We start from the raw sequence: 56,497 nt of genomic DNA on the forward strand, positions 1-56,497 counted from the left end.
CGCGGGATTCGAGCTGGAACACCGCCGTGGTTTCGGCCTTCTGCAGCAGGCTGTAGGTCGGCTTGTCGTCGAGCGGGATGAACGCGATGTCCAGCGGCGCCTCGTTGGTCTTGGCGCGGTCGCGGTTGATGGTCTTGAGCGCCCAGTCGATGATCGTCAGGGTACGCAGGCCGAGGAAGTCGAACTTCACCAGACCGGCGGCCTCCACGTCGTCCTTGTCGAACTGGGTGACCAGGCCGCCGCCCTCTTCATCGCAGGCGATCGGCGAGAAGTCGGTCAGCTTGGTGGGCGCGATCACCACGCCGCCGGCGTGCTTGCCCGTGCCGCGGGTCACGCCTTCGAGCTTGAGGGCCATGTCCCAGATTTCCTGGGCCTCTTCGTCGACCTTGAGGAAGTCGCGCAGGATCTCTTCCTGCTCGTAGGCCTTTTCGAGGGTCATGCCGACCTCGAACGGAATCATCTTCGACAGACGGTCCGCCAGGCCGAACGACTTGCCCTGGGCCCGGGCCACGTCGCGCACCACCGCCTTGGCGGCCATGGAGCCGAAGGTGATGATCTGGCTCACCGCGTTGCGGCCGTACTTGTCGGCCACGTAGTCGATCACCCGGTCACGGCCGTCCATGCAGAAGTCGACGTCGAAGTCGGGCATGGAAACCCGTTCCGGGTTGAGGAAGCGTTCGAACAGCAGGTCGTATTCCAGCGGGTCGAGGTCGGTGATCTTCTGCACGTAGGCCACCAGCGAACCGGCGCCCGACCCCCGCCCGGGGCCGACCGGCACGCCGTTGTTCTTGGCCCACTGGATGAAGTCCATAACGATCAGGAAGTAACCGGGGAATCCCATCTGGATGATGATGTCCAGCTCGAAATTCAGCCGGTCGACATACACCTGACGCTTGGCGTCGTAGTCTTCGGTGGTGTCCTTGGGCAGCAGCACCGACAGGCGCTCCTCCAGCCCGTCGAACGAGACCTTGCGAAAGTACTCGTCAATGGTCATGCCGTCGGGGATCGGATAGTCGGGCAGGAAGTGCTTGCCCAGCTTCACGTCGATGTTGCAGCGCTTGGCGATCTCGACGGTGTTTTCCAGCGCGTCGGGCAGGTCGCTGAACAGCTCGGCCATTTCCTCGGCGCTTTTGAGGTACTGCTGATCGCTGTAGTTCTTGGAACGGCGCGGATCGTCGAGGGCACGGCCCTCACCGATGCAGACGCGGGTCTCGTGGGCCTCGAAGTCTTCCGGCTTGATGAAGCGCACATCGTTGGTCGCCACCAGCGGCGCGCCGAGCTTGTCGGCCAGGGCCACGGCGCCGTGCAGTTGCTCTTCGTCGTTGACGCGGTTGGTGCGCTGGATCTCCAGGTAGAAGCGGTCGGGAAACACCGCCATCCATTCGCGGGTCAGCGCTTCGGCCTCGGCCGGGTTGCCGGCGATCAGGGCCATGCCGATCTCGCCCTCCTTCGCCGCCGACAGCATGATCAGGCCGGCGCTGGCCTCGACCACCCACTGGCGCTCGATGATGATCATCCCGTTGCGCTGGCCGTCGATGAACCCGCGGGAAATCAGCTCGGTGAGGTTGCGGTAGCCCAGGGCGTCCATCGCCAGCAGGCTGATCCGGCTCAGGGGGCCGTCCGGATCCTTGTTCGACAGCCACAGGTCGGCCCCGCAGATCGGCTTGATCCCGGCGCCCATGGCGGCCTTGTAGAACTTGACCAGGGAACACATGTTGTTCTGGTCGGTGACCGCAACGGCCGGCATGTTCATGCCGGTGAGGGCCTTGACCAGCGGCTTGATCCGCACCAGCCCGTCGACCAGGGAGTATTCAGTGTGCAGGCGTAGATGAACGAATGAAGCCGGCATAGTGATCCTGTCCAGTTACATGGAAACAACAAGGCCCGGATTGTACCGGGCCTCGAACAAAACATCAGCCATGGGCCTAAACCGGCGCCAGGCCTTCCAGCGCCTCGTAGGCCTGACGCACCGGCGCGAACGAACGCCGGTGGATCGGCGTCGGCCCCAGGCGCACCAACGCTTCCAGATGAACGGGCGTCGGATAGCCCTTGTGCCCGCCGATGCCGTAGCCCGGGTAGGTCAGCTCGAACGCCGCCATCTCGCGGTCACGGCTGACCTTGGCCAGGATCGAGGCCGCCGCGATGGCCGGCACCTTGCTGTCGCCCTTGACCACCGCTTCGGCGCGCATCGGCAGTTTCGGGCAACGGTTGCCGTCGATCATCGCCAGTTTCGGCTGAATATGCAGGCCGGCAACGGCCCGCTGCATGGCCAGCATGGTGGCGTGCAGGATGTTCAGTTCGTCGATCTCTTCGACCTCGGCCCGGGCGATGCACCAGCTCAGGGCCTTTTCCTTGATTTCGTCGAACAGCTTCTCGCGCTTGGCTTCGGTGAGCTTCTTCGAGTCGTTCAGGCCCAGGATCGGCCGGTTCGGGTCGAGGATCACCGCCGCCGTCACCACCGCGCCGCACAACGGGCCGCGGCCGACCTCGTCGACACCGGCCACCAGTTCTTCGACTTCGGCGACCAGGGTGAAGTCCAGGCCCATCTGCATGCTTGTCTTGCTCATCGTGATTGACCGATCAGGTTAAGCACCGCGTCGGCGGCCTGGTTGGAGGCGTCCAGACGCAGGGTGCGGTGGATCTCGTCGAAGCCGCGGGTCTGCTCCTCGCCGCCGTCGATCAGCGGCGACAGCGTCTGGGCCAAGGCCTCGACCGTCGCGTCATCCTGCAGCAACTCAGGCACCAGAAGGCGCTGGGCCAGCAGGTTCGGCAGGGACACGTACGGGCTCTTGACCATGCGCTTGAGGATCCAGAACGTCAGCGGCGCCAACCGGTAGGCCACCACCATCGGCCGCTTGTACAGCAGCGCCTCCAGCGTCGCCGTGCCGGAAGCGATCAGCACCGCGTCGCAGGCGGCGAGAGCCAGATGGGACTTGCCGTCGAGCAGGGTCACCGACAGGTCGCGACCGGCCAGCAGCGCTTCGATCTGCACCCGCCGCTCGGGGCTGGCGCAGGGCAGCACGAAACGCACGCCGGGGCGCAAGGCCCGCAGGCGCTGGGCGGTGTCGAGGAACAGCGCGCCGAGGCGACCGACCTCACCGCCGCGGCTGCCCGGCATCAGGGCGACCAGCGGCCCGTCCGGCAAGCCCAGCTCGGCCCGCGCCGCTGCACGGTCGGCCTGCAGCGGAATGGCGTCAGCCAGCGAGTGGCCGACGAACCGCACCGGCACGCCCTTCTCTTCGTAGAATTTCGCTTCGAACGGGAACAGCGTGAGCATCAGGTCGCAGCCTTCGCGGATCTTCAGCACGCGCTTCTGCCGCCATGCCCACACCGACGGGCTGACGTAGTGCACGGTCTTGATCCCGGCCTGACGCAGCTTGAGCTCGATGTTGAGGTTGAAGTCCGGGGCATCGATGCCGATGAACACGTCCGGCTTACGCTCGATCAGGGTCTCGATCAGTTGCTTGCGCCGCTTGAGCAGCTCGCGCAGCCGGCCGAGCACCTCCACCAGCCCCATGACCGACAGACGCTCCATGGGGAAATCGGAGGTCAGCCCTTCGGCCTGCATCAGCGGCCCGCCGACGCCGATGAATTCCGCCGCCGGATGCCGGGCCTTGAGGGCACGCATCAGGCCGGCGCCCAGAATGTCGCCGGAAGCCTCGCCCGCCACCAGCGCAATACGCAGATTGGCCATGGTCAGCGGGTGATGCCGCGGTTCGAAGACTGGATGGAGTCGCGGAACAGGGCGACTTCAGGGAACTGGGTCGCAGGTTCGGCCAGTTCGGCCAGCGCCTGCTCGACGGTCAGCCCCTGGCGGTACACCGTTTTGTAGGCGCGGCGCAGGGCGTGGATGGCGTCCTCGCTGAAGCCGCGGCGACGCATGCCTTCGAAGTTCATGCTGCGCGCTTCGGCCGGGTTGCCGAACACGGTGACGAACGCCGGGACGTCCTTGCCGATCGCGGTGCCCATGCCGGAGAAGCTGTGCGCGCCGATGTGGCAATACTGGTGCACCAGCGTGAAACCGGACAGGATCGCCCAGTCGTCGACGTGCACATGGCCGGCCAGCGCGGTGTTGTTGACCAGGATGCAGTGGTTGCCGATCACGCTGTCATGGCCGATGTGGGCATAGGCCATGATCAGGTTGTGGTCGCCCAGCGTGGTTTCCGAGCGGTCCTGCACCGTGCCGCGGTGAATCGTCACGCCTTCACGGATGACGTTGTGGTCACCGATCACGAGGCGGGTCTCTTCGCCCTTGTACTTGAGGTCCGGCGTGTCCTCGCCGACCGAGGAAAACTGGTAGATCCGGTTGTGCTTGCCGATGCGGGTCGGGCCCTTGAGGACCACATGAGGCCCGATCACCGTACCCTCGCCGATTTCCACACCTGCGCCGACGATCGACCACGGGCCGACCTCGACCCCTTCAGCCAGGACGGCTGTCGGGTCGATGATTGCGCGAGGGTCGATCAAACTCATAGCTTGCGTTCCGCGCAGATGATTTCCGCCGAGCAGACCGGCTTGCCGTCGACCGAGGCCTGGCAGTCGAACTTCCAGATCTGGCGCTTGCAGCTGATGAACTTGGCTTCGAGGATCAGCTGATCGCCCGGCAGCACAGGCTGACGGAAGCGCAACTTGTCGGAACCGACGAAGTAGTAGAGGGTGCCGTCGGCCGGTTTGACGTCCAGCATTTTGAAACCGAGGATCCCGGCAGCCTGGGCCATCGCTTCGATGATCAGCACGCCCGGCATGATCGGATGCGCCGGGAAGTGGCCATTGAAGAACGGCTCGTTGATGCTGACATTCTTGTAGGCGCGAATGCGCTTGCCTTCAGTGTCCAGATCCACCACCCGGTCCACCAGCAGGAACGGGTAACGGTGAGGCAGGTATTCGCGAATCTCGTTGATGTCCATCATTTCGGGGGGAAGCCTATGTAAAGATTGGGAGTGCGACGTGGCGCACGCCTCTAGCAGATCAAGCAGACAGCCGGGTGGCTGCCTGCGATTGATATGGAAGCGGTATCAGCCATCTGATGAAGCATTACCGTCGGGGGTCACTTCCCCCACGCGCTTTTCCAGCTGTTTCAAACGTCGCGCGAGGTCATCGAGCTGACGGATGCGGGCCGCGCTCTTGCGCCATTCGGCCGCCGGTTGCATGGCTGTGCCGGACGAATAGGCACCCGGCTCGGTGATCGAGTGGGTGACCATGGTCATGCCGGTCAGGAAAACGTTGTCGCAGATGTCGATGTGCCCGACCAGGCCGACGCCGCCGGCCAGCATGCAATGCTTGCCGATCTTGGTGCTGCCGGAGATGCCCACGCAGGCCGCCATGGCGGTGTGGTCGCCGACCTGGACGTTGTGGGCGATCTGGATCTGGTTGTCGAGCTTGACGCCGTTGCCGATCACGGTATCGGCCAGGGCGCCGCGGTCGATGGCGGTGTTCACGCCGATCTCCACATCGTCGCCGACGGTGACGCCGCCGATCTGGGCGATCTTCTGCCAGACGCCTTTCTCGTTGGCGAAGCCGAAGCCCTCGCCGCCGAGCACCGCACCGGACTGGATGACGACCCGCTTGCCGATGCGCACGTCGTGGTACAGCGTCACGCGCGGGGCCAGCCAGCCGCCTTCACCGATCTCGCTGCGCGCGCCGACCACGCAATGCGCGCCGAGGGTCACGCCGGCACCGATCCGGGCACCCGATTCGATGACCACGAAGGGCCCGACGCTGGCGCTCGGATCGACCACCGCGTCCGCCGCGATCACGGCCGTCGGATGGATGCCGGCGGCCGCTTTCGGTTTCGGGTCGAACAGGTGGGACAAGCGGGCATAGGCCAGGTACGGATCCGGCACCACCAGCGCATCGCCGGCGAACGCTTCGGCGTCCGCTGCCTTGAGCAGCAGCGCTGCGGCCTGCGAGCCGGCGAGGTACTTGCGGTATTGGGGATTGGCCAGGAAGCTCAATTGAGCTGGGCCGGCCTCCTGCAAGGTGGCCAGCCCAGTGATTTGCTTCTCGGGGTCGCCACGCAGGGTGGCGCCGAGGAACTCGGCCAACTGGCCGAGCTTGATGGTCACGGTCATGGGTTACTTCAGCTGGTTCATGCGCTCGATGACCTGGCGCGTGATGTCGTACTGAGGTTTGACGTCGATGACCGCGCCACGCTCGAACACCAGGTCAAAACCACCTTTCTTGATGACTTCTTCCACGGCGCTGTCCAGCTTCGGCTTCAGCTGCTTGAGCATTTCGCGGTCGGCGACGGCCTTGGCTTCGTTCAGCTCCTTGGACTGGAACTGGAAGTCACGGGCCTTTTGCTTGAATTCCAGCTCCAGACGCTCACGCTCGCCTTGCTGCATCTTGTCGCCGCCGGCCATCAGGCGATCCTGAATCCCCTTGGCGCTGCTTTCCAGGGTCTTGAGCTTGGTCAGCTGCGGGCCGAACTTCTTCTCGGCGTCCACGGCGTACTTCTTGGCCGCATCGGATTCCAGCAAGGCCATCTGATAGTTCAGGACGGCGATCTTCATGTCGGCAAATGCCGGGCCTGCCACCAGTACGGAGGCCAGGAGAACCAATTGAGTCAACTTACGCACGATGCACTCCTACAAAATCCATTGTCGTTATCTTGGGTCAGGCGCTTAGAACGTCTGGCCGAGGGAGAATTGGAACACTTGGGTTTCAGCGTTATCCGGTTTCTTCACCGGCGTGGCCAACGCGAAGCTCAATGGGCCCAGTGCGGTCACCCAGGTCACGCCGACACCGACGGAACTGGCCATGTTGCTCAGGCTGACGTCGTTGCACTGCGTGTTGGACGGCGTGACACCGTCGGTATTGAGAGTCTGCTTGCACTTGGAGTCAAACACGTTACCCACGTCCCAGAACACGGAGGTGCGCAGGGAGCGTTGATCCTTGACGAACGGCAGCGGGAACAGGACTTCCACACCACCCTGGATCAGGACGTTGCCGCCGAACGGCAGCGGATCCTGGTCCGGGTCGTTGATCGTACCGACGTTACCCGTCTTGCCCTGACCGCGGCTAGGCGTACTGCGTGGGCCCAGCGTGCTGTCCTTGAAGCCACGAACCGAGTTGAAACCACCAGCATAGTAGTTTTCATAGAACGGCAAGCCGTCGGTGGAACCGTAGCCGTCGCCGTAGCCCAGTTCGGTGTGCAGGCGCAGGGTGTAGTTTTCGCTCAGCGGCGCGAACAGCTGGCCGCGGTAGTCGAGCTTGTAGAACGACAGGTCGCTGCCCGGAATGGTGGTTTCCAGGGTCAGGCTCTGGGAACGGCCACGGGTCGGCAGCACACCTTTGTTCAGGGTCGACTCGGACCAGCCGGCCGACGCCTTGAAGTTCAGGTAGTTGTCGCCTTCACGGTTCACGAAGTCGAAGATTTCGTCGACGGTGTACTGGCCGGTCTTGATCTTGTCCTGCTGGGCCGACAGGCCGAAGGTCAGGCGCGAGGTTTCGCTGATCGGGTAGCCGACGTTCACACCGGCGCCCAGGCTGTCCACGGCGTAGCTCGCCACATCGACGTCGAGGTCTTTGTAGTCGGTGGTGCGGTAGAAGGCGTTGTAGCCCAGGCTCACGCCGTCGGCGGTCCAGTAGGGATCGACGTAACCGAAGTTGTAGCGGCTCTGGTATTCGCTGCGGGTCAGGCCCACGCTGACGCGGTTACCGGTACCGAGGAAGTTGTTCTGGGTGATGGAACCGCCCAGGATCAGACCGGCGCTCTGGGCGAAGCCCACGCTGGCGGTGATCGAACCGGAAGCCTGCTCCTCGACGCTGTAGTTCACGTCGACCTGGTCGTCGACGCCCGGCACGGCCGGTGTCTCGACGTTGACTTCCTTGAAGAAGCCCAGGCGCTCCAGACGGGTCTTGGACTGGTCGATCAGGTAGGTCGAAGCCCAGCCGCCTTCCATCTGGCGCATTTCGCGACGCAGCACTTCGTCCTCGGACTTGGTGTTGCCACGGAAGTTGATGCGGTTGACGTAGGCGCGCTTGCCCGGATCGACGGCGAACAGGATGTCGACCGTGTGATCGTCGTCATGGGGCTGAGGCACGCCGTTGACGTTGGCGAAGGTGTAGCCCTCGTTGCCCAGACGACGGGTGATCAGTTCAGACGTGGTGGTCATCAGCTTGCGCGAGAACACCTGGCCCTTCTGCACCAGCAGCAGGGACTTGACCTGGTCTTCAGGCACTTTCAGGTCGCCGCTCAGCTTGACGTCGCGAACGGTGTACTTCTCGCCTTCCGTCACGTTGACGGTGATGTAGACGTGCTTCTTGTCCGGGGTGATGGACACCTGGGTCGAAGCGATGTCCATGTTGATGTAGCCGCGGTCCAGGTAGTAGGAACGCAGACGCTCCAGGTCACCGGAAAGCTTTTCGCGGGCGTACTTGTCGTCGTTCTTGAAGAAGGACAGCCAGTTGGTGGTTTTCAGCTCGAACAGGTCGACCAGGTCTTCCTCGGGGAAAACGGTGTTGCCGACCACGTTGATGTGCTGGATGGCAGCCACGGTGCCTTCGTTGATCTTCACCTTCAGGCCGACGCGGTTGCGCGGCTGCGACACCACTTCGGTGTCGACGGTCGCCGAGTAGCGACCCTGGGCGACGTACTGACGCTGCAGCTCGTTGCGCACGCCTTCGAGGGTGGCGCGCTGGAAGATCTCGCCTTCGGCCAGGCCGGACTGCTTGAGGCCTTTCATCAGGTCTTCGGTGGAGATCGCCTTGTTGCCTTCGATCTCGATGCTGGCGACGGACGGACGCTCGACGACCGTGATCACCAGTACGTTGCCTTCGCGGCCCAGCTGGATATCTTGAAAGAAACCGGTTTTGAACAGCGCACGAGTGGACTCCACCAGGCGACGGTCGTCCGCCTGATCGCCGACGTTCAACGGCAACGCGCCAAAGACGCTACCTGCGGAAACCCGCTGGAGGCCGTTGACACGAATATCAGAGATAGTGAAGGACTCGGCGTGAACTTCGGCGATCATCAATACGGTGAGAACCGCAGTTAGCAGCAGACGTTTCATGAAGTCCTTTCTTATTCCAACTGGCAATAAAGAAACTGCCGCAAAATGCGGCAGATTCGCAATTCAACGAAGCGTTACAGACGTCCCAGATCGTTGACCAGAGCGAGCAGCATCACTCCAACCACCAAACTGATACCGATCTGTATCCCCCAACCTTGTACCCGCTCCGACAAGGGGCGACCACGCGCCCACTCGATCAGATAAAACAACAGATGCCCCCCATCCAGTACAGGAATGGGCAGCAAATTCAGAACACCCAGGCTAATACTCAGATAAGCAAGGAAATTCAGGAAATCGGCAACGCCCGACTGGGCAGAAGCGCCCGCCACTTTAGCAATGGTTATCGGTCCGCTCAAGTTTTTTACCGAGAGCTCGCCGAAGAGCATTTTCTTCAGGGAATCGAGGGTCAGGACACTCATCGCCCAAGTGCGGCGGGCACCCTCGCCGATCGCCGCCAACGGCCCGAAACTGACCTCGCGAATCATTTCCGGCGGCCAGTCGACCGCCTTCACCCCTGCCCCCAGATAGCCGCTCGGCGACTTGCTTTCGCCCCGGGCCGCCAGCGTGACCGGAACGTCGATCCGGGCACCGTCGCGCTCGATGCGCAGCAGGACTTTGGCGTCAGGGCGCGTACGGACGGTGTCGACCACTTGCTGCCAGTCGTCCAGCGCCTGGCCGTCGAGCGCCAACAGGCGGTCGCCGGTCTTCAGCCCCGCCGCCTGGGCCGGGCCTTTCGGATCGAGTTCGGCAAGCACCGGCGGCAACGCCGGGCGCCATGGGCGGATACCCAGCGAGCGGATCGGATCAGGCTCGTCCGCGCCCTTGAGCCAATGGTCCAGGGCCAGCTCGCGAGGCGAGTCCGCCGTGGAGCCTTGCTCGCGCACCATCACCTGCAGGGAACCGCTCTCGCCCAGGCGACGCACCAGCTGCAGATTGACCGCCGCCCAGCCGGACGTCGGCTCGCCGTCGATGGCGATGATTTCCTGGCCGGGGCTCAGGCCGGCCTTGGCCGCCATGCTGCCGGACTCGACCGCACCGATGACCGGACGCACCTGCTCGCTGCCGAGCATGGCCAAGACCCAGAAGAACACCAGTGCGAGGAGAAAGTTGGCGACCGGGCCGGCGGCGACGATGGCGATGCGCTGACGAACGGTCTTGCGGTTGAACGACTGGTGCAGTTGATCGGCAGGCACTTCGCCTTCACGCTCGTCGAGCATTTTGACGTAACCGCCCAGCGGAATGGCCGCCACCACGAATTCCGTGCCGTGCCGGTCATGCCAGCGCAGCAGGGGCATGCCGAAACCGACGGAAAAACGCAGCACCTTGACGCCGCAGCGGCGCGCCACCCAGAAGTGGCCGAACTCGTGGAAGGTGACCAGCACGCCCAAGGCGATCAGGGTGCCGGCAATCATATAGAGCGCGCTCATCTACTTTCTCCGCATTCCTGTCCAGTGCCGCGTGAAGCCAAGTACGGCGCAGCCTAACGACCGTGGCGGCTCAGCCATTGGCCGGCCAGCGCCCGTGCCGTCGCGTCCGCCGTGAATACCGCGTCCAGGTCATCCAGCGCCACCACGGGCTGAAGGTTCAAGACTTCTTCGATGATACTCGCGATTTCCAGGTAGCGAACCCGTCCGTCGAGAAACGCCGCGACCGCCACTTCGTTGGCCGCGTTCAGCATCGCCGGGGCGCTGTCGCCGGCCTCCGCCGCCTGGCGCGCCAGGCGCAGGCAAGGGAAGCGCTGCTCATCCGGCGCTTCGAAGTCCAGACGCGCCACCGCGAACAGATCCAGCGGCGCCACGCCCGAGTCGATCCGCTCGGGCCAGGCCAGCGCGTTGGCGATCGGCGTGCGCATGTCGGGATTGCCCAACTGCGCCAGCACGGAACCGTCCACATAGTCGACCAGCGAATGGATCACGCTCTGCGGATGGATGACCACCTCGACCTGCGAGGGCTTGGCGTCGAACAGCCAGCAGGCCTCGATCAGCTCAAGGCCCTTGTTCATCATGCTGGCCGAATCCACCGAGATCTTGCGCCCCATGGACCAGTTCGGGTGGGCGCACGCCTGCTCAGGCGAAACATGCGCCAAATCAGCCATCGGCGTCTGCCGGAAAGGGCCGCCGGAGGCCGTCAGAAGAATCCGACGCACGCCGACATGGCTCAATCCACGGGAGAAGTCCTGCGGCATGCACTGGAAAATCGCATTGTGCTCGCTGTCGATCGGCAGCAGCGCCGAACCGCTCTTGCGCACCGCCTGCATGAACAGGGCGCCGGACATCACCAGCGCCTCCTTGTTGGCCAGCAGGATTTTCTTGCCTGCCTCGACGGCCGCCAGGGTCGGGCGCAGCCCGGCCGCACCGACGATCGCCGCCATCACGGCGTCCACCTCAGGAGCGGCAGCCACCTGGCACAACCCCTCCTCCCCCACCAGCACACGGGTCGGCAGGCCGGCGGCACGCAAGTCGTCCTGCAGGCGGCGCGCGGCCTGCACCTCAGGCACGACCGCGAACTGCGGCACATGACGCACGCACAAGGCGAGCAGCTCGCTCAGACGGCTGAACCCGCTCAGCGCGAACGCCCGGTAACGGTCAGGATGGCGCGCAATGACATCCAGGGTGCTCAGACCGATGGAACCGGTCGCCCCCAATACGGTGATCTGCTGCGGCCGGCTCACGGTGCGGCCATCCACAGCATCACGGCGAACAACGGGATCGCCGCGGTCAGGCTGTCGATGCGATCCAGTACACCGCCGTGCCCCGGCAGCAGGTTACTGCTGTCCTTGATGCCGGACTGGCGCTTGAACATGCTTTCGGTGAGGTCGCCCACCACCGAGACGAACACGATCACCGCCGCCCCGATCAAGCCCTTGAACAGCTGCGCCACGGTCCAGTCGCGCACGAAGCCGACCAGCACGGTGATCGCCAGGCTCAGGGCCAGGCCGCCGTAGACGCCTTCCCAGCTCTTGCCGGGGCTGACCTGCGGCGCCAGCTTGCGCTTGCCGAAGGCCCGGCCGGAGAAGTAGGCGCCGATGTCGGCGCCCCACACCAGCACCATCACCGCCATGATCAGCCAGTTGCCCAGCGGGTACTGCTTGATCTGCACCAGCCCTTGCCAGGCGGGCAGCAGGATCAGGAAGCCGATGACCAGCTTGCACGCCGCGCTGGCCCAATGCCCGCTGGATTGCGGGTAAGTCAGCACCAGATACGTGGCCACCGCCCACCACAGCACCGAAGCGCCGAGCACCCACGGCGCAAGGCCGGGCAGGATGTACATGACGAACAGCATCAACGCCACCACGGCGGCGTAGCCTACGCGGAACGACTGTGCGCCGAAGCCCGCCAGACGCGCCCATTCCCAGGCCCCGAGACTCACGACCAGCCCGATGAACAACGCAAAACCGGATCCTTCGAGCAGAAAGAAACCGCCCAACGCGATCGGCAGCAAGATCAGTGCGGTGATGATTCGTTGTTTAAGCATTAAACCCGGGCTCCGGCTTCGACCTGCTCGCTCGTTTTACCGAAGCGGCGCTGGCGCGAAGCGAAATCGGCCAGCGCGTTGCGCATGGCATCGTGTTTGAAGTCCGGCCAGAACAGGTCGGAGAAATACAGCTCAGCGTAAGCGAGCTGCCAGAGCAGGAAGTTGCTGATGCGGTGCTCGCCGCCGGTGCGGATGCACAGGTCGGGCAACGGCAGGTCGCCGGTGGCCAGGCACGCCTGCAACAGGTCCGGCGTGATGTCGTCCGGCCGCAGGTGACCGGCCTGCACCTCACGGGCAAGACGCTGCGCAGCCTGCGCGATGTCCCACTGGCCGCCGTAATTGGCGGCGATCTGCAGGACAAAGCGGTTGGCGCCGGCGGTCATCGCCTCGGCTTCGCGCATCGCCGCCTGAAGCTCAGGGTGGAAGCGCGAACGGTCGCCGATGATGCGCAGGCTGATGTTGTTGTCGTTGAGGCGCTTGGCCTCACGACGCAAGGCCTTGAAGAACAGATCCATCAAGGCGCTGACCTCATCGGCCGGGCGCTGCCAGTTCTCGCTGGAGAAGGCAAACAGCGTCAGCACTTCGACCCCGGCCTCGGCGCACACCTCTATCACCGCACGCACGGCATCCACGCCCGCCTTGTGCCCGGCGACGCCGGGCATGAAGCGTTTCTTCGCCCAGCGGTTGTTGCCATCCATGATGATCGCGACATGGCGCGGCACCGCGGACGGCGCAGTCTGCTTGGTCTTTTCCATGAAGGCGTCCTGACCCTTTATACGGCCATCAGATCCTTTTCTTTTTCTTCGGTCGCCTTGGCGATCTGACCTTCGAAGTCCTTGATCAGCTTGTCGATGTCGGCGCCGGCGCGACGCTCTTCGTCTTCGCTGATTTCCTTGTCCTTGGACAGTTTCTTCAGCTCGCCCAGGGCGTCGCGACGGATGTTGCGCACGGCGACACGGGCATCCTCGGCAGCGGCGCGCGCCTGCTTGGTGAAGCCCTTGCGGGTTTCTTCGGTCAACGGCGCCATCTTGATCAGCAGCAATTCGCCGAGGTTGGTCGGGTTGAGGTTGAGGCCGGCGCTGCCGATGGCCTTGTCGATGGCACCGAGCATGTTGCGCTCGAACGGCACCACTTGCAGGGTCTGGCTGTCCTTCACGGTCACGTTGGCCACACCGCTCAACGGGGTGTCGGCGCCGTAGTAAGGCACCATCACGCTGCCCAGGATGCTCGGGTGAGCCTTGCCGGTACGGATCTGGCCGAACGCGTGCGCCAGAGACTCCAGGGACTTCTGCATGCGCGCCTGGGCGTCTTTCTTGATTTCGTTGATCATTGTTGAACTTCCTCGATCAGGGTTCCTTCGGCGCCGCCATGCACAATGTTCAGCAGGGCGCCGGGCTTGTTCATGTTGAATACACGCAGCGGCATCTTGTGGTCGCGGCACAGGCAAATGGCCGTCAGATCCATCACGCCCAGCTTGCGATCCAGCACTTCATCGTAGGTCAGATGATCGAACTTCTCGGCATGCGGGTCTTTGAACGGGTCTGCGGTGTAGACGCCATCGACCTTGGTCGCCTTGAGCACGACGTCGGCGTCGATTTCGATGGCTCGCAGGCAGGCTGCCGAATCCGTGGTGAAAAACGGATTGCCGGTGCCGGCGGCGAAAATCACGACATCCTTGGAGTTCAGGTGGCGCATGGCCTTGCGGCGATCATAGTGATCGGTCACGCCGACCATGGAAATGGCGGACATCACGATGGCCGAGATATTGGCACGTTCCAGCGCATCGCGCATGGCCAGGGCGTTCATCACAGTGGCCAGCATGCCCATGTGGTCGCCCGTGACGCGGTCCATGCCGGCCTTGCTCAGGGCTTCGCCGCGGAACAGGTTGCCGCCGCCGATCACCAGACCGACCTGGACACCGATGCCGACCAGCTGGCCGACTTCCAGCGCCATGCGGTCCAGCACCTTCGGGTCGATCCCGAACTCTTCCGAGCCCATCAGGGCCTCGCCGCTGAGCTTGAGTAGAATGCGTTTATAGCGAGCCTGATAACCACTGCCCTGCTGAGCCATTGCGAATCTCTCCTGCGGCGTATTTAAAAATTCTTTGCGAGCTGTTTGCAGCTGGCGCTTCACTCTAGCTTGGCGCTGCTTCAGCGCCATCGGAACATGGCTTTGTAAGTCAGTTCCAAGCGGAAACCAATTAAAAAATCGGTAACCGTATCTGAAAAGAGGCTGCGCGCGTGAGCGGGCAGCCTCTTTCGGGCGACAGTTGAAAAACCGTCTTACTGCTTGGCGGCAGCCACTTGTGCGGCAACTTCTTCAGCGAAGTTGTCGACTGGCTTCTCGATGCCTTCGCCCACTTTGAAGTAGGTGAAGGAAACGATTTCAGCGCCGGCTTTCTTGGCCAGTTCGCCGACCTTGACTTCCGGGTTCATGACGAACGCTTGCTCGACCAGCGAGGCTTCGGCCAGGAACTTCGAGATACGACCCTTGATCATGTTCTCGACGATGTTTTCCGGCTTGCCCGCGATCTTGTCGGCGTTCAGTTGCAGGAAGACGCCTTTTTCGCGTTCGATGGCTTCGGCCGACACTTCCGACGGCAGCAGGAACTCAGGGTTCGAAGCGGCAACGTGCATGGCGATGTTCTTGGCCAGCTCGATGTCGCCGCCTTTCAGAACGACGGTCGCGCCGATCTTGTTGCCGTGCAGGTAAGCACCGACAACGTCACCCTCAACGCGCGCCAGGCGACGGATGTTGACGTTTTCGCCGCACTTGGCGACCAGGGCTTCACGGGCAGCTTCGCGGGATGCGATCAGCGGAGCGGCGTCGGTCAGTTTCTGGGCGAAGGCTTCTTCCAGGCTTTCGGCGACGAAGTTCTTGAAGTCGTCCTGCAGGGCCAGGAAGTCGGTCTGCGAGTTCACTTCCAGCAGAACGGCGGATTTACCGTCGGTCTTCACGGCGATGGCGCCTTCGGCAGCGATGTTGCCTGCTTTCTTGGCAGCCTTGATGGCGCCCGAAGCACGCATGTCATCAATGGCTTTCTCGATGTCGCCGCCAGCCTTTTCCAGGGCCTTCTTGCAATCCATCATGCCTTCGCCGGTGCGCTCGCGCAGTTCTTTGACCAACGCTGCAGTAATTGCTGCCATTTTCAAATTCCTCTTGGATAGGTTTTCAACCATTCCACCCGACTGAACGGGCGTTCAATTCTTCCCGAACCACCTTGTTTAACCGCTGCACGTTACAGATGCAGGGCAAGCGCTGCCACAAGCGGGCGCCGACAAATGGTTTTCGAGGTGGCAAAAAGGGGGCCAAGCCCCCTTTTTGCTTACTGAGTCAACGCCAGGGCGTCAATTACTCAGCTGCAGCCGCCGGAGCTTCTTCAGCGAAGACTTCGGTGCCGCCAGCAACGTTGTTGCGGCCACGGATAACGGCGTCAGCCATCGAACCCATGTACAGCTCGATCGCGCGGATGGCGTCGTCGTTGCCTGGGATGATGTAGTCAACGCCTTCCGGGCTGCTGTTGGTATCGACTACGCCGATGACCGGGATGCCCAGCTTGTTGGCTTCGGTGATCGCGATGCGCTCGTGGTCAACGTCGATCACGAACAGAGCGTCCGGCAGGCCGCCCATGTCCTTGATGCCGCCCAGGGAGCGGTCCAGCTTCTCGAGGTCACGGGTGCGCATCAGCGCTTCTTTCTTGGTCAGCTTGGCGAAGGTGCCGTCTTCGGCTTGAACTTCGAGGTCACGCAGACGCTTGATGGAAGCACGGATGGTCTTGAAGTTGGTCAGCATGCCGCCCAACCAGCGGTGATCGACGTACGGCGAACCGCAGCGTGCTGCTTGCTCGGCGACGATCTTGCCGGCGGAACGCTTGGTGCCGACGAACAGAATCTTGTTTTTGCCCTGGGCCAGGCGCTCTACGAAGGTCAGTGCTTCGTTGAACATCGGCAGGGTTTTTTCAAGGTTGATGATGTGGATCTTGTTGCGCGCACCGAAAATGTACTTGCCCATTTTCGGGTTCCAGTAACGGGTTTGGTGACCGAAGTGCACACCGGCCTTCAGCATATCGCGCATGTTGACTTGGGACATGATAGTTCCTTGATAAGTCGGGTTGGGCCTCCACGTATCCCAATGACCAACCGCCGATCCGAGGATCAAGGGCACCCAGGTCATCGTGTCGACACGTGTGTGGGTTAATGCTTTCGGGGCTATCCCCGGAAAGCGGCGCATTTTATATCACAAGGAGGGCGCAAACGGAACCCGGAATCTGCATTCGCATCAGGGACATGAGGGAAGCGCACCGCGGATCCGCCCTGGCGCGGCATTGTACGGACGGACGCGATGCACACAGGCGCGGATTTGCGCCTTTCGTCTGTTAGAATCGCGTTTTTCAGGGCCGCAGCCTGAACGCCTGCCACCCTATCCGTATCTGCAAGCGCCGCCGGGCGCAGAGAGAGCCTGTATGACCGTCAACCTCAAAACCCCCGAGGACATCGCTGGCATGCGTGTCGCCGGCAAACTGGCCGCCGACGTGCTGGAAATGATCGCCGGGCACGTAAAGCCGGGCGTCACCACCGATGAGCTGAACCAGATCTGCCACGACTACATCGTCAACGTGCAGCAGGCCATCCCCGCCCCGCTCAACTACAAGGGCTACCCGAAGTCGATCTGCACCTCGATCAACCACGTGGTCTGCCACGGCATCCCGAACGACAAGCCGCTGAAGAACGGCGACACCCTGAACATCGACGTCACGGTGATCAAGGACGGCTACCACGGCGACACCAGCCGCATGTTCCACGTCGGCACCGTGCCGGTCTGGGCCGAACGCCTGTCCCAGGTCACCCAGGAATGCATGTACAAGGCGATCGAGATCGTCAAGCCCGGCTGCCGCCTCGGCGACATCGGCGAGATCATCCAGAAGCACGCCGAGAAGAACGGTTTCTCGGTGGTGCGCGAGTTCTGCGGCCACGGCATCGGCAAGGTGTTCCATGAAGAGCCCCAGATCCTGCACTACGGCCGCGCCGGCACCGGCATGGAACTGCAGGCCGGCATGACCTTCACCATCGAGCCGATGATCAACCAGGGCAAGGCCGACACCAAGGTGCTGGGCGACGGCTGGACCGCCATCACCAAGGACCGCAAGCTCTCGGCCCAGTGGGAACACACCCTGCTGGTCACCGAAACCGGCTACGAGATCTTCACCCTGCGCAGCGACGACACGATCCCGCGCGTATCGGCCTGACCCAGACACCGCTCCCAGCCTATAGAAGGAAAGCCAACCGATGCCGCAGGTGGATCCCGAACTCTTCGACCGCGGCCAGTTCCAGGCTGAACTGGCCCTGAAAGCGAGTCCCATCGCGGCATTCAAGAAGGCCATCCGCCAGGCCCACGAGGTGCTCGACACGCGCTTTCGCAACGGCCGCGACATCCGCCGGCTGATCGAAGACCGCGCCTGGTTCGTCGACAACATCCTGCAAAAGGCCTGGGAGCAGTTCAACTGGAGCGAAGACGCCGACATCGCGCTGGTGGCGGTCGGCGGCTACGGCCGCGGCGAGCTGCACCCCTATTCCGACATCGACCTGCTGATCCTGCTGGACAGCGCCGACCATGAAATCTTCCGCGACTCCATCGAGCGCTTCCTGACCCTGCTCTGGGACATCGGCCTGGAGGTCGGCCAGAGCGTGCGCTCGGTGGACGAATGCGCCGAAGAGGCCCGCGCCGACCTCACGGTCGTCACCAACCTGATGGAAAGCCGCACCATCTGCGGCCCCGAACGCCTGCGCCAACGGATGCTCGACGTCACCAGCACCGCCCACATGTGGCCGAGCAAGGACTTCTTCCTGGCCAAGCGTGCCGAGCAGAAGGCCCGCCACCACAAGTACAACGACACCGAGTACAACCTGGAACCCAACGTCAAAGGCTCGCCCGGCGGGCTGCGGGACATCCAGACGATCCTCTGGGTCGCCCGGCGCCAGTACGGCACCCTGAACCTGCGGGCCCTGGCCGGCGAAGGCTTTCTGGTGGAGAGCGAGAACGCCCTGCTCGCCTCGTCCCAGGAGTTCCTCTGGAAGGTGCGCTACGCCCTGCACATGCTGGCCGGCCGCGCCGAGGACCGCCTGCTGTTCGACCATCAGCGCTCGATCGCCACGCTGCTGGGCTTCGAGGGCGACGACGCCAAGCAAGCCGTCGAAAACTTCATGCAGCAATATTTCCGGGTGGTGATGAGCATCGCCCAGCTCAGCGACCTGATCATCCAGCACTTCGAGGAAGTCATCCTCGCGCCGGAGGACGAAGCCCCGCCGCAGCCGATCAACGCGCGCTTCCAGCTGCACGACGGCTACATCGAGGCCCGCAGCGAAAACGTGTTCCGCCGTACGCCGTTCGCCATGCTCGAGATCTTCGTGCTGATGGCCCAGCAGCCGGAAATCAAGGGCGTGCGCGCCGACACCATCCGCCTGCTGCGCGAACACCGGCACCTGATCGACGACAACTTTCGCAACGACATCCGCAACACCAGCCTGTTCATCGAGCTGTTCAAGTGCAAGATCGGCATCCACCGCAACCTGCGCCGGATGAACCGCTACGGCATCCTCGGGCGCTACCTGCCGGAGTTCGGCTTCATCGTCGGGCAGATGCAGCACGACCTGTTCCACATCTATACGGTGGACGCCCACACGCTGAACCTGATCAAGCACCTGCGCAAACTGCAGTACACCCAGGTGTCGGAAAAATTCCCGCTGGCCAGCAAACTCATGGGCAAGCTGCCCAAGCCTGAGCTGATCTACCTGGCCGGCCTGTACCACGACATCGGCAAGGGCCGTCACGGCGACCACTCGGAGATCGGCGCCGTGGACGCCGAGGCCTTCTGCCAGCGCCACCAGTTGCCGGTCTGGGACACCCGCCTGATCGTGTGGCTGGTGCAGAACCACCTGGTGATGTCCACCACCGCCCAGCGCAAGGATCTGTCCGATCCGCAGGTGATCCACGATTTCGCCCAGACCGTCGGCGACGAGACCCGCCTGGACTATCTCTATGTGCTGACCGTGGCCGACATCAACGCCACCAACCCGACGCTGTGGAACTCCTGGCGCGCCAGCCTGCTGCGCCAGCTCTACACCGAAACCAAGCGTGCGCTGCGCCGCGGCCTGGAAAACCCGGTGGACCGCGAGGAGCAGATCCGCCAGACCCAGAGCGCCGCGCTGGACATCCTGGTGCGCGGCGGCACCGACCCGGACGACGTCGAGCAATTGTGGGCGCAACTGGGCGACGACTACTTCCTGCGCCACACCGCCGGCGACGTGGCCTGGCACAGCGACGCGATCCTCCAGCAACCGGCCGACGGCGGCCCGCTGGTGCTGATCAAGGAGACCACCCAGCGCGAGTTCGAGGGCGGCACGCAGATCTTCATCTATGCGCCGGACCAGCACGACTTCTTCGCCGTGACGGTGGCGGCGATGGACCAGCTCAACCTGAACATCCACGACGCCCGGATCATCACCTCCAGCAGCCAGTTCACCCTCGACACCTACATCGTGCTCGACACCGACGGCGATTCGATCGGCGACAACCCGCTGCGGGTCAAGCAGATCCGCGACGGGCTGACGGAAGCCCTGCGCAACCCCGACGACTACCCGACGATCATCCAGCGCCGGGTGCCGCGCCAGCTCAAGCATTTCGCGTTTGCGCCGCAGGTGACGATCCACAACGACGCCCAGCGTCCGGTGACGGTGCTGGAACTGACGGCACCGGACCGGCCGGGCCTGCTGGCGCGGGTCGGCGGGATTTTCCTGGAGTTCGACCTGTCGCTGCAGAACGCCAAGATCGCCACCCTGGGCGAGCGGGTGGAGGACGTGTTCTTCATCACCGACGCCCACAACCAGCCGTTGTCCGACCCGCTGCTGTGCAGCCGCCTGCAGGATGCGATCGTCGAGCAACTGAGCGTCAACCAGGAGCCCGACATCAAGCTGTCGCGCATCAGCATCTGACCCGACCCTTTTCCCCTTGCGGGAGCGGGCTCGCCCGCTCCCGCACAGCACGAGACCCTTCATGAACAACGCCCTGAACCAGCTGCAGCCCTACCCGTTCGAAAAGCTCCGCGCCTTGCTCGGCAGCGTCACGCCGAACCCGGACAAGCGCCCGATCGCCCTGTCGATCGGCGAACCGAAACACCGCTCGCCGAGCTTTGTCGCCGAGGCGCTGGCCAGCAACCTGGACCAGATGGCGGTGTACCCGACCACCCTCGGCATCCCGGCCCTGCGCGAAGCCATCGCCGCCTGGTGCGAACGCCGCTTCAACGTCCCGGGCGGCTGGATCGACCCGGCGCGCAACGTGCTGCCGGTCAACGGCACCCGCGAGGCGCTGTTCGCCTTCACCCAGACCGTGGTCAACCGCGGTGACGACGCGCTGGTGGTCAGTCCGAACCCGTTCTACCAGATCTACGAAGGCGCGGCGTTCCTGGCCGGAGCCAAGCCGCACTACCTGCCGTGCCTGGACGAAAACGGCTTCAACCCAGACTTCGACGCGGTGTCGCCGGACATCTGGAAACGCTGCCAGATCCTGTTTCTGTGCTCGCCGGGCAACCCGACCGGCGCGCTGATCCCCCTCGACACCCTCAAGAAGCTGATCGCCCTGGCCGACGAGCACGACTTCGTGATCGCCGCCGACGAGTGCTACAGCGAACTGTACTTCGACGAACAGACCCCGCCGCCGGGCCTGCTGACCGCCTGCGCCGAACTGGGCCGCAAGGACTTCAAGCGCTGCGTGGTGTTCCACAGCCTGTCCAAGCGCTCGAACCTGCCGGGGCTGCGCTCGGGCTTCGTCGCCGGCGATGCCGACGTCCTCAAGGGTTTCCTGCTGTACCGCACCTACCACGGCTGCGCCATGCCGGTGCAGACCCAACTGGCCAGCGTCGCCGCGTGGAACGATGAAGTCCACGTGCGCGCCAACCGTGCGCTGTACCGCGAGAAGTTCGATGCCGTGCTGGCGATCCTCAGCCCGGTGATGGATGTGCAACGCCCTGACGGCAGCTTCTACCTGTGGCCGAACGTGAACGGCGACGACGCGGCGTTCTGCCGCGACCTGTTCGAACAGGAGCACGTGACCGTGGTGCCGGGGTCGTACCTGTCCCGCGACGTTGACGGCGTCAACCCGGGGGCCGGCCGCGTGCGCATGGCGCTGGTGGCGCCCTTGGCGGAATGCGTCGAGGCCGCCGAGCGCATTCGCGCGTTCGTGACCCGGCAGCCGTGAGCCCGTCACCGTGCCAGCCTTGCTGGCACGGTGACTTTTCATATCGGGAAACACCTCCGCACGGCCTGGAAACCTTTTAGTGCAGGGAGGCAGGTTACTCTTGCCCCGCGCAACGTCTTGCGCATCGACACCCTCCACTTCAAGGATGAAGCCCACCATGAACCAATTGCAGGATTGCAGGCTCGTGCAATGGCCGGACGACCAGGCCGCCTTTGACACCGCCGTCAACGAAAACCCCGCCAACGCCGGCAGCGGCGCCGGCGGACGCCGCAAGCGTTCGTTGATCGACTACCCGAAACTCTGGGCCAACGGCCGAACCCTGAAGATCGCCTTCATCGACTCGCCCGACCCCGACCGCAAACAGAAGATCATCGCCGCCGCCAGCCGCTGGCTGCCGTACATCAACCTGAAGTTCGATTTCGTCGATGGCGTGCAGGGCGACATCCGCATCGCGACGAAGAACAACGACAACAGCTCGATGCTCGGCACCGACGCGCTGCTCGTCCACCCCGACTGGCCCACCATGAACCTGGGCGTGACGCCCGATCATCCGGACTTCGAAGTGATCGTCACCCATGAGTTCGGCCATGCCCTGGGCGCCATGCACGAACACCAGCACCCGCAGGCCAATATCCCCTGGGACAAACCCAAGGTGTACGCGTTTTACCAGAACCGCGAGATGAACCCGCTGACCCGCGAGCAGGTCGACCAGAACCTGTTCAAACCCTTCAGCGCGCCGCAGGCGATCCACACCGACTACGACCGGCGGTCGATCATGCATCACCCGGTCTCGAACGAACTGACATTGGGCGACTGGGAAAACCCGATCAACCGCAAGATCAGCAAAAAGGACAAGAGGATGATGCGGCGGCTGTACCCGAAACAGCCCCGGCGAACCCCGTGAACGAGAGCCCCTTGCCGGGGCATCCGCTCATTTGACCTGACCCAGGTTCGCCTCGCTCAGATCAAGGTCCGCCAGCACTTCCCGCAGCACGTCATCACCGATCTGGTGGTGACGGCTCAGGCTGTACAGCGCCAGACGCTGCGCCCGCAGCGCCTTCAGGCGCAGGCGACGCTCCAGCAGGTCCATCTGGAAGGCCAGCGCCTGGGCTTCGGCCGAGTCGTTGAACACCTCCAGCTGATGGCGGTACTCGGACATGATCCGCGCCTTGAGCTCCGCCGCCAGGGCGGCCTCGGCGGCGTCCTGCGGGTTGGCCTCTTCGGTCTCCAGCGCATGGATCGCCGCCTCGGCGGTCTTGCGCCAGGCCTCGCGGACTTCCTGGCGGCGCTTGTCGTCCGGGCTCTTCTCGACGCCCCGAAGCAGCAACGGCAGCGCGATGCAGGCCGCCACCAGCGACAGCAGGATCACCCCGGCGGCGATGAAGATCAGCAAGTCCCGCTCCGGGAACAGCTCCGTGCCCATCAGCATCGGCACCGACATCACGCCCGCCAGCGTCACCGCCCCGCGCACCCCGCCCACCGTCAGCAGCCAGCAGGAACGCGCCGTCGGCACTTGCGTCAGGTCACCCTTGCCGCGCAGACGCCGCAACAGCACCGACAGGCGCCAGATGCTTTGCACCCAAACGAAGCGCAGCAGCACCAGCGCCAGGAAAATCGCCAGCACCTCGAGGCCACGGTAGAACAACGCGGGCCACAGCGTCGGTTCGTGGCTGACCACCGCCTTGACGATGTCCGGCAGTTGCAGGCCCAGCAGCAGGAAAATCAGGCCGTTGAAGGCGAACTCCAACAGCGACCAGACGCTGCGGTTGAGCAGCCGGGTGCTGGTCTGGCGCGGCAACAGGTCGAGCCAGCTCTGCATCATGCCGGCCGCGACGGCCGACAGGATCCCCGAAGCGCCCAGGCGTTCGGCGAGCACGTAAGCGGCGAACGGCAGCAGCAACATGAACACCACGTGGGTCGCCGGATCGTCCCAGCCGCGGGCGATCATCCACGCCCGCAGCCGGCCGACCAGCCAGCTCAATGCCACGCCCACCAGCAGGCCGCCCACCGCCACCAGCACGAACGTCAGGCTCGCGCCGGCCAGCGAAAACGCGCCGGTCACCGCCGCCACCAGGGCGAACTTGAACGTCACCAGGCCCGAGGCGTCGTTCATCAGCGCCTCACCTTGGAGGATGTGCATCAGCGGGGTGGGGAGGCGGTTCTGGGAGATGGCGGACACCGCCACCGCATCGGTGGGCGACAGCACGGCCGCCAAAGCGAAGGCCACCGGCAACGGGATGCCCGGCAACAGCCAATGGATGAAGTAGCCCGCCCCGACGACGGTGAACAGCACCAGCCCCACCGCCAGCGTCAGGATCGGGCCGCGCAAGTGCCAGAACGCACGCTTGGGCATGCGCCAGCCATCGGAAAACAGCAGCGGCGGCAAAAACAGGAACAGGAACAGTTCAGGATCGAGGGCCACATGCAGCCCCAGCGTCGGCCAGGCCAGCAAGGCCCCGGCGGCGATCTGCACCAGCGGCAACGGCAGCGGAATCACCCGTCCCACCAGGCGCGAAACGCTGACCAGCATCAGCAGGATCAGGACGGTATAAGCAGTTTGCATAAAGCGGATGTCTCAGGCGATCGACAGCGATGAACTGCCATATTAGCCGCATAGGCTCTGGATGACCGTTGCACGTATGTCGCACAGCCTTGCTCCGCGCTTCTGTGGGCGCCGGCCTGCTGGCGATGGCGTCACCCGGCCAAACCAGACGGCCGCACCGCAGGCCCGATCAAGATTCCGGCGAGTAAATCGACCACGGCCGCCGCGATACCGTCCGGTCATGGCATAATCCGACACCATTTTTTTCCGGCACCTGTAAAGGGGGCGATTCCTTGACCGTTTCAAGCAAACCGTTGCACCTTTTCGGCATCAAGGCCTGCGACACCATGAAAAAGGCGCGCACCTGGCTCGATGAACACGCTGTCAGCTACGACTTCCACGACTACAAGAGCGCCGGCATCGACCGCGAGCACCTGACCCGATGGTGCGACGAACATGGCTGGCAAACCGTGCTGAACCGCGCGGGCACGACCTTCCGCAAGCTCGACGACGAACAGAAAGCCGATCTCGACCAGCCGAAGGCCATCGAACTGATGCTCGCCCAACCCTCGATGATCAAGCGCCCGGTGCTCGATCTCGGTGACCGAACCCTGATTGGCTTCAAGCCAGATACCTACGCGGCAGCGCTCAAGTAAGCGGCCCGTCCCCATTCGATAGAGGTATTCACATGTCCAACTCCCTGTTCAGCCTGGCCTTCGGCGTCGGCACCCAAAACCGTGACGGCGCCTGGCTGGAAGTGTTCTACGCCCAGCCGCTGCTCAAGCCGTCGGCCGAGCTGGTCGCCGCCGTCGCGCCGATCCTGGGCTACACCGAAGGCAACCAGGCCATCGCCTTCACCACCGCCCAGGCCGCGCAACTGGCCGAAGCCGTGAAAGGCGTCGATGCCGCGCAGGCCAAGCTGCTGACCCGCCTGGCCGAAAGCCACAAGCCGCTGGTCGCCACCCTGCTGGCCGAAGACACCCAACTGACCTCCACCCCAGAGGCCTACCTGAAGCTGCACCTGCTGTCCCACCGCCTGGTGAAGCCGCACGGCGTGAGCCTGGCCGGCATCTTCCCGCTGCTGCCGAACGTGGCCTGGACCAGCCAGGGCGCCATCGACCTGAGCGAACTGGCCGAGCTGCAGCTCGAAGCCCGCCTGCGCGGCGAGCTGCTGGAAGTGTTCTCGGTGGACAAGTTCCCGAAAATGACCGACTACGTCGTGCCGGCCGGCGTTCGCATCGCTGACGCCGCCCGCCTGCGCCTGGGCGCCTACGTGGGCGAAGGCACCACCGTGATGCACGAAGGCTTCATCAACTTCAACGCGGGCACCGAAGGCCCGGGCATGATCGAAGGCCGCGTGTCCGCCGGCGTGTTCGTCGGCAAGGGTTCGGACCTGGGCGGCGGCTGCTCGACCATGGGCACCCTGTCGGGCGGCGGCAACATCGTGATCAAGGTCGGCGAAGGCTGCCTGATCGGCGCCAACGCCGGCATCGGCATCCCGCTGGGCGACCGCAACACCGTCGAGTCGGGCCTGTACGTGACAGCCGGCACCAAGGTCGCGCTGCTGGACGAGAACAACCAGTTGGTCAAGGTGGTCAAGGCCCGTGACCTGGCCGGCCAGACCGACCTGCTGTTCCGCCGCAATTCGGAAACCGGTGCCGTGGAGTGCAAGACCCACAAATCGGCCATCGAACTGAACGAAGCGCTGCACGCTCACAACTAAGCCGCCATGCACTACTCATTGTAGGAGCGAGCCTGCTCGCGATAGCGTCGTGTCAGCCAGCATATTTTTAACTGATACATCGCCATCGCGAGCAGGCTCGCCCCTACAGGGGGGCTGGCGTACGAGCCGAACGACATGATGATTCCCTCCCCCTGGCGGGCCGACTTTCCGGCCATCGCCGCGCTGCAACGGCAAGGCCAGACTTATCTGGACAGTGCCGCCACCACGCAAAAGCCCCAGGCCCTGCTCGACGCGCTGGCGCATTACTACGCCAACGGCGCGGCCAACGTGCACCGTGCGCAACACCTGCCCGGCGCCCATGCCACACAGGCCTTCGAAGACACCCGCCTGAAGGTGGCGCAATGGCTCAACGCCGGCGACAGCGGGCAGATCATCTTCACCCACGGCGCCACCAGTGCGCTGAATCTCCTGGCCTATGGCCTGGAACATCTTTTCGCGCCGGGCGACGAAATCGTCGTCAGCGCCCTGGAGCATCACGCCAACCTGCTGCCGTGGCAGCAACTGGCGCATCGTCGCGAGCTGAAACTGGTAATTCTGCCGCTGGACGCCGATGGTTTGATCGACCTCACCGAAGCCGTAAGCCTGATCGGCCCGCGTACCCGTTTGCTGGCAGTCAGTCAGTTATCCAACGTGCTGGGCGCGTGGCAACCGCTGTCGGCTCTGCTGGCGATGGCCAAGACGCAGAACGCGCTCACAGTGGTTGATGGCGCCCAAGGTGTGGTGCACGAGCGTCATGACGTGCAGGCGCTCGGCTGCGACTTTTACGTTTTTTCCAGCCACAAGCTGTACGGCCCGGATGGACTCGGCGTGGTGTTCGGGCGCAACCAGGCGCTTGAGCAACTGCGCCCGTGGCAGTTCGGCGGTGAAATGGTGCTGGACGCCAATTATCACGACGCGCGTTTCCGTCCGGCACCGTTGGGCTTCGAAGCGGGAACGCCACCGATTGCCAGCGTGATCGGTCTCGGCGCGACCCTTGATTACCTGACCGGTCTGGATCAGGACGCGGTATCCGCCCACGAGTCGGCCCTGCATGACTATCTTCTGCGTGGCCTTGCGGCGCGCAACGGCATCCGCCTGCTGGGCAAACCGCAACTGGCGCTGGCGAGTTTTGTGGTCGACGGCGTGCACAACGCTGACCTGGCGCATCTGCTGACCGAGCAAGGCATTGCCGTGCGCGCCGGCCATCACTGCGCGATGCCGCTGCTCAAAAGCTTCGAACTGGCCGGGGCGATCCGCGTGTCGCTGGCGCTTTACAACGATTCGGAGGATCTGGAACGCTTCTTCGAAGCGCTGGATCAGGCGCTGGAGCTGTTGCGGTGAGCCTGCCGACCGAAGCCGCCGAAGCCCTGCGCACCTTCCAGGGCGCCGCCGGCTGGGAGCAGCGGGCGCGCCTGCTGATGCAGTTCGGCGACCGCCTCGCCCCCCTGAATGACGCCGACAAATGCGACGCCAACCGGGTGCACGGCTGCGAAAGCCAAATGTGGCTGGTGGGTGAACTTCACGACGGGCGCTGGCAATTCGCGGCCGCCAGCGATGCACGGCTGATCCGCGGGCTGGTGGCGCTGCTGCTGGTGCGGGTGAACGGGCTGACGGCGGCTGAACTGCGCCAGGTTGACCTGCCGGACTGGTTCGATCAGCTGGGGCTTTCGCGCCAGCTGTCGCCTTCACGCAGCAATGGCCTCAATGCCGTGCTCCAGCGGATGAATGAGCTGGCTGAATAAAAAGCGGCTGCTTTGCAGCCATCGCGAGCAGGCTCACTCCTACAATTTGGAATGCGTTCCCCTGTAAGAGCGAGCCTGCTCGCGATGAGGCCATCAGCCTCACCGATCAAACCTGAGACTTCGCCCGCTCGGAAGGGCGCCGCACTCCCGCCACCAACTTGTCCACTGCCTTGGTCGCCGCGACCATGCCGAACGTGGCCGTCACCATCATCACCGCCCCGAACCCGCCGGCGCAGTCCAGCTTCACGCCGTCGCCGACAAAGCGCTTCTGCAGGCAAATGCTGCCGTCCGGCTTCGGGTAGCGCAGCTGCTCGGTGGAATACACGCACGGTACGCTGTAATGGCGGTTCGGCGTGCGGGAAAAGCCGTAGTCGCGGCGCAACGTGGAGCGCACCTTCGAGGCCAGCGGGTCGTTGTAGGTGCGGTTGAGGTCCACGACCTGGATCTGGGTCGGGTCGATCTGCCCGCCCGCGCCGCCGGTGGTGATGATCTGGATCTTGCGGCGCTTGCACCAGGCGATCAGCGCAGCCTTGGCGTTGACGCTGTCGATGCAGTCGATCACGCAGTCGATGTCCGGCGTGATGTAGTCGGCCATGGTGTCGCGGGTGACGAAGTCGGCCACCGGGTGCACCGTGCAGGCCGGGTTGATGCCGCGCACGCGCTCGGCCATCACGTCGACCTTGGGTTTGCCGACGGTGCTGTCCAGTGCGTGCAACTGGCGGTTGGCGTTGCTCACGCAGACGTCGTCCAGGTCGAACAGCGAGATCTCGCCCACCCCGCAGCGGGCGATGGCTTCCGCCGCCCAGGAACCGACGCCGCCGATGCCGACGATCGCCACATGGGCCGCCCGCAGGCGCGCCAAACCTTCAATGCCGTACAAGCGGGCGATGCCTGCAAACCGTGGATCTTCTGTGCTCATGACCGTTACCCCAAAAACCGGCGCGCATTATGGACGACCGCGCGACAACTTTTAAGCTTCCAGCTACAAGTGTAAGAACTTAAGTCAAAGCGGGTTGCCCAATGTCGGGCATTTCCCCGTCCGACGTGCGACTGGTGAACTGCCGGTGTAGGATTCGCGCCCTTTGGCACGACCTCGCCGAACCTTCGTTCCACAGCCTTTGGAACCCGAAACAGCTATGTCATCGCGTAAATTTGGACTCAACCTGGTGGTGGTTCTGGCAATCGCCGCCCTGTTCACCGGTTTCTGGGCGCTGATCAACCGCCCGGTCTCCGCGCCGAACTGGCCGGAGCAGATCTCCGGCTTCTCCTACTCACCGTTCCAGCAGGGACAATTCCCGCAGAAAGAGCAGTACCCGTCCGACGACGAAATGCGCCGTGACCTGGAAATCATGAGCAAGCTGACGGACAACATCCGCATCTACTCGGTCGACGGCAGCCTGCAGGACATCCCGAAACTGGCCGAAGAGTTCGGCCTGCGGGTGACGCTCGGGATCTGGATCAGCCCGGACAAGGAGCGCAACGAACGGGAAATCGCCCGTGCCATCGAACTGGCCAACACCTCGCGCAGCGTCGTACGCGTGGTGGTCGGCAACGAAGCGCTGTTTCGCAAAGAGATCACCGCCCAAGAGTTGAGCGTGCTGCTCGACCGCGTGCGCGCAGCGGTGAAGGTGCCGGTCACCACGTCCGAGCAGTGGCACGTCTGGGAAGAGCACCCGGAACTGGCCAAGCACGTCGACCTGATCGCCGCGCACATCCTGCCCTACTGGGAATTCATCCCGATGGACAAGGCCGGGCAGTTCGTCTTCGACCGCGCCCGCGACCTGAAGAAGATGTTCCCGAAAAAACCGTTGCTGCTGTCCGAAGTCGGCTGGCCGAGCAACGGCCGCATGCGCGGCGGCGCCGATGCGTCGCCGGCGGACCAGGCGATCTACCTGCGCACCCTGGTCAACAAGCTCAACCGCCAGGGCTTCAACTACTTCGTGATCGAAGCCTTCGACCAGCCGTGGAAGGCCAGCGACGAAGGGTCGGTCGGTGCCTACTGGGGCGTGTTCAACGCCGCGCGCCAGCAGAAATTCAACTTCGAAGGCCCGGTGGTGGCGATCCCGCAGTGGCGGGTGCTGGCGGTGGGCTCCGGGGTGCTGGCGCTGCTGTCGCTGACCCTGCTGATGATCGACGGCTCGGCCCTGCGCCAGCGCGGCCGCACCTTCCTGACCTTCATCGCGTTCCTGTGCGGTTCGGTGCTGGTATGGATCGGCTACGACTACAGCCAGCAGTACAGCACCTGGTTCAGCCTGACCGTGGGCTTCTTGCTGGCGCTCGGCGCGCTCGGGGTGTTCATCGTGCTGCTCACCGAGGCCCATGAACTGGCCGAGGCCGTGTGGGTGCACAAGCGCCGGCGCGAATTCCTGCCCGTGGTCGGCGACTCGGGCTACCGGCCGAAGGTGTCGATCCACGTGCCCTGCTACAACGAGCCGCCGGAGATGGTCAAACAGACCCTCGACGCCCTGGCCAACCTCGACTATCCGGACTTCGAAGTCCTGATCATCGACAACAACACCAAGGATCCGGCGGTCTGGGAACCGGTGCGCGACTACTGCCAGACCCTCGGCCCCCGCTTCAGGTTCTTCCACGTCTCGCCGCTGGCCGGCTTCAAGGGCGGCGCGCTGAACTACCTGATCCCGCACACCGCCAAGGATGCCGAAGTGATCGCGGTGATCGACTCCGACTACTGCGTGCACCCCAACTGGCTCAAGCACATGGTGCCGCACTTCGCCGATCCGAAGATCGCCGTGGTGCAGTCGCCGCAGGACTACCGCGACCAGAACGAAAGCACCTTCAAGAAGCTGTGCTACGCCGAATACAAGGGCTTCTTCCACATCGGCATGGTCACCCGCAACGACCGCGACGCGATCATCCAGCACGGCACCATGACCATGACCCGCCGTTCGGTCCTGGAGGAGCTGGGCTGGGCCGACTGGTGCATCTGCGAAGACGCCGAGCTGGGCCTGCGGGTGTTCGAGAAAGGCTTGTCGGCGGCGTACTACCACGACAGCTACGGCAAGGGCCTGATGCCGGACACCTTCATCGACTTCAAGAAGCAGCGTTTCCGCTGGGCCTACGGCGCGATCCAGATCATCAAGCGCCACACCCGCAGCCTGCTGCGCGGCAAGGACACCGAGCTGACCCGCGGCCAGCGCTACCACTTCCTCGCGGGCTGGCTGCCGTGGGTGGCGGACGGCATGAACATCTTCTTCACCGTCGGCGCGCTGCTGTGGTCCGCGGCGATGATCATCGTGCCGCAACGGGTCGACCCGCCGCTGCTGATCTTCGCGATCCCGCCGCTGGCGCTGTTCGCCTTCAAGGTCGGCAAGATCATCTTCCTGTACCGCCGCGCGGTGGGGGTGAACCTCAAGGACGCGTTCTGCGCGGCGCTGGCGGGGCTTGCGCTGTCGCACACCATCGCCAAGGCGGTGCTGTACGGGTTCTTCACCAGCAGCATCCCGTTCTTCCGCACGCCGAAGAACGCCGACAGCCACGGGTTCTGGGTGGCCATTTCCGAGGCCCGGGAAGAGCTGTTCATCATGTTGCTGCTGTGGGGCGCGGCGCTGGGGATTTTCCTCGTGCAGGGCCTGCCGAGCAGCGACATGCGCTTCTGGGTGACCATGCTGCTGGTGCAGTCGCTGCCGTACGTCGCGGCGCTGATCATGGCGTTCCTTTCGTCGCTGCCGAGACCCGCCCCGGCGCCTGAGCCGGCACCGGCGGTCTAATTGTTCGACGATGCACTAAACGGCGGCCTATGGCCGCCGTTTTGCTTTAAGATGACCGCCATTTTGCAGGGCTTGGCGTGATAGGCAGTCTGACTGACCGAGCTCAATCCCCTGTAGGAGCGAGCCTGCTCGCGAAGGCGTTGTAACAATCACCGTTTATGTTGACTGACGCACCGCTTCGGCGAGCAGGCCCGCTCCCGCATTGGCTCTTGCCCACATTCATGATTCCGGAGTTTCCCATGACGGCCCACGCCGACCTTTCGCCGACCCTCCAGCTGGCCATCGACCTGATCCGTCGTCCGTCCGTGACGCCGGTCGACGCCGATTGCCAGAAACAGATGATGCAGCGCCTGGGCGCCGCCGGCTTCACCCTGGAGCCGATGCGCATCGAGGACGTGGACAACTTCTGGGCCACCCACGGCAAGGGCGACGGCCCGGTGCTGTGCTTCGCCGGCCACACCGACGTGGTGCCGACCGGCCCCGTGACCGCGTGGCAGATCGACCCGTTCAACGCGGTGATCGACGAACACGGCATGCTCTGCGGCCGCGGCGCGGCGGACATGAAAGGCAGCCTGGCGTCGATGACCGTGGCCGCCGAGCGCTTCGTCGCCGACTACCCGGACCACAAGGGCAAGGTCGCGTTCCTGATCACCAGCGACGAAGAAGGCCCGGCGCACCACGGCACCAAGGCCGTGGTCGAGCGTCTGGCGGCGCGCAAGGAGCGCCTTGACTGGTGCATCGTCGGCGAACCGTCGAGCACCGCCCTGGTGGGTGACGTGGTGAAGAACGGCCGTCGCGGCTCCCTCGGCGCCAAACTCACCGTGCGCGGCGTGCAGGGCCACGTGGCCTACCCGCACCTGGCGAAGAACCCGATCCACCTCGCCGCCCCGGCCCTGGCCGAGCTGGCCGCCGAGCACTGGGACCACGGCAACGATTTCTTCCCGCCGACCAGTTTCCAGATCTCCAACGTCAATTCCGGCACCGGCGCGACCAACGTGATCCCCGGCGACCTGGTGGCGCTGTTCAACTTCCGCTTCTCCACCGAATCCACCGTCGAAGGCCTGCAGAAGCGCGTCGCCGACATCCTCGACAAGCACGGCCTGGACTGGCACATCGACTGGGCGCTGTCCGGCCTGCCGTTCCTCACCGAGCCGGGCGCGCTGCTCGACGCGGTGTCGTCGAGCATCAAGCAGATCACCGGCCGCGAAACCAAGGCCTCCACCAGCGGCGGCACCTCCGACGGCCGCTTCATCGCCACCATGGGTACCCAGGTGGTCGAGCTGGGCCCGGTCAACGCGACCATCCACCAGGTCAACGAACGCGTGCTGGCGGCCGACCTCGACGTCCTGACCGAAATCTACTACCAGACCCTGATCAAGTTGCTCGCCTGATGCTCGCCTGCCCGATCTGCAACGAACCGCTCAACGCCGTGGACAACGGCGTGGCCTGCCCCGCCGGGCACCGCTTCGACCGCGCACGCCAGGGTTACCTGAACCTGCTGCCGGTGCAGCACAAGAACAGCCGCGACCCCGGCGACAACCAGGCGATGGTCGAGGCCCGCCGCGACTTCCTCAACGCCGGGCACTATGCGCCGGTGGCCAGGCGCCTGGCGGAGCTGGCGGCCGGCTACGCGCCGCAGCGCTGGGTCGACATCGGCTGCGGCGAGGGCTACTACACCGCGCAGATCGCCGAGGCCCTGCCGGGCGCCGACGGTTATGCGCTGGACATCTCCAGGGAAGCGGTCAAGCGCGCCTGCAAGCGCAACCCTGCCGTGACCTGGTTGATCGCCAGCATGGCCCGCGTGCCGCTGGCGCCGGGCAGTTGCCAGTTCCTGGCCAGCGTGTTCAGCCCGCTGGACTGGGAAGAGGCCAAGCGCCTGCTCAGCGTCGGCGGCGGCCTGATGAAGGTCGGGCCGACCAGCGGCCACCTGATGGAACTGCGCGAGCGCCTGTACGACGAAGTGCGCGAATACACCGACGACAAGCACCTGGCCCTGGTGCCGCAAGGCATGGCGCTGGCCCACAGCGAAACCCTGGAGTTCAGGCTGACGCTGGACAAGCCCGAAGACCGCGCCAACCTGCTGGCCATGACGCCCCACGGCTGGCGCGCCAGCGCCGAGCGCCGCGCCGCGGTGATCGGCCAGGCCGAGCCCTTCGTGACCACCGTGTCGATGCGCTACGATTATTTCGTTCTTCAATAACTTTTGGACTCGGGCCAATGCCCGGGGCCGGCTAAATCCGCGAATGGATTTTTCAGACCCGCAGTGAGGACATCCATGCGCCAACCGGACATCGAGATTTACCTGAAAGACGCCGACGTCGACCACAAGCAGATCGCCGAATGGCTCGGCGCCGCCCTGGGCCCGTGCAGCGAATGGAAGCAGAAAGGCCAGACCTTCAAATGCCTGGCCGGGAGCATCCCCGTGACCTGGCTGCCCAAGGCCGTAGGCAAATGGAACAGCCTGTACCTGGAAAGCGACCAGACCCCGTGGGACGACGACATCGCCTGCGCCCGCGCCGCGTTCGCTGCGCTGAACGTCGAAGTGCGCTGCGCACCGGGCAGCTGGGTCGAGGAAGAAGGCGAGGAAACGGCGGACCGCTGGATCCGCATCAGCGCCGACGGCGAGGAAGAGATCACCTGGAAAACCGCATAAGAGCAGTTATGAGCTACAAGCCACAAGCTGCAAGCCGAACCGCTTGTAGCTTGTAGCTTGTAGCTTGTAGCTTGTAGCTTGTAACTTGCAGCTTGCAGCTGCTAACTACAGACCTACCACATCCTCAGCCTGCAACCCCTTCTGTCCCTGCACCACCGCATATTCCACCTGCTGCCCTTCGGTCAGCGAACGGTGCCCTTCGCCGCGGATCGCGCGGTAGTGCACGAACACGTCCACCCCGTCTTCGCGCTGGATGAAGCCGTAACCCTTGGCATCGTTGAACCACTTCACGCTGCCGGTTTCGCGTGTTGCCATTTGTTCATACTCCCTTTTTTATTATTGAGCGGGCTTTTCGCAGGAAAGCCTTTGAGGAACGTCAGCCTGCGTCCGACGTCCATACAAGGGCCCCGGCGACAGACCGCCGAGTATATGTCAGGTGCCGATACTCTCAACAAGAGTTTACTTGGCCGCTTTTTTGCCGATTTTCAGCGAATCCGGCACACTGTCGCCCTTCCCGAGCAAACGCTCGGTTTTATTCAATGACGAAGAATCCGTATGACCCGTTCCCCGTTCCGCCGTCTTGTGTTCGGCACCTTGCGCCGGCTGTTGTACCTCTGGGTCCGCTCGGAGACGATCAACCAGTCGTCGTTCACCCTCGACCTCGACCGCAGCCGTCCGGTGTTCTACGTCCTGCAGACCCCTTCGCTGACCGACCTGGCCGTGCTCGACACCGAGTGCACCAAGGCCGGCCTGCCGCGCCCGGTGCTGCCGGTGTCGGTCGGGTCGCTGATCGAGCCGGCGGCGTTCTTCTACCTGACGCCGGATCCGGACTGGCTCGGCCGCCACGACAAGCGCGGCGCGCCGCCGACCCTGACCCGGCTGGTCAGCGCCCTGAGCCAGAACGCCGCCGAAGACGCGCAGGTCATTCCGGTGAGCGTGTTCTGGGGCCAGTCGCCGGACAGCGAGTCGAGCCCGTGGAAACTGCTGTTCGCCGACAGCTGGGCGGTCACCGGCCGCCTGCGCCGCCTGCTGAGCATCATGATCCTGGGGCGCAAGACCCGCGTGCAGTTCTCCGCGCCGATCCACCTGCGCGAACTGATCGACCACAACAAGGGCCACGAGCGCACCGTGCGCATGACCCAGCGGATCCTGCGGGTGCATTTTCGCAACCTCAAGGCGGCGGTGATCGGCCCGGACATCTCCCACCGGCGCAACCTGGTCAAGGGTCTGATCAACCAACCGCTGGTGCGCCAGGCGATCCTCGACGAGGCCGAGCGGGAAAACATCTCGGCGGAAAAGGCCAAGGCCCAGGCCCTGCGCTACGGCAACGAGATCGCCTCGGACTACACCTACACCGCCATCCGTTTCCTGGAAGTGGTGCTGAGCTGGTTCTGGAACAAGATCTACGACGGGATCAAGGTCAACCACATCGAAGGCGTGCAGAAGATCGCGCCGGGCCATGAAGTCATCTACGTGCCCTGCCACCGCAGCCACATCGACTACCTGCTGCTGTCCTACCTGCTGTTTCGCAACGGCCTGACCCCGCCGCACATCGCCGCCGGGATCAACCTGAACATGCCGGTGATCGGCGGCCTGCTGCGCCGCGGCGGCGCGTTCTTCATGCGCCGCACGTTCAAGGGCAACCCGCTGTACACCTCGGTGTTCAACGAATACCTGCACACCCTGTTCACCAAGGGCTTCCCGGTGGAGTACTTCGTCGAGGGCGGCCGTTCGCGCACCGGGCGCATGCTGCAACCAAAGACCGGCATGCTGGCGATCACGATGCGCAGCTTCCTGCGCTCCTCGCGCACGCCGATCGTGTTCGTGCCGGTGTACATCGGCTACGAGCGCGTGCTGGAGGGCCGGACCTACCTCGGCGAACTGCGCGGGGCGAGCAAGAAGAAAGAGTCGATCTTCGACATCTTCAAGGTCATCGGCGCGCTCAAGCAGCGCTTCGGCCAGGTGGCGGTGAACTTCGGCGAGCCGATCAAGCTGGCGGAGTTCCTCGACGGCGAACAGCCGGGCTGGCGCCAGCAAGACCTCGGCCCGCAGTTCAAGCCGGCATGGCTCAACGAAACCACCAACCGCCTGGGCGAGAAGGTCGCGCAGCACCTGAACGAAGCGGCGGCGGTCAACCCGGTGAACCTGGTGGCGCTGGCGCTGCTGTCCACCGGCCGCCTGGCCCTGGACGACCGCGCCATGGCGCGGGTGCTGGACCTGTACCTGGCGCTGCTGCGCAAAGTGCCGTACTCGCCGCACACCACCTTGCCGCAAGGCGACGGCCAGGCGCTGATCAAGCATGTGAAGGACATGGACCTGTTGTCCGAGCAGAACGACGCGCTGGGCAAGATCCTCTACCTGGACGAGCAGAACGCCGTCCTGATGACCTACTACCGCAACAACGTGCTGCACATCTTCGCCCTGCCGGCGCTGCTGGCGAGCTTCTTCCAGAGCAGCTCGCGCATGAGCCGCGAGCAGATCCTGCGCTACACCCGTGCGCTATATCCGTACCTGCAGGCGGAGCTGTTCATCCGCTGGACGCTGGACGAGCTCGACGCGGTGATCGATCAGTGGCTGGAGGCGTTCGTCGAACAGGGCCTGCTGCGCTTCGAGAAGGACGTGTACCTGCGCCCGGCCCCGAGCTCACGGCATTTCGTGCTGCTGACCCTGCTGTCGCGCAGCATCGCCCAGACCCTGCAGCGCTTCTACATGACCGTCTCGCTGCTGCTCAACAGCGGCCAGAACAGCCTCAGCGCCGAAGAGCTGGAAGACCTGTGCACGGTCATGGCCCAGCGCCTGTCGATCCTGCACGGCCTCAATGCCCCGGAGTTCTTCGACAAGAGCCTGTTCCGCCACTTCATCCAGACGATGCTCGACCTGGATGTGCTGCGCCGCGACGAGGCCGGCAAGTTGAGCTACCACGAACTGCTCGGCGAACTGGCCGAAGGCGCGGCCAAGCGGGTGCTGCCGGCGGAGATCCGCCTGTCGATCCGTCAGGTGGCGCTGCACCGCAGCGAAGATGCCGCCGAAGCGGCCGCCCCCCCTTCAGCCGATAGCTGAAAGTTGAAACGTGCGGACAACTAACCGGAAGGTGCCAGCATTTTCCGGTTAGTCGATTCATGAACTAATGGGCTCTTTTGATCGATACGGACATCGAAATGGACCCATTGAACGAAGTTGCACCCATCATCAAGCTGACCTTCAGCCTTCCCGAAACATTCAAGGCCCCTGCCGACGGGGAAAACGAAACCGTCGTCGAAGTCCATGCGGACAACGGCGATGCGCCGATCAGAATCAAAGAGTGGAGATTCCCTGCCATCACCGATGGCCAGTGGGACTTTGCCTTTGAACACCGCCTTGCCGGCATCGGTGTCAGATACCGGATCAACGTCCAGTTGTTCCGTGACCGACAGCCTTTGCTGGTGAAGCAGGATCACATTGTCATCGTCAACCGCGCCCCCCATCGCCAGACCGTGCACCTGAGCCCGGTCGGCTACCTGCATGTCAACGTCCAGGAGCCCGAAGCCGTTGCGCCGCAAGAAGCCGTGACCATCAGCCTGCATGAGCCCGGCAGCCCGGACGTCGAACTGGTTCGTGTCACCCAGGACGAACAGAGCGCCCGTTCGTTCTACCTTCGCTACGATCCGCGGCAACTGGTTCCCGGCAGGCAGTATGCGTTGAGCGGCATCGAGAACCGCTATCACCAACGCATCGCGGTCTATCCCGGCCTGGCGGAACTGGTGCCGCCCGCGAGTGCGGCACGTTCAGTCGAATGGCCGTCGATCATCCGCCGGCTCGCGGCGCCATTACGTTTGTTCACTGACGTCACCGCCAAATTCCGCTAGATTTCCGGGGCGTCGGGATTCTTCCGGCGCTCCTGTCCCAGAGGTTTCCATGAAAAGACTGTCCCTGCTCGCCGCCGCCACGCTGTTGAGCGCCTGCCAATCCACCACACCGGCCGGCAAGGTCAACCTCGACGGCGAAGTGTTCTACCTGCAACGCATCGCCCTGCCGCCGAGCGCCACCCTGAGCGTGAGCCTGCAGGACGTGTCCCTGGCCGACGCCCCGGCCGTGGTGCTCGACGAACAGACCGGCCCGGTCAAAGGCCAGGTGCCGCTGCCGTTCCGTTTGAGCTACGATCCGGCCCAGGTCAAACCCGGCCACCGCTATTCGGTCAGCGCGCGCATCGAGGTCAACGGTGAACTGATGTTCATCACCACCGAAAATCACGCCGTGCAGCTCGACGGCAACGATCCGCAGCCGTTCAAGGTCCGCGTCGACGCCGTCCGCTAATTCACTTTCAGGAACAAGGAAGCCGCCATGCTCCGCCCTACCCTTCGCTTCGCCGGCCTGTGCGCAGGCCTGATGATCTCCGCCGGCGCGTCTGCGCTGTCCTTGAGCGACCTGTCGCAGTCCGACGCCACCGGCGGCCTCAAGGACGCCCTGACCCAGGGCGCGCAACTGGCCGTCAAACAGCTGGGCACGCCGGGCGGCTTCAGCGGCAACCCGGACGTGCGGATCGAACTGCCGGGCAAGCTCGGCAAGGTCGCCAGCAAAATGAAGGCGTTCGGCATGGGCGACCAGGTCGACCAACTGGAGACCAGCATGAACAAGGCCGCCGAGACCGCCGTGGTGCAGGCCCAGCCGATCCTCGTCGACGCCGTGAAGAAAATGACTGTGGAAGACGCCAAAGGCATCCTCAGCGGCGGCAACGACTCGGCCACCCAGTACCTGAACAAGACCAGCCGCGAACAGATCCGCGCCAAGTTCCTGCCGATCGTCAAGCAGGCCACCGACAAGGTCGGCGTGGCGCAGAAATACAACGCGTTCGCCGGTCAGGCCGCGACCTTCGGCGTGGTGGACGCCAAGAGCGCGAACATCGAAAGCTACGTGACCGAACAGGCGCTCGACGGCCTGTTCGAGATGATCGGCAAGCAGGAAGAAACCATCCGCAAGAACCCGGCCGCCGCAGCGACCGGCCTGGCGAAGAAGGTGTTCGGCACCCTCTAGGGTCTGGATGCGCAAACAAAAGCCCGCTGACCGTCTCCGGCTCAGCGGGCTTTTTCATTGAGGATGTCCAAGGGCCAAGGTATTGATCCGAACCTGCGGCGACTCGACTGACGCCATCGCCATCGCCATCGCCAGCAGGCTGGCTCCCACAGGGGACTGCGGATATAGGCGGGATTTTCGGCCTCCACAAACCTGTGGGAGCTTGCCTGCAAGCGATGAGGCCAGCACTGCCAACATCCCTGTCGCCTGATCCACGGCCATCGCCAACAGGGTGGCTCCCACAAGGAATTGTGGGAGCCAGCCGATTCGTCGGCCTCAAGCGTCCCGGCGTACCCGGAACCACGCCGCATACAGCGCCGGCAGGAACAGCAGCGTCAGCGCCGTCGCCACGATCAGCCCGCCCATGATCGCCACCGCCATCGGGCCGAAGAACACGCTGCGCGACAGCGGGATCATCGCCAGCACCGCCGCCAGGGCGGTCAGCACGATGGGCCGGAACCGGCGCACGGTGGCCTCGATGATCGCCTGCCACGGCTTGAGTCCCGCGGCGATGTCCTGCTCGATCTGATCCACCAGGATCACCGAGTTGCGCATGATCATCCCCGACAGCGCAATGGTGCCGAGCATCGCCACGAAGCCGAACGGCTGACGGAACACCAGCAGGAACAGGGTCACGCCGATCAGGCCCAGCGGCGCCGTCAGGAACACCATCGCGGTGCGCGAGAAGCTGCGCAGCTGCACCATCAGCAAGGTCAGCACCACGACGATGAACATCGGCACGCCGGCGTTGACCGACTTCTGCCCGCGCTCGGAGTCTTCCACGGTGCCGCCGACGTCCAGCAGGTAGCCGTCCGGCAGCTCGGCGCGGATCGGGTCGAGGGTCGGCATGATCTGCTGCACCAGGGTGGCCGGCTGTTCCTTGCCGTAGATATCGGCGCGCACGGTCACGTTCGGCAGGCGGTTGCGGTGCCAGATGATGCCTTCCTCGAAGCCGTACTCCAGCGTGGCGATCTGCGACAGCGCCACGCTGCGGCCGTTGTCGGTGGGCACCGCCAGGCTCGGCAGCAGCGACAGCTCGGTGCGTTCATGCACGGTGCCGCGCAGCAGGATCTCGATCAGTTCGTTGTCCTCGCGGTACTGGCTGACGCTGGAACCGGTCAGCGAGCTCTGCAGGAACTTCGCCAGGTTGGCGGTGCTCACGCCCAGGGCCCGGGCGCGGTCCTGGTCGATGTTCAGGTACACGACCTTGCTCGGCTCCTCCCAGTCCAGGTGCACATTGACCACGTGCGGGTTCTCGCGCACCTTGGCCGCGACCTTGCGGGCCAGCGCGCGGACTTCCTCGATGTGCTCGCCGGTGACGCGGAACTGCACCGGGTAGCCGACCGGCGGTCCGTTCTCCAGCCGCGTGACCCGCGAGCGCAGGGCCGGGAACTGTTCGTTGAGGGTGTCGATCAGCCAGGTGCGCAGGGCCTCGCGCTCCTCGATGGTCTTGGCCAGCACCACGAACTGGGCGAAGCTGGCGGCCGGCAATTGCTGGTCCAGCGGCAGGTAGAAGCGCGGCGAACCGGTGCCGACATAGGCCACGTAGTTGTCGATGCCGGCGCGGTCCTTGAGCAGCGCCTCCAGGCGCTTGACCTCGGCGGCGGTGTTAGCCAGCGAGGCGCCTTCGGCCAGCTTCAGGTCGACCATCAGCTCCAGCCGCCCGGAGGCCGGGAAGAACTGCTGGGGCACGAAGCGGAACAGCATCACCGACGCGACGAACAGGCCGATGGTCAGCACGATCACGGTCTTGCGCCGGCGCACGCACCATTCCACCAGACGGCGCACCCGCTGGTAGAACGGTGTGCCGTAAGGGTCCGGCTGGTCCGGGCCGTGCTTGGCCGCGTGAATTTTTGCCAGGTCCGGCAGCAGTTTCTCGCCCAGGTACGGCACGAACACCACCGCCGCCACCCACGAGGCCAGCAGCGCGATGGTCACCACCTGAAAGATCGAGCGGGTGTACTCGCCGGTGCCCGACTGCGCCGTGGCAATCGGCAAGAACCCGGCCGCGGTGATCAGCGTGCCGGTGAGCATCGGGAACGCGGTGCTGGTCCAGGCGAAACTGGCAGCCTTGATCCGGTCGAAGCCCTGCTCCATTTTGATCGCCATCATCTCCACTGCGATGATCGCGTCGTCCACCAGCAGCCCGAGGGCCAGCACCAGCGCACCGAGGGAAATCTTGTGCAGGCCGATCCCCAGGTAGTACATGCAGGCGAACGTCATCGCCAGCACCAGCGGAATGGTCAGCGCCACCACCATCCCGGTGCGCACGCCGAGGGAGAAGAAACTCACCAGCAGCACGATGGCCAGCGCCTCGACCAGCACCTGGACGAACTCGCCGACGCCGGTCTTCACCGCCGCCGGCTGGTCGGAGACCTTGCGCAGTTGCATGCCGGCCGGGAGGTTCTTCTGGATGCGGGCGAACTCAAGTTCCAGCGCCTTGCCCAGCACCAGGATGTCGCCGCCGTCCTTCATCGCCACGGCCAGGCCGATGGCGTCCTCGCCCATGAAGCGCATGCGCGGCGCGGGCGGGTCGTTGAAGCCGCGGCGCACGTCGGCGACATCGGCGATGCGGAACGTGCGGTCGCCGACCCGGATCGGGAAGTTGCGGATTTCGTCGACCGTCTGGAAATTCCCCGAAACCCGCAGTTGCAGGCGCTCGCTGCCGGTCTCGAAGAACCCGGCGGTGGACACCGCGTTCTGCTCCTCCAGCGCCTGCTGCACGGCCGCCAGCGGCAGGCCGAGGGTGGCCAGCTTGACGTTGGACAGCTCGACCCAGATCTTCTCGTCCTGCAGGCCGAGCAGATCCACCTTGCCCACGTCCTTGACCCGCTGCAGCTGGATCTGCACGCGGTCGGCGTAATCCTTGAGCACCGCGTAGTCGAAGCCGTCGCCGGTCAGGGCGTAGATGTTGCCGAAGGTGGTGCCGAACTCATCGTTGAAGAACGGGCCCTGGATGCCCGGCGGCAAGGTCTGGCGGATGTCGCTGACCTTCTTGCGCACCTGATACCACAGGTCCGGGATCTCGGCCGAGTGCATGGAGTCCCGGGCAATGAACGTCACCTGGGATTCACCGGGGCGGGAGAACGACACGATGCGATCGTATTCGCCGGTCTCCATCAGTTTCTTTTCGATGCGCTCGGTGACCTGGCGCGAGACCTCCTGGGCCGTGGCGCCGGGCCAGCGGGTCTGGATCACCATGGCCTTGAAGGTGAACGGCGGGTCTTCGCTCTGGCCGAGCTTGGTGTAGGACAACGCGCCGACAATCGCCAGCAAAAGCATCAGGAACAGTACGATCTGGCGATTGCGCAGCGCCCAGGCGGAAAGATTGAAACCCATCGGGGATTACTCCTTGCCCGCCAGATTGACCACCCGGTTGGAACGGTCCACGGGGCGCACCTGCTGCCCCTCCAGAAGCACATGCACACCGGCGGCGACCACCCAGTCGCTGGCGTTCAGGCCTTCGAGCACCGGCACGCTCTTCTCGCCGAAGGGGCCGATGCGCACCGGGGTCTTCTTCAGGGTGTTGTTGGCGCTGACGACCCAGACGTAGGTCGTGCCGTTTTCGGCGGTCAGCGCAGACAGCGGCACCGCCAGCGGCACGGATTCGGCGGTCTGCACGTACACCCGGGCGCTCTGGCCGAGCTCGGCCGGCACCTTGCCGGAGGCGAAGGCGATGCGGGCGGCAAAGGTGCGGGATTTCGGGTCGGCGGCCGGCGACAGCTCACGGATGCGCCCGGCGAAGCGCTGATCCGGCTGCGTCCACAACTCCACCGAAACCGGCTGGCCGACCTTGAAGCGGCCGAAACTCTGCTCCGGCAGGCTGATCGACACTTCGCGCTCGCCGTCGGTGGCGAGGGTGAACACGGTCTGCCCGGCGGCGACCACCTGGCCGACCTCCAGCGAACGCCGGGACACCACGCCGTCCTGCGGCGCGCGCAGCACCGCGTAGCTGGCCTGGTTGGTCGAGACGTTGAATTCGGCCTTGATCTGCTTGAGGCGGGCTTCGCCGGAGCGGTAGAGGTTTTCCGCGTTGTCGTACTGGGAACGGCTGACCATCTGCCGATCCATCAGGGTCTTGTAGCGGTCGCGCTCGGCCCGCACCAGATTCAGGTTGGCTTCGGCGGCGGCGACCTGGGCCCGGGTGGCCTCCAATTGCAGGCGCACGTCCTGCGGATCGAGCTCGGCCAGGGGTTGGTCGGCCTTCACCCGCTGGCCCTCTTCGACCAGTCGTCGGCTGACCTTGCCGCCGATGCGGAACGCCAGGTCCGGCTCGTAACGGGCCCTCACCTCACCGGGATAACTCTCCATCGCCTGCGCCGAAGGCTCTGGCTGAACCACCATGGCCGGCCGGACGGCGACGGGAGTCGCCTCCTCGTGACCGCATGCCGACAATAAAAAAGCCAGACTGACTGGCATTGCAATGGACAGCGCATAGCGGAACATGGTGACGGACCTTTCGCTAAGGGGGCCTGGAATAATTATACTGGCGGGTATGTTATTAATAGCAAACTCACCAGTCCAGTATTAAAAGCGAAGAATGCCAAACAATCCCCCAGCCCCGAACGGCCCGGGTCGCCCCAAGGATCCGGCCAAGCGCCAGGCGATCCTCGAAGCGGCGAAAACCCTGTTCCTGAGCCACGGCTACGCCAACACCAGCATGGACGCGGTGGCCGCCGAGGCGGGCGTTTCAAAACTGACCGTCTACAGCCACTTCAACGACAAGGAGACGCTGTTTTCCGCCGCCGTGGCGGCCAAATGCGAAGCGCAGCTGCCGTCGATGGTCTTCGAACTGCCGGACGGCATCCCCGTGGAAAATGTGTTGCTGAACATTGCCCGCGGCTTTCACCAACTGATCAACAGCGAAGAGTCGGTGAACCTGCACCGGCTCATCATGGCGCTGGGCAGTCAGGACCCAAAGCTGTCGCTGATCTTCTTCGAGGCCGGACCCCAGCGCATGGTGCAGGGCATGGAGCGGCTGCTGACCCGGGTCAACGAGACCGGCGAGCTGAGCATCGACCTGCCGCGCAACGCCGCCGAGCATTTCTTCTGCCTGATCAAGGGCGCGGGCAATTTCCGCCTGCTGTACGGTTGCGGCGAGCCGCTGACCGAAGAGGCGGCGCAGAGCCATGTGGAGGAGGTAGTGGGGTTGTTCATGCGGGCCTACCGGCCCTGATGGCGCCGCCGCGCCGACCGGCTCCCGCACCGGATGCCTGATGTTCAGACATCCCTGGCGGGAGCCGGCCTGCCTTCGGTGACGGCGCCTGGGCCTCAGGCCTTGAGCGCTTTCTTCGGGTAGATGTCGTAGCGGCTGGACTTGCCGTCCAGCGCATGGCTCGGCTTCGGCCCTTCGATGCACGGTGCCTTGCGCGGGCGCTTGACCACCACCCGGTGGCTGGCCAGGGCCAGGGCCGCCTCCAGCAACGCCGGCGCGTCCAGGTCATCGCCCACCAACGGCCGGAACAGGCGCATCTCCTTCTTCACCAGCGCGGTCTTCTCGCGGTGGGGAAACATCGGGTCGAGGTAGATCACCTGCGGCGGCTCGCCTTCCCAGTTGCGCATCACCTCGATGGAGTTGCCCTTGAGCAGCGTCATCCGCGCCACGATCGGCGCCACGTCGAAATCCTCGGCCGCCCGGGCCAGGCCGTCCTCAAGCAACGCACCGATCAGCGGCTGACGCTCGATCAGGCTCATCTCGCAGCCCAGGCTCGCCAGCACGAACGCATCCTTGCCCAGCCCCGCCGTGGCGTCCAGCACCCGCGGGCGCACGCCCTGGGCGATGCCGACGGCCTTGGCGATCATCTGGCCGTTGCCGCCGCCGTACAGCCGGCGGTGGGCCGCGCCGCCCTCGACGAAGTCCACCCGCACCGGCCCCGGTGCATCAGGGCCCAGCTGTTGCAGTTGCAGGCCCTGCCCGCCGACCTGCAAGGCGAACTCGCCGTCGCCCGCCTGCAACGGCAGGCTCAGGCGCTCGGCCCACTGCCGGGCCTGCGGCTCGAAGGCAGGGTCGAGGGCCTCGACATGGATGCGGCAGGCCGCTGGATGCTCAATCATGAAAAACACGCTCAAAAAGTTAAGGATCGGCAAAGTCCGCCGATAACCCAATCAACGCGCATTTTGCCAGAGCCGAGCGTCGACCGAAAAAAATGTCAGGCATTCTTCCCACATCGATTGGCTACATCTCGCCCCATGGCGATTTCAGCCGTCAGAACACTCAGGCACTGAGCGGCGTCAGTCACCTGTGGCAGGATTTCTTTGCCCAGGCGCTGGCCGAACAGTCGAGTGATGTGGTGCCGGCCTGCGGCACGTTCCCGCCGGTGGACCTGAACAGCCCGGACGAGCCGACCGTCGGCAGCGACCTGCACGCGCACATCGTCAGCCAGCGCGAATGCGATGTGGTCGACACCGAAATCCGTCCGCCGGAGCCGCTGTTCCTGCCGATCGCCGAATTCGAGACAGAACTGCTCGACAAGCCGTTCCCGCCATTCCCGCCGGAAGAGATCGACGCCCAGCAGAAGCAGCAGGACTTCGAGAGCGGCTGGGTGCGCCCGATCGTGCTCACCCATGGCCAACCGGTTCCCGAGCCGGGCGCCGCACCGCAGAAGCGTCCGCTGTACCTGCCGATCGCCGAGTTCGACCTCGACCTGATGCAAAAGCCCTTCCCGCCGTTCCCCCCGGAAGAGATCGTCGAGCAGCAGCGTGCGCTGGACTTCGACAACGGCTGGGTGCGCCCGATCGTTCAGCAGAACCTGCGCATCGCCGCCTGAGCCTCAGCGCCCGGCGCCCTCACCCCTTGAACGACTGATTGGCCCGGGCATACGCCATCGAACGCGAGGTGAAGGTGAAGGTGCCCGACTGCCGGATCTCCTCGGCCGCCCGGAAGAACTCCCCGAACGCCGCCAACGCCAGCGCCGATCCCGTGCTCACCCGGCGCACGCCCATCTCCTCCAGTTCCTGCAACGTCAGCTTCAGTCCGCCGGACATCAGCACATTCACCGGTTTGGGCGCCACGGCGCGCACCACCGCCAGCACCTCTTCGGCATTGCGCAGGCCCGGCGCGTAGAGCACGTCCGCCCCGGCTTCGGCGAATGCCTGCAAGCGGCGAATGGTGTCGTCGAGATCGGGCCGGCCGTGCAGGTAGTTTTCCGCTCGGGCGGTCAGCGTGAAGGAAAACGGCAACGAACGCACCGCCGCCACCGCCGCCTCGATCCGCGCCACGGCATGTTCGAAGCAGTAGATCGGGCCGTCTTCACGGCCGGTGGCATCCTCGATGGAACCGCCCACCGCACCTGCCCTGGCGGCATGGATCAGGCTTTGCGCCGATTCGGCCGGCCCGTCGGCGAAACCGTTCTCCAGGTCTACCGACACCGGCAGCTCCGTCGCAGCGGCAATCGCCCGGACATTGGCCAGGGTCTCCTCAAGGCTCAGGCCGCCGTCGGGTTTGCCCTGGGAAAACGCATACCCGGCGCTGGTGGTCGCCAGCGCCGGGTAGCCCAGGCCGGCGAGCATCTTCGCGGAGCCTGCGTCCCACGGATTGGGCATGACAAAGAGCCCGCTGCGTTCGTGCAGGGCTCTGAAGGCATCGGCTTTACGGATTTGCGCGTCCATCGGCAGGCTCCCGGGCAAAGAAGGAAGTGCGCCTCAGAGCAGTCCCAATTGCTCCGCGGCGGGCTCTCTGTATAGCTCAGGCAGGGCCGGCAGGCCAGGCAGGCGCTGCATCAATTGGGCGTGAAAGCGTTGCGCCAGCTTCGCCGCCAGCAGGTTGTCCGCCGTGTGCAGGAAGATGTACGGCGTGCGCCCCTCTTCGATCCACTCGGCGATTTTCGCCACCCACGGCACCAGGAACGGGTCGTTGGCCTCCAGTTGCGGATGGCCGATGAAGCGCACCTGCGGATGCTGGGTGAACGCCGCCGGGCGCGTGGGCACGCGGGGCTTTTTCGATTGGGCGTGGATCACCGACGACTCGGTGGACAGGCAACTGAACAGCGCACGCGGGTCGAGGCAAATGCGCTCGACGCCACGGTCGAGCAACAGGCGGTTGAGCAACCGTTCGCTCTCGCCCTTGGCGAAGAACTGGTCATGGCGCACTTCCACCGCCAGCGGCCGGTCCACGGCGTCGATGAACGCCGCCAACTCCGGCAAACGCTGCGGGGTGAAGCTTTTCGACAACTGCAGCCACATCGGCGAGACCCGGTCGCCGAGGGGGCTGAGCAATTGGATGAAGGTTTCGGCGGCGGTGATCTGGTCGCGCAGGTCGCCGCCGTGGCTGATGTCGCCGGGGAACTTGGCGGTGAACCGAAAGTGCGCCGGCATCACCTCGGCCCAACGCTGCACGGTGGCCGGCGACGGGCTGGCGTAGAAGGTCGTGTTGCCTTCCACGGCGTTGAACACTTGGGCATAGAGGCCAAGGAAGTCAGCCGTTTTCGCGTCCGCCGGGTACAGGTAATCGCGCCAGGCGCTTTCGCTCCAGGACGGACAACCCAGGTAATAGGGCAGCGCCATCAGATGTACAGGTCGAGGCCCAGCACGTCCGCTTCCCAGTCGACAAACCCGGCGGTGCTCAGGTAGCTGGCCAAGGCCATGGCCACGCTCTTCTTCATCGCACGGTGGTAGATCATGTCTTGCTGACGGGCGGGCAGATTGCTCAGGCGTTGCGCGGAGGCCTTGGCGGCGCGGGCGGCCAGTTGCGCCTCGGAAGGGATTTCCAGCTCGCCGTCGATATCGTCGACGGACTCATCCTGCGCCACGTTGCCTTTGCGGGGCTTGCGCTTGATGGGGTAGGAATGAGAGGAAACGCCGTCTATACGCATAAAGTCATGCTCGGTATCGATGATGGCAATTTAGCGGCACCTGACCGACTTAGCAAACCGCCGAGTGATAACTAGAACACATAAAAGACAAAAGGTTTAAAGCGCGGGGTTGGAAACTGACGATTGGTGCCTGATTGCAGCGGTGATCCTGTGGCGAGGGCGCTTGCTCCTGCTTGGCCGTGCAACAGGGCCGCTTTGCAGCCCAGCGGGAGCAAGCTCCCTCACCACAGGGAAGTTTCAGCGGGCCTTGGGGGTGGCGACCTTGTCGCGCAGGTAGACCGGCTGGGCGTCGTCCGGGGCGATGGCCTCGCCGCGTTCCCAGGCGAACCGGGCCAGGGTCAGCAGGTCCTCGGCGTGGGGCAGCATGCCGGCGTCGGAGCCGCTCAGGCTGACCGCGATGCGTTCGCCGTAGCCCCAACCGGTGCCTGCGCCGAACCATTCACCCACGGCATCGGCCGGCAGCGCTGCGGCTTCCGGCGGCAGGACCGCTTCGGCGCCCACCAGGCGCATCTCCCCTGCCGTCTCGCGGTAGCAGCCCCAGTACACCTCGTCCATGCGCGCATCGATGGCCGCCGCGACCTGGCTTGCGCCGTGTTCGCGGTAGGCCCGCTGCGCCAGCACCGCCAGGTTGGAGACCGGCAGCACCGGACGCTCCAGGGCGAACGCCAGCCCCTGCACCACACCGATGGCGATCCGCACGCCGGTGAAGGCGCCAGGCCCGCGGCCGAAGGCGATGGCGTCCACCGCTTGCAGGGTGGTGCCGGCATCGGCCAGCAGCCGCTGGATCATCGGCAGCAGTTTCTGCGCATGCAGGCGTGGGATCACCTCGTAATGGCTCGTGACCTTGCCGTCATGCAGCAAGGCGACGGAGCAGGCTTCAGTCGCGGTGTCCAGGGCCAGCAGGGTGCTCATCGGTGTGTCCGTCAATCAGGTGGGAAAAAGTGCGCCAGTATAAACAACTACGGCCCGCAAGCGGGCCGTGGATGATGCAGCTGAGCCGGTTTTTCAGCTCAGGGCCGCCAGCACCTTGGCGGTGATGGCTTCGACCGAACCGACGCCAGGGATGTGGCTGTACTTCGGCTTGCCCTGGGCGGCGGACAGCTTCTGGTAGAAGTCCACCAGCGGCTTGGTCTGCGAATGGTAGACCGACAGGCGATGGCGCACGGTCTCTTCGGTGTCGTCCTTGCGCTGCACCAGTTCTTCGCCGGTGACGTCGTCCTTGCCTTCGACCTTCGGCGGGTTGTAGACGATGTGGTACACGCGGCCGCTGGCCTCGTGGACGCGACGGCCGGCGATGCGCTGCACGATCTCTTCGTCTTCGACCGCGATCTCGACCACGGCGTCCAGCTCGACGCCGGCGGTGACCAGGGCTTCGGCCTGAGGAATGGTGCGCGGGAAGCCGTCGAACAGGAAGCCGTTGGCGCAGTCAGGCTGAGCGATGCGGTCCTTGACCAGCGCGATGATCAGGTCATCCGACACCAGGCCGCCGGCATCCATGATGCCCTTGGCCTTGAGGCCCAGCTCGGTGCCGGCCTTGACCGCCGCACGCAGCATGTCGCCGGTGGAGATTTGCGGAATGCCGAATTTCTCGGTGATGAACTTAGCCTGAGTACCTTTACCGGCCCCGGGAGCTCCCAGCAGAATGACGCGCATCGATGTGCTCCTCAATTTTTTATATAAAAAACAACGGATTCGCCTCGTGGGGCCAATCTTGAAAATAGGGTCGCGGCCGCCCAAACGGCCAAAGGCTGATCAAGATACACAGCAGGCTGCGCCCACACAAGACACCAAAAGTCGGAGAAACCGGCCCCTGCCGCGACGTTGCGCCGCAGTGTCCCACGTCGCAACCCCGTCATTAACTGTCGCCTGACCGCACCTTTCCGACATGCCCCGCCAGGCCCCCGCCAACCGCTGCGGGAGCCTGCGCCCCACGCACAGAACCTTAGCCGGTATTTCGCAGACCGGCGGCGATCCCCGCCACAGACACCAGCAGCGCCTGTTCCACGGGGCTGCCCTGCACCACTTCCTGGCGCCGGGACCGGGCCAGCAGTTCGGCCTGCAATAGATGCAGCGGATCGAGGTAAGTGTTGCGCAGGCGGATGAATTCCAGGGTGTCGGGGCTGTGCGCCAGCAACTGCGACTGACCGGTCAGCCCGAGCACGACGGCGCACGCCTGCGACAATAGGTCGCGCAAGTGCGCACCCAGCGGCAGCAGCGACGGCTCGACCAGCCGCTGGTCATAGGACAGCGCGATGTCGGCGTCCGCCTTGGCCAGCACCATCTCCAGCATGTCGATGCGGGTGCGGAAGAACGGCCATTGTTCGCGCATCTGCGCCAGCAGGCCCCCTTCGCCACGGGCCAGGGCGTTGTTGAGCGCAGTCTCCCAGCCGAGCCACGCCGGCAGCATCAGCCGCGTCTGGGTCCAGCCGAAGATCCACGGGATCGCCCGCAGGCTCTCGATGCCGCCGGCCCGGCGCTTGGCCGGGCGACTGCCCAGCGGCAGGCGCCCCAGTTCCTGCTCCGGCGTGGACTGGCGGAAGTACTCGACGAACTGCGGATTCTCCCGCACCACGGCGCGGTAGGCCTTGACGCCGTCGGCGGCCAACTCGTCCATCAGGTGCCGCCACTCGGGGGTCGGTGGCGGCGGCGGCAGCAGGGTCGCTTCGAGCACCGCCGCCAGGTACAGGTTGAGGTTCTGTTCGGCGATGTCCGGCAGGCCGAATTTGAAACGGATCATTTCGCCCTGCTCGGTGGTGCGGAACCGCCCCGCCACCGATCCCGGCGGCTGCGACAGGATCGCCGCGTGGGCCGGGCCGCCGCCGCGGCCGACGGTGCCGCCGCGGCCATGGAACAGCAGCAGTTCGACCTGCTGCTCCCGGCAGATCTCCACCAGCCGCTCCTGGGCGCGGTACTGGGCCCATGCGGCGGCGGTGGTGCCGGCGTCCTTGGCCGAGTCGGAATAGCCGATCATCACTTCCTGCGGCCCCTGCAACCGTGCGCGGTAACCCGGCAGTCGCAGCAGCCGCTCGATCACGGGACCGGCGTTGTCGAGGTCGGCCAGGGTCTCGAACAGCGGCACCACGCGCATCGGCCGCAGCACACCGGCTTCCTTGAGCAGCAACTGCACCGCAAGCACGTCGGACGCCGCGCCGGCCATGGAGATGACATAAGAACCCAGCGAAGCGCCCGGCGCGGCGGCGATCTCCTTGCAGGTGGCGAGCACTTCGGCGGTGTCCGCCGAAGGCTTGAAGTGGGCAGGCAGCAATGGCCGGCGGTTGTTCAGTTCACGGGTCAGGAACTCGATGCGCTGTTCCTCGCCCCACTCCTCGTATCGGCCCAGGCCCAGGTAATCGGTGATTTCGGTCATCGCCGCGCTGTGCCGCGACGAGTCCTGGCGCACGTCGAGGCGCACCAGGAACAGGCCGAACGTCACCGCCCGGCGCAGGCAATCGAGCAGCGGCCCGTCGGCGATCACGCCCATGCCGCACTCGTGCAGCGAGCGGTAGCACAGCTCCAGCGGATCGAGCAGCTCGCGGTTGCCGTGCAGCACGTCTGCCGGCGCCGGGGTGGCGGCGGTCAGCGCCGCATGGGCCCAGTTGCGCGTGGCGCGCAGGCGTTCGCGCAGTTGCTTGAGCACGGCGCGGTAGGGCTCGGCGCTGTCGCCGGCGCGGGCCTTGAGTTCGTCGCTGGCCTGCTGCATCGACAGCTCGGCGGCCAAGCGGTCGACGTCGCGCAGGTACAGGTCGGCCGCCATCCAGCGCGCCAGCAACAGCACCTCACGGGTGACGGCGGCGGTGACGTTGGGATTGCCGTCGCGGTCGCCGCCCATCCATGAGGCGAAGCGGATCGGCGCCGCCTCCAGCGGCAGGCGCAGGCCGGTGGCGGCGTGCAGCGCCTGGTCGGCCTTGCGCATGTGGTTGGGGATCGCCTGCCACAGCGAATGCTCGATCACCGCAAAACCCCACTTGGCTTCGTCCACCGGCGTAGGCCGGGTGCGGCGGATTTCTTCGGTGTGCCAGGCTTCGGCGATCAGGCGTTGCAGGGTGTCGTGGATCCGGGTGCGCTCGGCGCCGGTCAAGTCGCGGTGATCCTGGGCGGCCAACTGGGCGGCAATCGCGTCGTACTTCTGGATCAGCGTGCGCCGCGCCACTTCGGTCGGGTGGGCCGTGAGCACCAGTTCGATCTCCAGGCGCGCCAGTTGGCGGGCCAGGGCCTCGGCGCTGTGGCCTTCGCTGCGCAGGCGGGCCAGCAGCTCCGGCAGCACCCGCGACTCGAACGGCGCGGCCTGCGACTCCTCGCGGCGATGGATCAACTGGTACTGCTCGGCGATGTTGGCCAGGTTGAGGAACTGGTTGAACGCCCGCGCCACCGGCAACAGTTCGGCTTCGCTCAGCTGATCGAGGCTGGCGCTGAGCTCGGCGTCCATCGAACCGCGCCGGTCGGCCTTGGCGCCCTTGCGGATCTGCTCGATCTTGTCGAGGAAACCCTCGCCGTACTGGTCACGGATGGTGTTGCCCAACAGCTCTCCGAGCAGGTGAACATCTTCGCGCAAGCGTGCATCGATATCGGTCATCGGCAGTTCTCCAGCAGTCGTCCAGGCGGCTAAAAAGCGAGCGGATGGTCAGAGAGTGCCGCTCTGCGGCGCGACTTACAAGCAGACGACGAAGGGCCACGCAACCCCGCGCCCGCCAGCTAACCTCAACAACAGGCCCCACAACGGCTTGCCGCCGGCCCCGCCGGACACTCACCAGAACCTGCCACGAGCGGGTGCGCCATGAGGTCATCATGAAAATCCGAGAACTTGCCCAGCATTGGGAAGAAACCGCCAAAGGTCGCCTGACCGACACCGGCTACGCCATCCGCCTGGACGTGGAGGCCGCCGCCCGGCTGGCCGCCATCGCCGAGATGTACCCCAAACGCACCCCCGAGGAACTGCTCGGCGAACTGATCGGCGCCGCCCTCGAAGAGTTCGAGGCGAGCCTGCCGTACGTGAAGGGCTCGACGGTGGTCGCCACCGACGAGGAAGGCGATCCGCTGTACGAAGACGTCGGCCCGACGCCGCGCTTCCTCGCCTTGTCGCGCCGGCATCTACAGGATCTGTCCGCCGCCGGCAAGCCCAAGCACTGACCCGCACGGCTCATCCTGCGGGAGCGGGCTTGCCCGCGAAAGCGTCCTCTCAGGCACCTTCAGCCGTGGCTGACACAGCGCATTCGCGAGCAAGCCCGCTCTCGCTTTTCAGACGGCAATCGGCCCGTCCATACCGCCGGACACCGCCAAAGTTCCCGTTTTAGAGCCCTGCCCGTTCGGTCAAAATTTTTTTGGCGATGGGCCATCTTTTCTGAACTTTTAAAAAATGCGCCCGGTCGGAACAGGTAACCACGCCTGGAACGAGCGTTTCAAAACGCGCTCCGACACGACGCATGCGACTCCTCGCCCAGGATGGATTTAGCGGTATCCAAGGAGTTGAACAATGGAGTTGAAGACCATGAAGACCCAAACCTCGTCCACCCCCCTGCGCAACCTGAAACTGGTCGCCCTGGCCCTCGGCGCCGGCGTCGTGCTGGCCGGTTGCGCCGGCAATCCGCCGACCGAGCAGTACGCCGTCACTCAATCGGCGGTCAACAGCGCGGTCAGCGCCGGCGGCACCGAGTTCGCCGCCGTGGAAATGAAGCAGGCCCAGGACAAGCTCAAGCAAGCTGAAATCGCCATGCACGACAAGAAGTACGACCAGGCCCGCACCCTGGCCGAACAGGCCGAATGGGACGCCCGCGTCGCCGAGCGCAAGGCCCAGGCGATGAAGGCCGAACAAGCCGTGAAGGATTCCCAGAAAGGCGTTCAGGAACTGCGTCAGGAAAGCCAGCGCACCGTGCAATAAGCGCGCATCCCGACCGCAAGGCTGAATCTCTTATCGACAGAAGGATGAACGAACATGCGTAATCAACTGATGATCCCTGCTCTGCTGGCCGCAAGCGTTGCCCTGGCGGCGTGCTCCACCCCGCCCAACCCGAACCTGGAACAGGCGCGCACCAACTACGAAGGCCTGCAGGCCAACCCGCAAGCCAGCAAGGTCGCCGCCCTGGAGACCAAAGAGGCCAGCGATTACCTGGACAAGGCCGACAAGGCCTACCTGGACAAGGAAAACGCGGCCAAGGTCGACCAACTGGCCTACCTCACCAACCAGCGCGTGGAAGTGGCCAAGCAGACCATCGCCCTGCGCACCGCCGAAGCCAACCTGAAGAACGCCGCCGCCCAACGCGCCCAGGCGCGTCTGGACGCCCGCGACCAGCAGATCAGACAGCTTCAGGACAGCCTCAACGCCAAGCAGACCGACCGCGGCACCCTGGTGACCTTCGGCGACGTGCTGTTCGCCACCAACAAGGCCGACCTCAAGTCCAGCGGCCTGATGAACATCAACAAGCTGGCGCAGTTCCTCCAGGAGAACCCGGACCGTAAGGTGATCGTCGAGGGCTACACCGACAGCACCGGCACGGCGGGCTACAACCAGTCGCTGTCCGAACGCCGGGCGACCTCGGTGCAGGTGGCGCTGATCAAGATGGGCGTCGATCCGTCGCGCATCGTGACCCAGGGCTACGGCAAGGAATACCCGGTGGCCGACAACGGCAGCGTCTCGGGCCGGGCGATGAACCGTCGGGTGGAGGTCACCATCTCCAACGACAACCAACCGGTGCTGCCGCGTTCGGCGGTGAGCGCGAACTGACCGTCGCACGCTGAAACGAAAAGCCCTGTGGCGAGGGCCGACAGCGGCTTATTGCTGCAGTTGCTGCGGGGTTTCCTGGCCCATGCAGCGCACCGCTTTCTTCTTGTTGTTGACCAGCACGCCGGTCAGGCCTTTCTGTTCGGTGTCGAACAGCACCAGCACGCCGTCGATGCATTGCGCCACTTGCGGCGCCGGCTCCAGGGACACCCGGTAATCCTCGCCGGGGATGGTCTTGAGCATGGTGAAGTCGTTGAGCAACAGCGCATCCTCGGGTTTGGCGAAGTGCAGGTAACCGTAGTACCACAGGGCACCGACGGTGCCCAGGATGCTGCAGATGCCGGTGATGATCAGCGGGATGGCGTTACGTTCTTCACTCATTGCGGACTCTCTGGTGGTTCGTCTTCGGTTTTCGGGGGCGGCGGATAGTTGGGGATCTCGCCGAGGCGGCGCAGGCCGTTGAAGTGTTCGGGGTCGTCCAGGTAACGCAGCATCACCTGGCGCCAGACCGGGTCGCCGAAGGTCTGCACGTGGCCGCCGCGGGTCAACTGCAGCACCCGGGGCGGCGGCGCAGCTTGATACAGACGGATGCCGTTGGAAAGGGGCACGAGGGGATCGTCGATGCTGTGGTAGATCAGTTTCGGCACGCCGTCGAGCTTCTCCATCGAATGGATGGCGCTGTCGCCGTCCGGCACCAGCCATGACAGCGGCACCTGGAGCGGCCAGGTCATCCACGAGGTGCTCAATGCATACTGGCCGACGCTGCGGTAACTGGCGGGCACGCCGTCGAGCACCAAGGCCTTGAGCTGCTTTTGTCGCTCCGGATGCCGCACGAGCCAGTGCACCGCCATCGCACCGCCCAGGCTTTGCCCCAGCACGACCAGCGGCTTGCCCTTGACCTCGGGCGCGCGGTCCAGCCAGGCGAAGGCGGCGTCGATGTCCTGGTAGATCGCCGGCAGCGACGGCTCGCCCTCGGACAGGCCATAGCCGCGGTAGTCCACCAGCAGCACCTGATAACCGTTCTTGGGCAGCCACCAACTGCCGCCCAGGTGCATCGGCAGGTTGCCGCCGTTGCCGTGCAGGTGCAGCACCGTGCCCTTGACCTCGACCCCGGCCTTGGCCGGCAGCCACCAGGCGTGCAGGCGCAGGCCGTCGGCGGTGGTCAGGGTCACGTCGCGGTAGTCGAGCCCGGCCTTCTGCGGGGTGAACAACTGGCCGCGCTCGGGGTAGAACAGCAGCGAACTGCACCCGCCGAGGGTCAGGAGCAGGCAGACGATGCCGAGGATTCTCATCCGGTGAAACCTCGCGGAAACATGGAAAGGGTGCCGCTCCCACAGGGGGGTGTTCCTGGCCTAAAGGATATTGGAGTAGTCCGCCTCGATCCGGTCCAGGCTCAAATGGTTGAGGAAGTTGGAGAAGCACATCCACGCCGACAGCGCGTTCAGGTCACGGAACTGCTCCGGCAGGTACTTGGGCGGCACCACCAGGCCTTCGTCCACCAGTTGGCGCAGGGTGCGCATGTCCTCCAGCGTGGTCTTGCCGCAGAACAGCAGCGGGATCTGCTCGAGCTTGCCCTTGCGCACGGCCAACTGAATGTAGTTGTAAACCATGATGAAGCCCTTGAGGTAGGACAAGTCTTTGGTGAATGGCAGGCCGGTCGGCACCGAACCCCGGAAGACCCGGCTCGCGTTGCCGTAGCTTTCCGCCATCTCGAAGCCCTGCTCGCGGAAGAACTCGAAGACCTGCAGAAAGTCCGCGCCCTCCTCCACCATGTGGATGGCGCGGGTGCGGTTGGTGA

The 56,497-nt window shown here is 64.7% G+C and carries 52 protein-coding genes (2 of these 52 cut by a window edge); 21 read left to right on the forward strand and 31 right to left on the reverse strand.

Annotated elements, in window-relative coordinates; translation table 11 throughout:
* The 16 genes from dnaE to rpsB all read right to left on the reverse strand — a co-directional run.
* Window positions 1-1,849, reverse strand: the 5' portion of a protein-coding gene (dnaE, locus tag KVG96_RS19010) for a DNA polymerase III subunit alpha (protein ID WP_085581401.1). Its footprint begins 1,673 nt before the window's first position; only the first 1,849 of its 3,522 coding nucleotides appear in the window; its start codon is at window positions 1,847-1,849; its stop codon lies off the left edge, out of view.
* A gap of 76 nt (window positions 1,850-1,925) precedes the next feature.
* Entirely contained in the window at window positions 1,926-2,552 is a 627-nt protein-coding gene (gene rnhB, locus KVG96_RS19015) for a ribonuclease HII (protein WP_217894251.1), read from the reverse strand.
* Window positions 2,553-2,563: 11 nt separating this feature from the next.
* Window positions 2,564-3,694: a lipid-A-disaccharide synthase gene (lpxB, locus tag KVG96_RS19020; RefSeq protein WP_217893449.1), complete on the reverse strand. Its 1,131-nt coding sequence runs from the start codon at window positions 3,692-3,694 to the stop codon at window positions 2,564-2,566.
* A 2-nt stretch (window positions 3,695-3,696) separates the two neighbouring features.
* Window positions 3,697-4,473 carry an acyl-ACP--UDP-N-acetylglucosamine O-acyltransferase gene (gene lpxA, locus KVG96_RS19025; protein ID WP_217893450.1) on the reverse strand — a complete coding sequence of 259 codons (777 nt, stop codon included), beginning with the start codon at window positions 4,471-4,473 and terminating at the stop codon, window positions 3,697-3,699.
* The gene (gene fabZ / locus KVG96_RS19030; RefSeq protein WP_085581395.1) at window positions 4,470-4,910 is read right to left on the reverse strand and encodes a 3-hydroxyacyl-ACP dehydratase FabZ; all 441 of its coding nucleotides are present in this window, start codon (window positions 4,908-4,910) and stop codon (window positions 4,470-4,472) included. The genes lpxA and fabZ overlap by 4 nt, the downstream gene beginning before the upstream one ends.
* 105 nt (window positions 4,911-5,015) lie before the next feature.
* Window positions 5,016-6,071 carry a UDP-3-O-(3-hydroxymyristoyl)glucosamine N-acyltransferase gene (gene lpxD / locus KVG96_RS19035; protein WP_217893451.1) on the reverse strand — a complete coding sequence of 352 codons (1,056 nt, stop codon included), beginning with the start codon at window positions 6,069-6,071 and terminating at the stop codon, window positions 5,016-5,018.
* 3 nt (window positions 6,072-6,074) lie between these two features.
* Window positions 6,075-6,578, reverse strand: a complete 504-nt coding sequence (locus KVG96_RS19040) for an OmpH/Skp family outer membrane protein (protein WP_003222140.1) — start codon at window positions 6,576-6,578, stop codon at window positions 6,075-6,077.
* 45 nt (window positions 6,579-6,623) lie between these two features.
* Window positions 6,624-9,014: an outer membrane protein assembly factor BamA gene (gene bamA / locus KVG96_RS19045; RefSeq protein WP_217893452.1), complete on the reverse strand. Its 2,391-nt coding sequence runs from the start codon at window positions 9,012-9,014 to the stop codon at window positions 6,624-6,626.
* A gap of 74 nt (window positions 9,015-9,088) precedes the next feature.
* Window positions 9,089-10,441 (reverse strand): sigma E protease regulator RseP, encoded by a 1,353-nt coding sequence (rseP, locus tag KVG96_RS19050; protein ID WP_217893453.1) that lies wholly within the window; start codon window positions 10,439-10,441, stop codon window positions 9,089-9,091.
* 53 nt (window positions 10,442-10,494) lie between these two features.
* Window positions 10,495-11,685, reverse strand: a complete 1,191-nt coding sequence (ispC, locus tag KVG96_RS19055) for a 1-deoxy-D-xylulose-5-phosphate reductoisomerase (protein ID WP_217893454.1) — start codon at window positions 11,683-11,685, stop codon at window positions 10,495-10,497.
* Window positions 11,682-12,488 carry a phosphatidate cytidylyltransferase gene (locus KVG96_RS19060; protein WP_085581385.1) on the reverse strand — a complete coding sequence of 269 codons (807 nt, stop codon included), beginning with the start codon at window positions 12,486-12,488 and terminating at the stop codon, window positions 11,682-11,684. Before KVG96_RS19060 ends, ispC begins: the two co-directional genes overlap by 4 nt.
* Window positions 12,488-13,243, reverse strand: coding sequence for a polyprenyl diphosphate synthase (gene uppS / locus KVG96_RS19065; RefSeq protein ID WP_217893455.1), 756 nt, complete (start codon window positions 13,241-13,243; stop codon window positions 12,488-12,490). The genes KVG96_RS19060 and uppS overlap by 1 nt, the downstream gene beginning before the upstream one ends.
* A gap of 17 nt (window positions 13,244-13,260) precedes the next feature.
* Window positions 13,261-13,818 carry a ribosome recycling factor gene (frr, locus tag KVG96_RS19070; RefSeq protein WP_085581381.1) on the reverse strand — a complete coding sequence of 186 codons (558 nt, stop codon included), beginning with the start codon at window positions 13,816-13,818 and terminating at the stop codon, window positions 13,261-13,263.
* Window positions 13,815-14,558 carry a UMP kinase gene (gene pyrH, locus KVG96_RS19075; RefSeq protein ID WP_011332683.1) on the reverse strand — a complete coding sequence of 248 codons (744 nt, stop codon included), beginning with the start codon at window positions 14,556-14,558 and terminating at the stop codon, window positions 13,815-13,817. The genes frr and pyrH overlap by 4 nt, the downstream gene beginning before the upstream one ends.
* A gap of 212 nt (window positions 14,559-14,770) precedes the next feature.
* Window positions 14,771-15,634 carry a translation elongation factor Ts gene (tsf, locus tag KVG96_RS19080; protein ID WP_085581379.1) on the reverse strand — a complete coding sequence of 288 codons (864 nt, stop codon included), beginning with the start codon at window positions 15,632-15,634 and terminating at the stop codon, window positions 14,771-14,773.
* 205 nt (window positions 15,635-15,839) lie between these two features.
* Window positions 15,840-16,577 (reverse strand): 30S ribosomal protein S2, encoded by a 738-nt coding sequence (gene rpsB / locus KVG96_RS19085; protein WP_085581377.1) that lies wholly within the window; start codon window positions 16,575-16,577, stop codon window positions 15,840-15,842.
* A gap of 373 nt (window positions 16,578-16,950) precedes the next feature.
* On the opposite strand from rpsB, the gene map reads away from it, so the two are divergent.
* From map to KVG96_RS19105, 4 genes are all read left to right on the forward strand, one after another.
* Entirely contained in the window at window positions 16,951-17,733 is a 783-nt protein-coding gene (gene map, locus KVG96_RS19090) for a type I methionyl aminopeptidase (RefSeq protein WP_217893456.1), read from the forward strand.
* Window positions 17,734-17,773: 40 nt separating this feature from the next.
* Entirely contained in the window at window positions 17,774-20,476 is a 2,703-nt protein-coding gene (locus tag KVG96_RS19095; RefSeq protein WP_217893457.1) for a [protein-PII] uridylyltransferase, read from the forward strand.
* A gap of 61 nt (window positions 20,477-20,537) precedes the next feature.
* Window positions 20,538-21,737, forward strand: a complete 1,200-nt coding sequence (gene dapC, locus KVG96_RS19100; protein ID WP_217893458.1) for a succinyldiaminopimelate transaminase — start codon at window positions 20,538-20,540, stop codon at window positions 21,735-21,737.
* A gap of 157 nt (window positions 21,738-21,894) precedes the next feature.
* Complete coding sequence (locus tag KVG96_RS19105; protein WP_217893459.1) at window positions 21,895-22,641, forward strand: M12 family metallopeptidase; 747 nt, start codon at window positions 21,895-21,897, stop codon at window positions 22,639-22,641.
* 27 nt (window positions 22,642-22,668) lie between these two features.
* On the opposite strand, the gene KVG96_RS19110 is transcribed toward KVG96_RS19105, so the two are convergent.
* Window positions 22,669-24,300 carry a Na+/H+ antiporter gene (locus KVG96_RS19110; RefSeq protein ID WP_217893460.1) on the reverse strand — a complete coding sequence of 544 codons (1,632 nt, stop codon included), beginning with the start codon at window positions 24,298-24,300 and terminating at the stop codon, window positions 22,669-22,671.
* Window positions 24,301-24,572: 272 nt separating this feature from the next.
* Here KVG96_RS19110 and KVG96_RS19115 point away from each other — a divergent pair, with 272 nt between their 5' ends.
* The 4 genes from KVG96_RS19115 (at window position 24,573) to KVG96_RS19130 (ending at window position 27,744) form a co-directional block, all read left to right on the forward strand.
* Entirely contained in the window at window positions 24,573-24,935 is a 363-nt protein-coding gene (locus KVG96_RS19115; protein WP_217893461.1) for an ArsC family reductase, read from the forward strand.
* Between the two features lie 32 nt (window positions 24,936-24,967).
* Window positions 24,968-26,002 carry a 2,3,4,5-tetrahydropyridine-2,6-dicarboxylate N-succinyltransferase gene (dapD, locus tag KVG96_RS19120; protein WP_217893462.1) on the forward strand — a complete coding sequence of 345 codons (1,035 nt, stop codon included), beginning with the start codon at window positions 24,968-24,970 and terminating at the stop codon, window positions 26,000-26,002.
* A gap of 135 nt (window positions 26,003-26,137) precedes the next feature.
* The gene (locus KVG96_RS19125; protein ID WP_217893463.1) at window positions 26,138-27,343 is read left to right on the forward strand and encodes an aminotransferase class V-fold PLP-dependent enzyme; all 1,206 of its coding nucleotides are present in this window, start codon (window positions 26,138-26,140) and stop codon (window positions 27,341-27,343) included.
* Window positions 27,340-27,744 carry a SufE family protein gene (locus KVG96_RS19130; protein ID WP_217893464.1) on the forward strand — a complete coding sequence of 135 codons (405 nt, stop codon included), beginning with the start codon at window positions 27,340-27,342 and terminating at the stop codon, window positions 27,742-27,744. The genes KVG96_RS19125 and KVG96_RS19130 overlap by 4 nt, the downstream gene beginning before the upstream one ends.
* A gap of 106 nt (window positions 27,745-27,850) precedes the next feature.
* Here the strand turns inward: KVG96_RS19130 and tcdA are convergent, their stop codons facing one another.
* Window positions 27,851-28,663, reverse strand: a complete 813-nt coding sequence (gene tcdA, locus KVG96_RS19135; protein WP_217893465.1) for a tRNA cyclic N6-threonylcarbamoyladenosine(37) synthase TcdA — start codon at window positions 28,661-28,663, stop codon at window positions 27,851-27,853.
* A 217-nt stretch (window positions 28,664-28,880) separates the two neighbouring features.
* Between tcdA and KVG96_RS19140 the strand changes: the two genes are divergently transcribed.
* The 4 genes from KVG96_RS19140 (at window position 28,881) to KVG96_RS19155 (ending at window position 34,125) form a co-directional block, all read left to right on the forward strand.
* On the forward strand, window positions 28,881-31,472 hold the full coding sequence (locus KVG96_RS19140; protein WP_217893466.1) for a glycosyltransferase: 2,592 nt from the start codon (window positions 28,881-28,883) through the stop codon (window positions 31,470-31,472).
* 239 nt (window positions 31,473-31,711) lie between these two features.
* Window positions 31,712-32,863: a succinyl-diaminopimelate desuccinylase gene (dapE, locus tag KVG96_RS19145; protein ID WP_217893467.1), complete on the forward strand. Its 1,152-nt coding sequence runs from the start codon at window positions 31,712-31,714 to the stop codon at window positions 32,861-32,863.
* The gene (locus KVG96_RS19150) at window positions 32,863-33,672 is read left to right on the forward strand and encodes a putative RNA methyltransferase (RefSeq protein ID WP_217893468.1); all 810 of its coding nucleotides are present in this window, start codon (window positions 32,863-32,865) and stop codon (window positions 33,670-33,672) included. The genes dapE and KVG96_RS19150 overlap by 1 nt, the downstream gene beginning before the upstream one ends.
* 75 nt (window positions 33,673-33,747) lie before the next feature.
* Complete coding sequence (locus tag KVG96_RS19155; RefSeq protein ID WP_217893469.1) at window positions 33,748-34,125, forward strand: hypothetical protein; 378 nt, start codon at window positions 33,748-33,750, stop codon at window positions 34,123-34,125.
* Window positions 34,126-34,230: 105 nt separating this feature from the next.
* On the opposite strand, the gene KVG96_RS19160 is transcribed toward KVG96_RS19155, so the two are convergent.
* A complete protein-coding gene (locus KVG96_RS19160; RefSeq protein WP_217893470.1) occupies window positions 34,231-34,440 on the reverse strand; it encodes a cold shock domain-containing protein in 210 nt (69 codons plus the stop codon).
* Between the two features lie 240 nt (window positions 34,441-34,680).
* Here KVG96_RS19160 and plsB point away from each other — a divergent pair, with 240 nt between their 5' ends.
* The 4 genes from plsB to KVG96_RS19180 all read left to right on the forward strand — a co-directional run bounded on the left by plsB (window position 34,681) and on the right by KVG96_RS19180 (window position 39,135).
* Window positions 34,681-37,185 (forward strand): glycerol-3-phosphate 1-O-acyltransferase PlsB, encoded by a 2,505-nt coding sequence (plsB, locus tag KVG96_RS19165; RefSeq protein ID WP_217893471.1) that lies wholly within the window; start codon window positions 34,681-34,683, stop codon window positions 37,183-37,185.
* A gap of 98 nt (window positions 37,186-37,283) precedes the next feature.
* Window positions 37,284-37,970 carry a hypothetical protein gene (locus KVG96_RS19170; RefSeq protein WP_217893472.1) on the forward strand — a complete coding sequence of 229 codons (687 nt, stop codon included), beginning with the start codon at window positions 37,284-37,286 and terminating at the stop codon, window positions 37,968-37,970.
* Between the two features lie 49 nt (window positions 37,971-38,019).
* Complete coding sequence (locus KVG96_RS19175) at window positions 38,020-38,418, forward strand: YbaY family lipoprotein (RefSeq protein WP_217893473.1); 399 nt, start codon at window positions 38,020-38,022, stop codon at window positions 38,416-38,418.
* Window positions 38,419-38,445: 27 nt separating this feature from the next.
* Window positions 38,446-39,135, forward strand: coding sequence for a DUF4197 domain-containing protein (locus KVG96_RS19180; RefSeq protein ID WP_217893474.1), 690 nt, complete (start codon window positions 38,446-38,448; stop codon window positions 39,133-39,135).
* 315 nt (window positions 39,136-39,450) lie between these two features.
* Here the strand turns inward: KVG96_RS19180 and KVG96_RS19185 are convergent, their stop codons facing one another.
* Together KVG96_RS19185 and KVG96_RS19190 are read right to left on the reverse strand one after the other, a co-directional pair.
* Complete coding sequence (locus KVG96_RS19185) at window positions 39,451-42,513, reverse strand: efflux RND transporter permease subunit (protein ID WP_217893475.1); 3,063 nt, start codon at window positions 42,511-42,513, stop codon at window positions 39,451-39,453.
* 6 nt (window positions 42,514-42,519) lie between these two features.
* Window positions 42,520-43,620 carry an efflux RND transporter periplasmic adaptor subunit gene (locus KVG96_RS19190; protein ID WP_217893476.1) on the reverse strand — a complete coding sequence of 367 codons (1,101 nt, stop codon included), beginning with the start codon at window positions 43,618-43,620 and terminating at the stop codon, window positions 42,520-42,522.
* Window positions 43,621-43,714: 94 nt separating this feature from the next.
* Here KVG96_RS19190 and KVG96_RS19195 point away from each other — a divergent pair, with 94 nt between their 5' ends.
* Window positions 43,715-44,350, forward strand: a complete 636-nt coding sequence (locus KVG96_RS19195; protein ID WP_217893477.1) for a TetR/AcrR family transcriptional regulator — start codon at window positions 43,715-43,717, stop codon at window positions 44,348-44,350.
* 95 nt (window positions 44,351-44,445) lie between these two features.
* Here the strand turns inward: KVG96_RS19195 and KVG96_RS19200 are convergent, their stop codons facing one another.
* Entirely contained in the window at window positions 44,446-45,228 is a 783-nt protein-coding gene (locus KVG96_RS19200) for a class I SAM-dependent methyltransferase (protein ID WP_225927428.1), read from the reverse strand.
* A gap of 92 nt (window positions 45,229-45,320) precedes the next feature.
* Between KVG96_RS19200 and KVG96_RS19205 the strand changes: the two genes are divergently transcribed.
* Complete coding sequence (locus KVG96_RS19205; protein WP_217893478.1) at window positions 45,321-45,941, forward strand: energy transducer TonB; 621 nt, start codon at window positions 45,321-45,323, stop codon at window positions 45,939-45,941.
* Window positions 45,942-45,960: 19 nt separating this feature from the next.
* On the opposite strand, the gene KVG96_RS19210 is transcribed toward KVG96_RS19205, so the two are convergent.
* The 6 genes from KVG96_RS19210 to ppc all read right to left on the reverse strand — a co-directional run bounded on the left by KVG96_RS19210 (window position 45,961) and on the right by ppc (window position 52,557).
* Complete coding sequence (locus KVG96_RS19210) at window positions 45,961-46,782, reverse strand: isocitrate lyase/PEP mutase family protein (RefSeq protein WP_217893479.1); 822 nt, start codon at window positions 46,780-46,782, stop codon at window positions 45,961-45,963.
* A gap of 33 nt (window positions 46,783-46,815) precedes the next feature.
* The gene (locus KVG96_RS19215) at window positions 46,816-47,676 is read right to left on the reverse strand and encodes a DUF72 domain-containing protein (RefSeq protein WP_217893480.1); all 861 of its coding nucleotides are present in this window, start codon (window positions 47,674-47,676) and stop codon (window positions 46,816-46,818) included.
* Window positions 47,676-47,984, reverse strand: coding sequence for a hypothetical protein (locus tag KVG96_RS19220; protein ID WP_217893481.1), 309 nt, complete (start codon window positions 47,982-47,984; stop codon window positions 47,676-47,678). The genes KVG96_RS19215 and KVG96_RS19220 overlap by 1 nt, the downstream gene beginning before the upstream one ends.
* Window positions 47,985-48,221: 237 nt before the next feature.
* Complete coding sequence (gene tsaB / locus KVG96_RS19225) at window positions 48,222-48,896, reverse strand: tRNA (adenosine(37)-N6)-threonylcarbamoyltransferase complex dimerization subunit type 1 TsaB (RefSeq protein WP_217893482.1); 675 nt, start codon at window positions 48,894-48,896, stop codon at window positions 48,222-48,224.
* Between the two features lie 93 nt (window positions 48,897-48,989).
* Window positions 48,990-49,637: an adenylate kinase gene (gene adk, locus KVG96_RS19230; RefSeq protein ID WP_217893483.1), complete on the reverse strand. Its 648-nt coding sequence runs from the start codon at window positions 49,635-49,637 to the stop codon at window positions 48,990-48,992.
* Between the two features lie 289 nt (window positions 49,638-49,926).
* Complete coding sequence (ppc, locus tag KVG96_RS19235; RefSeq protein ID WP_217893484.1) at window positions 49,927-52,557, reverse strand: phosphoenolpyruvate carboxylase; 2,631 nt, start codon at window positions 52,555-52,557, stop codon at window positions 49,927-49,929.
* Between the two features lie 212 nt (window positions 52,558-52,769).
* Between ppc and KVG96_RS19240 the strand changes: the two genes are divergently transcribed.
* The 3 genes from KVG96_RS19240 to lptF all read left to right on the forward strand — a co-directional run bounded on the left by KVG96_RS19240 (window position 52,770) and on the right by lptF (window position 54,702).
* Entirely contained in the window at window positions 52,770-53,111 is a 342-nt protein-coding gene (locus KVG96_RS19240; protein WP_217893485.1) for a pilin assembly protein, read from the forward strand.
* A 343-nt stretch (window positions 53,112-53,454) separates the two neighbouring features.
* Entirely contained in the window at window positions 53,455-53,859 is a 405-nt protein-coding gene (locus tag KVG96_RS19245; RefSeq protein WP_217893486.1) for a DUF4398 domain-containing protein, read from the forward strand.
* A gap of 54 nt (window positions 53,860-53,913) precedes the next feature.
* Window positions 53,914-54,702, forward strand: coding sequence for a lipotoxin F family OmpA-related lipoprotein LptF (gene lptF, locus KVG96_RS19250; RefSeq protein ID WP_217893487.1), 789 nt, complete (start codon window positions 53,914-53,916; stop codon window positions 54,700-54,702).
* 48 nt (window positions 54,703-54,750) lie between these two features.
* Here lptF and KVG96_RS19255 read toward each other — a convergent pair whose 3' ends face one another.
* The 3 genes in view from KVG96_RS19255 to KVG96_RS19265 are tightly spaced (at most 60 nt apart) and all read right to left on the reverse strand, a layout consistent with a single transcriptional unit that may run on beyond the window.
* Complete coding sequence (locus tag KVG96_RS19255; RefSeq protein WP_085632037.1) at window positions 54,751-55,080, reverse strand: PA3694 family proteiin; 330 nt, start codon at window positions 55,078-55,080, stop codon at window positions 54,751-54,753.
* Window positions 55,077-55,991, reverse strand: coding sequence for an alpha/beta hydrolase (locus KVG96_RS19260; protein WP_217893488.1), 915 nt, complete (start codon window positions 55,989-55,991; stop codon window positions 55,077-55,079). The genes KVG96_RS19255 and KVG96_RS19260 overlap by 4 nt, the downstream gene beginning before the upstream one ends.
* Before the next feature lie 60 nt (window positions 55,992-56,051).
* Window positions 56,052-56,497: the 3' end of a flavohemoglobin expression-modulating QEGLA motif protein gene (locus KVG96_RS19265; RefSeq protein WP_217893489.1), read on the reverse strand. Its footprint extends 832 nt past the window's final position; 446 of the gene's 1,278 nt are visible here — the last part of the coding sequence; the start codon falls outside the window, past its right edge; the stop codon is at window positions 56,052-56,054.

Origin of the sequence: Pseudomonas ekonensis (genome assembly GCF_019145435.1) — a bacterium.
GTDB lineage: Bacteria > Pseudomonadota > Gammaproteobacteria > Pseudomonadales > Pseudomonadaceae > Aquipseudomonas > Aquipseudomonas ekonensis.

Excerpts from the sequence above, each read along its gene's own strand:
- rnhB (WP_217894251.1), bottom strand. The coding sequence starts at position 2,552 with ATGCAGATGGGCCTGGACTTCACCCTGGTCGCCGAAGTCGAAGAACTG.
- lpxB (WP_217893449.1), bottom strand. The coding sequence starts at position 3,694 with ATGGCCAATCTGCGTATTGCGCTGGTGGCGGGCGAGGCTTCCGGCGAC.
- lpxA (WP_217893450.1), bottom strand. The coding sequence starts at position 4,473 with ATGAGTTTGATCGACCCTCGCGCAATCATCGACCCGACAGCCGTCCTG.
- fabZ (WP_085581395.1), bottom strand. The coding sequence starts at position 4,910 with ATGATGGACATCAACGAGATTCGCGAATACCTGCCTCACCGTTACCCG.
- lpxD (WP_217893451.1), bottom strand. The coding sequence starts at position 6,071 with ATGACCGTGACCATCAAGCTCGGCCAGTTGGCCGAGTTCCTCGGCGCC.
- bamA (WP_217893452.1), bottom strand. The coding sequence starts at position 9,014 with ATGAAACGTCTGCTGCTAACTGCGGTTCTCACCGTATTGATGATCGCC.
- rseP (WP_217893453.1), bottom strand. The coding sequence starts at position 10,441 with ATGAGCGCGCTCTATATGATTGCCGGCACCCTGATCGCCTTGGGCGTG.
- KVG96_RS19060 (WP_085581385.1), bottom strand. The coding sequence starts at position 12,488 with ATGCTTAAACAACGAATCATCACCGCACTGATCTTGCTGCCGATCGCG.
- uppS (WP_217893455.1), bottom strand. The coding sequence starts at position 13,243 with ATGGAAAAGACCAAGCAGACTGCGCCGTCCGCGGTGCCGCGCCATGTC.
- frr (WP_085581381.1), bottom strand. The coding sequence starts at position 13,818 with ATGATCAACGAAATCAAGAAAGACGCCCAGGCGCGCATGCAGAAGTCC.
- pyrH (WP_011332683.1), bottom strand. The coding sequence starts at position 14,558 with ATGGCTCAGCAGGGCAGTGGTTATCAGGCTCGCTATAAACGCATTCTA.
- tsf (WP_085581379.1), bottom strand. The coding sequence starts at position 15,634 with ATGGCAGCAATTACTGCAGCGTTGGTCAAAGAACTGCGCGAGCGCACC.
- rpsB (WP_085581377.1), bottom strand. The coding sequence starts at position 16,577 with ATGTCCCAAGTCAACATGCGCGATATGCTGAAGGCCGGTGTGCACTTC.
- map (WP_217893456.1), top strand. The coding sequence starts at position 16,951 with ATGACCGTCAACCTCAAAACCCCCGAGGACATCGCTGGCATGCGTGTC.
- KVG96_RS19095 (WP_217893457.1), top strand. The coding sequence starts at position 17,774 with ATGCCGCAGGTGGATCCCGAACTCTTCGACCGCGGCCAGTTCCAGGCT.
- dapC (WP_217893458.1), top strand. The coding sequence starts at position 20,538 with ATGAACAACGCCCTGAACCAGCTGCAGCCCTACCCGTTCGAAAAGCTC.
- KVG96_RS19105 (WP_217893459.1), top strand. The coding sequence starts at position 21,895 with ATGAACCAATTGCAGGATTGCAGGCTCGTGCAATGGCCGGACGACCAG.
- KVG96_RS19110 (WP_217893460.1), bottom strand. The coding sequence starts at position 24,300 with ATGCAAACTGCTTATACCGTCCTGATCCTGCTGATGCTGGTCAGCGTT.
- dapD (WP_217893462.1), top strand. The coding sequence starts at position 24,968 with ATGTCCAACTCCCTGTTCAGCCTGGCCTTCGGCGTCGGCACCCAAAAC.
- KVG96_RS19125 (WP_217893463.1), top strand. The coding sequence starts at position 26,138 with ATGATGATTCCCTCCCCCTGGCGGGCCGACTTTCCGGCCATCGCCGCG.
- tcdA (WP_217893465.1), bottom strand. The coding sequence starts at position 28,663 with ATGAGCACAGAAGATCCACGGTTTGCAGGCATCGCCCGCTTGTACGGC.
- KVG96_RS19140 (WP_217893466.1), top strand. The coding sequence starts at position 28,881 with ATGTCATCGCGTAAATTTGGACTCAACCTGGTGGTGGTTCTGGCAATC.
- dapE (WP_217893467.1), top strand. The coding sequence starts at position 31,712 with ATGACGGCCCACGCCGACCTTTCGCCGACCCTCCAGCTGGCCATCGAC.
- KVG96_RS19150 (WP_217893468.1), top strand. The coding sequence starts at position 32,863 with ATGCTCGCCTGCCCGATCTGCAACGAACCGCTCAACGCCGTGGACAAC.
- KVG96_RS19155 (WP_217893469.1), top strand. The coding sequence starts at position 33,748 with ATGCGCCAACCGGACATCGAGATTTACCTGAAAGACGCCGACGTCGAC.
- KVG96_RS19160 (WP_217893470.1), bottom strand. The coding sequence starts at position 34,440 with ATGGCAACACGCGAAACCGGCAGCGTGAAGTGGTTCAACGATGCCAAG.
- plsB (WP_217893471.1), top strand. The coding sequence starts at position 34,681 with ATGACCCGTTCCCCGTTCCGCCGTCTTGTGTTCGGCACCTTGCGCCGG.
- KVG96_RS19170 (WP_217893472.1), top strand. The coding sequence starts at position 37,284 with ATGGACCCATTGAACGAAGTTGCACCCATCATCAAGCTGACCTTCAGC.
- KVG96_RS19175 (WP_217893473.1), top strand. The coding sequence starts at position 38,020 with ATGAAAAGACTGTCCCTGCTCGCCGCCGCCACGCTGTTGAGCGCCTGC.
- KVG96_RS19180 (WP_217893474.1), top strand. The coding sequence starts at position 38,446 with ATGCTCCGCCCTACCCTTCGCTTCGCCGGCCTGTGCGCAGGCCTGATG.
- KVG96_RS19185 (WP_217893475.1), bottom strand. The coding sequence starts at position 42,513 with ATGGGTTTCAATCTTTCCGCCTGGGCGCTGCGCAATCGCCAGATCGTA.
- KVG96_RS19190 (WP_217893476.1), bottom strand. The coding sequence starts at position 43,620 with ATGTTCCGCTATGCGCTGTCCATTGCAATGCCAGTCAGTCTGGCTTTT.
- KVG96_RS19195 (WP_217893477.1), top strand. The coding sequence starts at position 43,715 with ATGCCAAACAATCCCCCAGCCCCGAACGGCCCGGGTCGCCCCAAGGAT.
- KVG96_RS19200 (WP_225927428.1), bottom strand. The coding sequence starts at position 45,228 with ATGATTGAGCATCCAGCGGCCTGCCGCATCCATGTCGAGGCCCTCGAC.
- KVG96_RS19205 (WP_217893478.1), top strand. The coding sequence starts at position 45,321 with ATGTCAGGCATTCTTCCCACATCGATTGGCTACATCTCGCCCCATGGC.
- KVG96_RS19210 (WP_217893479.1), bottom strand. The coding sequence starts at position 46,782 with ATGGACGCGCAAATCCGTAAAGCCGATGCCTTCAGAGCCCTGCACGAA.
- KVG96_RS19215 (WP_217893480.1), bottom strand. The coding sequence starts at position 47,676 with ATGGCGCTGCCCTATTACCTGGGTTGTCCGTCCTGGAGCGAAAGCGCC.
- KVG96_RS19220 (WP_217893481.1), bottom strand. The coding sequence starts at position 47,984 with ATGCGTATAGACGGCGTTTCCTCTCATTCCTACCCCATCAAGCGCAAG.
- tsaB (WP_217893482.1), bottom strand. The coding sequence starts at position 48,896 with ATGAGCACCCTGCTGGCCCTGGACACCGCGACTGAAGCCTGCTCCGTC.
- adk (WP_217893483.1), bottom strand. The coding sequence starts at position 49,637 with ATGCGCGTCATTCTGCTGGGAGCTCCCGGGGCCGGTAAAGGTACTCAG.
- ppc (WP_217893484.1), bottom strand. The coding sequence starts at position 52,557 with ATGACCGATATCGATGCACGCTTGCGCGAAGATGTTCACCTGCTCGGA.
- KVG96_RS19240 (WP_217893485.1), top strand. The coding sequence starts at position 52,770 with ATGAAAATCCGAGAACTTGCCCAGCATTGGGAAGAAACCGCCAAAGGT.
- KVG96_RS19245 (WP_217893486.1), top strand. The coding sequence starts at position 53,455 with ATGGAGTTGAAGACCATGAAGACCCAAACCTCGTCCACCCCCCTGCGC.
- lptF (WP_217893487.1), top strand. The coding sequence starts at position 53,914 with ATGCGTAATCAACTGATGATCCCTGCTCTGCTGGCCGCAAGCGTTGCC.
- KVG96_RS19255 (WP_085632037.1), bottom strand. The coding sequence starts at position 55,080 with ATGAGTGAAGAACGTAACGCCATCCCGCTGATCATCACCGGCATCTGC.
- KVG96_RS19260 (WP_217893488.1), bottom strand. The coding sequence starts at position 55,991 with ATGAGAATCCTCGGCATCGTCTGCCTGCTCCTGACCCTCGGCGGGTGC.